General features: G+C 37.4%; 55 protein-coding genes and 1 tRNA gene. 38 read left to right on the top strand and 18 right to left on the bottom strand.

What is annotated here, in order from left to right; all coding sequences use genetic code 11:
• Positions 1 to 239 precede the first annotated feature (239 nt).
• Complete coding sequence (locus tag Q0X66_RS07155; RefSeq protein ID WP_297704701.1) at positions 240 to 1,490, top strand: serine hydrolase; 1,251 nt, start codon at positions 240 to 242, stop codon at positions 1,488 to 1,490.
• Between the two features lie 71 nt (positions 1,491 to 1,561).
• Here Q0X66_RS07155 and Q0X66_RS07150 read toward each other — a convergent pair whose 3' ends face one another.
• Entirely contained in the window at positions 1,562 to 1,741 is a 180-nt protein-coding gene (locus Q0X66_RS07150) for a hypothetical protein (protein ID WP_297704699.1), read from the bottom strand.
• A 75-nt stretch (positions 1,742 to 1,816) separates the two neighbouring features.
• Positions 1,817 to 2,515: a peptidoglycan DD-metalloendopeptidase family protein gene (locus Q0X66_RS07145; protein WP_297704697.1), complete on the bottom strand. Its 699-nt coding sequence runs from the start codon at positions 2,513 to 2,515 to the stop codon at positions 1,817 to 1,819.
• 117 nt (positions 2,516 to 2,632) lie between these two features.
• On the opposite strand from Q0X66_RS07145, the gene msrA reads away from it, so the two are divergent.
• From msrA to Q0X66_RS07130, 3 genes are all read left to right on the top strand, one after another.
• Positions 2,633 to 3,310 carry a peptide-methionine (S)-S-oxide reductase MsrA gene (gene msrA / locus Q0X66_RS07140; protein ID WP_297704695.1) on the top strand — a complete coding sequence of 226 codons (678 nt, stop codon included), beginning with the start codon at positions 2,633 to 2,635 and terminating at the stop codon, positions 3,308 to 3,310.
• 119 nt (positions 3,311 to 3,429) lie between these two features.
• Positions 3,430 to 4,812 (top strand): DUF1080 domain-containing protein, encoded by a 1,383-nt coding sequence (locus tag Q0X66_RS07135; RefSeq protein ID WP_297704693.1) that lies wholly within the window; start codon positions 3,430 to 3,432, stop codon positions 4,810 to 4,812.
• A 3-nt stretch (positions 4,813 to 4,815) separates the two neighbouring features.
• Positions 4,816 to 6,144, top strand: coding sequence for a Gfo/Idh/MocA family oxidoreductase (locus Q0X66_RS07130; RefSeq protein WP_297704691.1), 1,329 nt, complete (start codon positions 4,816 to 4,818; stop codon positions 6,142 to 6,144).
• Between the two features lie 66 nt (positions 6,145 to 6,210).
• Here Q0X66_RS07130 and Q0X66_RS07125 read toward each other — a convergent pair whose 3' ends face one another.
• Genes Q0X66_RS07125 through Q0X66_RS07115 form a run of 3 tightly spaced genes read right to left on the bottom strand, consistent with a single transcriptional unit; the run spans position 6,211 to position 8,774 of the window.
• Positions 6,211 to 7,692: a hypothetical protein gene (locus tag Q0X66_RS07125; protein WP_297704690.1), complete on the bottom strand. Its 1,482-nt coding sequence runs from the start codon at positions 7,690 to 7,692 to the stop codon at positions 6,211 to 6,213.
• Positions 7,664 to 8,248, bottom strand: a complete 585-nt coding sequence (locus tag Q0X66_RS07120) for a hypothetical protein (RefSeq protein WP_297704689.1) — start codon at positions 8,246 to 8,248, stop codon at positions 7,664 to 7,666. Before Q0X66_RS07120 ends, Q0X66_RS07125 begins: the two co-directional genes overlap by 29 nt.
• Positions 8,232 to 8,774, bottom strand: coding sequence for an RNA polymerase sigma factor (locus tag Q0X66_RS07115; protein ID WP_297704688.1), 543 nt, complete (start codon positions 8,772 to 8,774; stop codon positions 8,232 to 8,234). The genes Q0X66_RS07120 and Q0X66_RS07115 overlap by 17 nt, the downstream gene beginning before the upstream one ends.
• Positions 8,775 to 8,882: 108 nt before the next feature.
• Here Q0X66_RS07115 and Q0X66_RS07110 point away from each other — a divergent pair, with 108 nt between their 5' ends.
• The 5 genes from Q0X66_RS07110 to Q0X66_RS07090 are packed head-to-tail and all read left to right on the top strand — an operon-like array spanning position 8,883 to position 13,277.
• A complete protein-coding gene (locus Q0X66_RS07110; protein ID WP_297704687.1) occupies positions 8,883 to 9,791 on the top strand; it encodes an aldose epimerase family protein in 909 nt (302 codons plus the stop codon).
• Positions 9,792 to 9,816: 25 nt separating this feature from the next.
• Entirely contained in the window at positions 9,817 to 10,377 is a 561-nt protein-coding gene (locus tag Q0X66_RS07105) for a DUF2911 domain-containing protein (RefSeq protein ID WP_297704686.1), read from the top strand.
• 2 nt (positions 10,378 to 10,379) lie between these two features.
• On the top strand, positions 10,380 to 11,426 hold the full coding sequence (gene meaB, locus Q0X66_RS07100; protein WP_297704685.1) for a methylmalonyl Co-A mutase-associated GTPase MeaB: 1,047 nt from the start codon (positions 10,380 to 10,382) through the stop codon (positions 11,424 to 11,426).
• 35 nt (positions 11,427 to 11,461) lie between these two features.
• Positions 11,462 to 12,415, top strand: coding sequence for a glycosyltransferase family 2 protein (locus tag Q0X66_RS07095; RefSeq protein WP_297704709.1), 954 nt, complete (start codon positions 11,462 to 11,464; stop codon positions 12,413 to 12,415).
• Positions 12,405 to 13,277 (top strand): lysylphosphatidylglycerol synthase transmembrane domain-containing protein, encoded by an 873-nt coding sequence (locus tag Q0X66_RS07090; protein ID WP_297704684.1) that lies wholly within the window; start codon positions 12,405 to 12,407, stop codon positions 13,275 to 13,277. The genes Q0X66_RS07095 and Q0X66_RS07090 overlap by 11 nt, the downstream gene beginning before the upstream one ends.
• 5 nt (positions 13,278 to 13,282) lie before the next feature.
• Here Q0X66_RS07090 and Q0X66_RS07085 read toward each other — a convergent pair whose 3' ends face one another.
• The 5 genes from Q0X66_RS07085 to mazG all read right to left on the bottom strand — a co-directional run bounded on the left by Q0X66_RS07085 (position 13,283) and on the right by mazG (position 18,100).
• On the bottom strand, positions 13,283 to 14,944 hold the full coding sequence (locus Q0X66_RS07085) for a glycosyltransferase family 39 protein (RefSeq protein WP_297704683.1): 1,662 nt from the start codon (positions 14,942 to 14,944) through the stop codon (positions 13,283 to 13,285).
• Positions 14,941 to 15,510 (bottom strand): phosphatase PAP2 family protein, encoded by a 570-nt coding sequence (locus Q0X66_RS07080; protein ID WP_297704682.1) that lies wholly within the window; start codon positions 15,508 to 15,510, stop codon positions 14,941 to 14,943. Before Q0X66_RS07080 ends, Q0X66_RS07085 begins: the two co-directional genes overlap by 4 nt.
• A 1-nt stretch (position 15,511) precedes the next feature.
• Positions 15,512 to 15,739: a hypothetical protein gene (locus Q0X66_RS07075; protein ID WP_297704681.1), complete on the bottom strand. Its 228-nt coding sequence runs from the start codon at positions 15,737 to 15,739 to the stop codon at positions 15,512 to 15,514.
• Between the two features lie 76 nt (positions 15,740 to 15,815).
• Positions 15,816 to 17,183 carry an MATE family efflux transporter gene (locus Q0X66_RS07070; protein WP_297704679.1) on the bottom strand — a complete coding sequence of 456 codons (1,368 nt, stop codon included), beginning with the start codon at positions 17,181 to 17,183 and terminating at the stop codon, positions 15,816 to 15,818.
• Between the two features lie 143 nt (positions 17,184 to 17,326).
• Positions 17,327 to 18,100, bottom strand: coding sequence for a nucleoside triphosphate pyrophosphohydrolase (gene mazG / locus Q0X66_RS07065; RefSeq protein WP_297704677.1), 774 nt, complete (start codon positions 18,098 to 18,100; stop codon positions 17,327 to 17,329).
• 104 nt (positions 18,101 to 18,204) lie between these two features.
• Between mazG and Q0X66_RS07060 the strand changes: the two genes are divergently transcribed.
• From Q0X66_RS07060 to rplT, 21 genes are all read left to right on the top strand, one after another.
• Positions 18,205 to 19,041 (top strand): sugar phosphate isomerase/epimerase, encoded by an 837-nt coding sequence (locus tag Q0X66_RS07060; RefSeq protein ID WP_297704675.1) that lies wholly within the window; start codon positions 18,205 to 18,207, stop codon positions 19,039 to 19,041.
• A 30-nt stretch (positions 19,042 to 19,071) separates the two neighbouring features.
• Positions 19,072 to 19,485 carry a hypothetical protein gene (locus Q0X66_RS07055; protein WP_297704673.1) on the top strand — a complete coding sequence of 138 codons (414 nt, stop codon included), beginning with the start codon at positions 19,072 to 19,074 and terminating at the stop codon, positions 19,483 to 19,485.
• Positions 19,482 to 20,213, top strand: coding sequence for a glutamine amidotransferase (locus tag Q0X66_RS07050; protein WP_297704670.1), 732 nt, complete (start codon positions 19,482 to 19,484; stop codon positions 20,211 to 20,213). Before Q0X66_RS07055 ends, Q0X66_RS07050 begins: the two co-directional genes overlap by 4 nt.
• 72 nt (positions 20,214 to 20,285) lie before the next feature.
• Positions 20,286 to 20,759 carry a (2Fe-2S)-binding protein gene (locus Q0X66_RS07045; protein WP_297704668.1) on the top strand — a complete coding sequence of 158 codons (474 nt, stop codon included), beginning with the start codon at positions 20,286 to 20,288 and terminating at the stop codon, positions 20,757 to 20,759.
• A gap of 34 nt (positions 20,760 to 20,793) precedes the next feature.
• The gene (locus Q0X66_RS07040) at positions 20,794 to 22,962 is read left to right on the top strand and encodes a molybdopterin cofactor-binding domain-containing protein (RefSeq protein ID WP_297704666.1); all 2,169 of its coding nucleotides are present in this window, start codon (positions 20,794 to 20,796) and stop codon (positions 22,960 to 22,962) included.
• A gap of 148 nt (positions 22,963 to 23,110) precedes the next feature.
• On the top strand, positions 23,111 to 23,488 hold the full coding sequence (locus Q0X66_RS07035; protein WP_297704663.1) for a hypothetical protein: 378 nt from the start codon (positions 23,111 to 23,113) through the stop codon (positions 23,486 to 23,488).
• Positions 23,455 to 25,029 carry a GMC family oxidoreductase gene (locus Q0X66_RS07030; RefSeq protein ID WP_297704661.1) on the top strand — a complete coding sequence of 525 codons (1,575 nt, stop codon included), beginning with the start codon at positions 23,455 to 23,457 and terminating at the stop codon, positions 25,027 to 25,029. Before Q0X66_RS07035 ends, Q0X66_RS07030 begins: the two co-directional genes overlap by 34 nt.
• Before the next feature lie 51 nt (positions 25,030 to 25,080).
• Entirely contained in the window at positions 25,081 to 26,628 is a 1,548-nt protein-coding gene (locus Q0X66_RS07025; RefSeq protein ID WP_297704659.1) for an SLC13 family permease, read from the top strand.
• Between the two features lie 311 nt (positions 26,629 to 26,939).
• On the top strand, positions 26,940 to 27,515 hold the full coding sequence (locus tag Q0X66_RS07020; RefSeq protein ID WP_297704657.1) for a hypothetical protein: 576 nt from the start codon (positions 26,940 to 26,942) through the stop codon (positions 27,513 to 27,515).
• A gap of 229 nt (positions 27,516 to 27,744) precedes the next feature.
• Entirely contained in the window at positions 27,745 to 28,350 is a 606-nt protein-coding gene (locus Q0X66_RS07015) for a DinB family protein (RefSeq protein WP_297704655.1), read from the top strand.
• A 96-nt stretch (positions 28,351 to 28,446) separates the two neighbouring features.
• Entirely contained in the window at positions 28,447 to 30,045 is a 1,599-nt protein-coding gene (locus Q0X66_RS07010) for a solute:sodium symporter family transporter (protein WP_297704652.1), read from the top strand.
• 1 nt (position 30,046) lies between these two features.
• Positions 30,047 to 30,856 (top strand): inositol oxygenase family protein, encoded by an 810-nt coding sequence (locus Q0X66_RS07005; RefSeq protein WP_297704649.1) that lies wholly within the window; start codon positions 30,047 to 30,049, stop codon positions 30,854 to 30,856.
• Between the two features lie 315 nt (positions 30,857 to 31,171).
• On the top strand, positions 31,172 to 32,503 hold the full coding sequence (locus Q0X66_RS07000) for a carboxypeptidase-like regulatory domain-containing protein (protein ID WP_297704647.1): 1,332 nt from the start codon (positions 31,172 to 31,174) through the stop codon (positions 32,501 to 32,503).
• Between the two features lie 743 nt (positions 32,504 to 33,246).
• Positions 33,247 to 35,466 carry an NADP-dependent isocitrate dehydrogenase gene (locus tag Q0X66_RS06995; protein WP_297704646.1) on the top strand — a complete coding sequence of 740 codons (2,220 nt, stop codon included), beginning with the start codon at positions 33,247 to 33,249 and terminating at the stop codon, positions 35,464 to 35,466.
• Positions 35,467 to 35,589: 123 nt separating this feature from the next.
• Positions 35,590 to 37,968 (top strand): TonB-dependent receptor, encoded by a 2,379-nt coding sequence (locus tag Q0X66_RS06990; RefSeq protein ID WP_297704644.1) that lies wholly within the window; start codon positions 35,590 to 35,592, stop codon positions 37,966 to 37,968.
• Positions 37,969 to 37,976: 8 nt separating this feature from the next.
• Entirely contained in the window at positions 37,977 to 38,873 is an 897-nt protein-coding gene (locus Q0X66_RS06985) for a DUF4249 family protein (protein ID WP_297704642.1), read from the top strand.
• Between the two features lie 279 nt (positions 38,874 to 39,152).
• Entirely contained in the window at positions 39,153 to 39,380 is a 228-nt protein-coding gene (locus tag Q0X66_RS06980; RefSeq protein ID WP_297704641.1) for a DUF6095 family protein, read from the top strand.
• 111 nt (positions 39,381 to 39,491) lie between these two features.
• A complete protein-coding gene (gene thrS, locus Q0X66_RS06975; RefSeq protein ID WP_297704640.1) occupies positions 39,492 to 41,432 on the top strand; it encodes a threonine--tRNA ligase in 1,941 nt (646 codons plus the stop codon).
• A 37-nt stretch (positions 41,433 to 41,469) separates the two neighbouring features.
• Positions 41,470 to 42,018 (top strand): translation initiation factor IF-3, encoded by a 549-nt coding sequence (gene infC, locus Q0X66_RS06970; RefSeq protein ID WP_297704707.1) that lies wholly within the window; start codon positions 41,470 to 41,472, stop codon positions 42,016 to 42,018.
• Between the two features lie 40 nt (positions 42,019 to 42,058).
• Complete coding sequence (gene rpmI, locus Q0X66_RS06965; protein ID WP_297704638.1) at positions 42,059 to 42,256, top strand: 50S ribosomal protein L35; 198 nt, start codon at positions 42,059 to 42,061, stop codon at positions 42,254 to 42,256.
• 101 nt (positions 42,257 to 42,357) lie between these two features.
• A complete protein-coding gene (rplT, locus tag Q0X66_RS06960) occupies positions 42,358 to 42,702 on the top strand; it encodes a 50S ribosomal protein L20 (RefSeq protein WP_297704636.1) in 345 nt (114 codons plus the stop codon).
• A gap of 69 nt (positions 42,703 to 42,771) precedes the next feature.
• On the opposite strand, the gene Q0X66_RS06955 is transcribed toward rplT, so the two are convergent.
• Positions 42,772 to 43,194, bottom strand: a complete 423-nt coding sequence (locus tag Q0X66_RS06955; protein WP_297704633.1) for a secondary thiamine-phosphate synthase enzyme YjbQ — start codon at positions 43,192 to 43,194, stop codon at positions 42,772 to 42,774.
• 63 nt (positions 43,195 to 43,257) lie between these two features.
• On the opposite strand from Q0X66_RS06955, the gene Q0X66_RS06950 reads away from it, so the two are divergent.
• Complete coding sequence (locus Q0X66_RS06950; protein ID WP_366938680.1) at positions 43,258 to 44,082, top strand: HAD family hydrolase; 825 nt, start codon at positions 43,258 to 43,260, stop codon at positions 44,080 to 44,082.
• Here Q0X66_RS06950 and Q0X66_RS06945 read toward each other — a convergent pair.
• The 5 genes from Q0X66_RS06945 to tgt all read right to left on the bottom strand — a co-directional run bounded on the left by Q0X66_RS06945 (position 44,079) and on the right by tgt (position 50,770).
• On the bottom strand, positions 44,079 to 45,383 hold the full coding sequence (locus Q0X66_RS06945; RefSeq protein ID WP_297704703.1) for an asparagine synthetase B: 1,305 nt from the start codon (positions 45,381 to 45,383) through the stop codon (positions 44,079 to 44,081). The two genes, Q0X66_RS06950 and Q0X66_RS06945, sit on opposite strands and share 4 nt — an antisense overlap.
• Positions 45,370 to 46,923 carry a replicative DNA helicase gene (gene dnaB, locus Q0X66_RS06940; protein WP_297704631.1) on the bottom strand — a complete coding sequence of 518 codons (1,554 nt, stop codon included), beginning with the start codon at positions 46,921 to 46,923 and terminating at the stop codon, positions 45,370 to 45,372. The genes Q0X66_RS06945 and dnaB overlap by 14 nt, the downstream gene beginning before the upstream one ends.
• Positions 46,924 to 47,091: 168 nt before the next feature.
• The gene (locus tag Q0X66_RS06935) at positions 47,092 to 48,045 is read right to left on the bottom strand and encodes an acetyl-CoA carboxylase carboxyltransferase subunit alpha (protein WP_297704629.1); all 954 of its coding nucleotides are present in this window, start codon (positions 48,043 to 48,045) and stop codon (positions 47,092 to 47,094) included.
• Positions 48,046 to 48,557: 512 nt separating this feature from the next.
• On the bottom strand, positions 48,558 to 49,637 hold the full coding sequence (locus Q0X66_RS06930) for an LptF/LptG family permease (protein WP_297704627.1): 1,080 nt from the start codon (positions 49,635 to 49,637) through the stop codon (positions 48,558 to 48,560).
• A 2-nt stretch (positions 49,638 to 49,639) separates the two neighbouring features.
• On the bottom strand, positions 49,640 to 50,770 hold the full coding sequence (tgt, locus tag Q0X66_RS06925) for a tRNA guanosine(34) transglycosylase Tgt (protein WP_297704625.1): 1,131 nt from the start codon (positions 50,768 to 50,770) through the stop codon (positions 49,640 to 49,642).
• Positions 50,771 to 50,930: 160 nt separating this feature from the next.
• Here tgt and Q0X66_RS06920 point away from each other — a divergent pair, with 160 nt between their 5' ends.
• From Q0X66_RS06920 to Q0X66_RS06910, 3 genes are read left to right on the top strand one after another with little or no spacing between them, the layout of a single operon-like run.
• Positions 50,931 to 51,776 (top strand): transketolase, encoded by an 846-nt coding sequence (locus tag Q0X66_RS06920; protein ID WP_297704623.1) that lies wholly within the window; start codon positions 50,931 to 50,933, stop codon positions 51,774 to 51,776.
• Between the two features lie 24 nt (positions 51,777 to 51,800).
• Positions 51,801 to 52,757 (top strand): transketolase C-terminal domain-containing protein, encoded by a 957-nt coding sequence (locus tag Q0X66_RS06915; RefSeq protein WP_297704621.1) that lies wholly within the window; start codon positions 51,801 to 51,803, stop codon positions 52,755 to 52,757.
• Between the two features lie 51 nt (positions 52,758 to 52,808).
• Entirely contained in the window at positions 52,809 to 53,396 is a 588-nt protein-coding gene (locus Q0X66_RS06910) for an outer membrane beta-barrel protein (protein ID WP_297704619.1), read from the top strand.
• 65 nt (positions 53,397 to 53,461) lie between these two features.
• Here the strand turns inward: Q0X66_RS06910 and Q0X66_RS06905 are convergent, their stop codons facing one another.
• Positions 53,462 to 54,412, bottom strand: a complete 951-nt coding sequence (locus Q0X66_RS06905; RefSeq protein ID WP_297704617.1) for a hypothetical protein — start codon at positions 54,410 to 54,412, stop codon at positions 53,462 to 53,464.
• Between the two features lie 78 nt (positions 54,413 to 54,490).
• Between Q0X66_RS06905 and Q0X66_RS06900 the strand changes: the two genes are divergently transcribed.
• From Q0X66_RS06900 to Q0X66_RS06890, 3 genes are read left to right on the top strand one after another with little or no spacing between them, the layout of a single operon-like run.
• Entirely contained in the window at positions 54,491 to 54,862 is a 372-nt protein-coding gene (locus tag Q0X66_RS06900; protein ID WP_297704615.1) for a S4 domain-containing protein, read from the top strand.
• Positions 54,849 to 55,430: a methyltransferase domain-containing protein gene (locus Q0X66_RS06895; protein ID WP_297704613.1), complete on the top strand. Its 582-nt coding sequence runs from the start codon at positions 54,849 to 54,851 to the stop codon at positions 55,428 to 55,430. Before Q0X66_RS06900 ends, Q0X66_RS06895 begins: the two co-directional genes overlap by 14 nt.
• Positions 55,431 to 55,442: 12 nt before the next feature.
• Positions 55,443 to 55,943, top strand: coding sequence for a phosphoribosyltransferase family protein (locus Q0X66_RS06890; RefSeq protein WP_297704611.1), 501 nt, complete (start codon positions 55,443 to 55,445; stop codon positions 55,941 to 55,943).
• Here Q0X66_RS06890 and Q0X66_RS06885 read toward each other — a convergent pair.
• Positions 55,932 to 56,447 carry a shikimate kinase gene (locus Q0X66_RS06885; protein WP_297704609.1) on the bottom strand — a complete coding sequence of 172 codons (516 nt, stop codon included), beginning with the start codon at positions 56,445 to 56,447 and terminating at the stop codon, positions 55,932 to 55,934. The two genes, Q0X66_RS06890 and Q0X66_RS06885, sit on opposite strands and share 12 nt — an antisense overlap.
• 155 nt (positions 56,448 to 56,602) lie before the next feature.
• Here Q0X66_RS06885 and Q0X66_RS06880 point away from each other — a divergent pair.
• Positions 56,603 to 56,675: transfer RNA gene (locus Q0X66_RS06880), tRNA-Lys, on the top strand.
• Positions 56,676 to 56,698 lie beyond the last annotated feature (23 nt).

Below are 56,698 nucleotides of genomic sequence, written 5' to 3'. Positions count from 1 at the left end.
CGGTATCTGACAAAAACTTGGATTAAGTGCAAAAAAGTGTCGATGAACGGATCTAACCCCTAAAACACCTTAGCGATTTAATGTGTATTTAACCGATAATCGGAAGACAATTCAACGACAAAAAATAGGAGAAACAATAAAAAAAGAATCCTTTTAAGCTTGTTTAGAGCTCAAAATAGTGCGATAAATGCTAATTTTAGCTCGCATCTCTAATCAATTTCTTTCTAAAAAACCCATATATGAAGACAATTTGGACGTTTGGTCTCTTCTTTATCCTGCTATTAGTAGATATAAATAGTCCCAAAATTACAAATCGACAGCATCCTCCGCCTTCTGTACTTCTTTATTCCGATTCTTTAACTCAGGCTTTAAATAAGCTTTATAGTAAGGGTTATATAAATGGCTTCGCAGTAACCTTAGTGAATGGGTCCGGACCTCTTTATCAAAAAGGATTTGGTTATATGGATGTTGCAGCAAAAAAGCCTTATACAGATAGTACAATTCAAAATATAGCCTCTATTTCAAAAACCTTTATTGGAATTTCACTCATGAAGGCACAGGAATTGGGAAAGTTAAAATTGGATGATCCTGTAAATAGTTATCTCCCTTTTAAAGTAATCAACCCATATTTCCCTGAAAAAGAAATTACCATTAGGAATTTAGCTACACACACTTCAACTATTACGGATACCAAGTATTACGATAAAAAATCCTATGTATTAAAAGATGACATTCCTGCTGATAAGCTAAAGGATCTGAATGAGACGTTTAATTCACCTTCCTCTAAAACAACTTTATTAGAATTTATGCCAATGGTTTTAGACACTAAAGGAAAATATTATAAGAAAAAGGGGTTCTTGCGTGAATTACCTGGAACAAAGTTCGACTACTCCAATATAGCTGCTACTTTGGCAGCTTTGGTCCTTGAACAGGCCACAGGAGTTCCTTTTGATGCATTCACCGTTAAATACATCCTGAACCCATTAAAGATGGATGATTCTGGCTGGTCTTATGATCAGATTGATTTGGCTATGCATTCTAAACTGTACTCCGACAAAGAAACTGAATTACCCTTTTATGAATTAATTACTTATCCCGATGGTGGAATGCGTACTACCGCAAAGGATATGGGAAAGTATCTGTCAGAATTGATCAAAGCCAAGGCGGGTAAAGGAACCCTTTTGAATCCGGACAGTTACAAAGAGTATTTTAAAAAACAACTTAACGAATCTCATTTTGAGGAACGCGATAGCGTATTCCCGTATAATGATGAATACAATATGGGCATCTTTATGGGATATAGTGGCAATGGAGCCATTGGACACTCTGGTGGTGATCCAGGAGTGGCGTCATTACTATTTTTTGATCCTACAACCGGAATAGGCAGATTTTTAATGATAAACACTTCTCTAAACAGCCAGGAAAGCGCAAATGAATTTTTTGGTATTATGAATGCCCTGGGAGAATATTCGGCTAAACTGAACCAATAATACTTTATTAACTCAATTATTACAAATACAGTTAATGCAAGTGTTTTTTAAGAATTCTAAGGGATTAGATATTAAGCCAATTTAGCTTTATTTCTTTTTGTAGTAAAAGATAAAGCTTTCTTTACTCGGCTATTCTTGTTTTTGTACAAACGAGCAACAGTGTTTTCTTTTGTAGTTGAAGTAACTATACTCATTTCTATAGTTTCTACTTTGGTATCAACTTTAGAATCCTGAGCTTCGGTATCTGACAAAAACTTGGATTAAGTGCAAAAAAGTGTCGATGAACGGATCTAACCCCTAAAACACCTTAGCGATTTAATGTGTATTTAACCGATAAAAGGAGGTGTGATTTTTAGCAATAAATTGGGGTCAGGGCAATTTTTTTGATACATATTAAGGTCTTTTTGCGCACAAACGCCTGGATAATCTCCCTTAAAGCCGCCCAATTCCTTTATGATTTGGAAGTGAAGATGGGGTGCATAGTTCACATTAATAGTTGTATCGCCCAAGGTCGCAAATGCTTCCCCAGCATTGATTTCTTTGTTTTTATACAACCCCTGGAGTGATTCTATTGATAAATGCCCGTAAAGTGTATAAAATTGTATGCCATTCAGTATATGCCTTAAAATAATAGTTGGGCCATAATCCCCGGATACCTCATTGTTCTTAAAACTGTGTACAACTCCTCCTAAGGGTGCTATTACTTTAGTGCCAGCCTTAGCCCAAAAATCAATTCCGAGATGAATATTGCGTTCTTCTTCCCCTTTAACACCAAAGCCAGGACTCTTGCTATATAAGTTACGCCTTTCCAAATACCCACCATATGCTACTGATGAGGAGTCATTGTTTAGGACTTTGTCAATATACTCCTGGCAAACAGATGGATTGCCAATATCCAGGGTTCCCAAGTCTCTGTTCAATACTGATAAATCAAGCGGAATATATTTTCCAGTGGGAATCTCCCGGTCTAAAATAGCTATTAGCCCCTCAGAACACTTCAGAAGTACTTTTTCAAGCAAAGTCATAGAAATTCCTCTAATGTTGGTGAAACCGCAGCTTCTGAAATACGCAAAGACATTAATTAACAGGTCTTTAACCTCATTTACAGAAAGATTTATTGATTTTTGAAATAAATTCGAAAAATGAAATTTCTGAAAGCAGGTATTTTACTAGCCATAACTTTGTTCACCACTAGTTGTGAATCCAAAATTAAGAATAAAATAGAGCCAGCCCAAGAAGTAGTGCTGGCTGAAAAATATTCCAAACAAGATCTTCAAAAATACGAAACCGCCTATTTTGCAAGTGGTTGCTTTTGGTGTGTAGAGGCCATATTCGAGAGCGTAAAAGGAGTTAAGGAAGTAGTCTCGGGGTATGCCGGGGGAGCAGAAGAAAATCCAACTTATGAACAGGTAAGTTATGGAAAGACTTCCCATGCCGAAGCAGTAGAAGTATATTATGATCCTAAGGAGATATCCTACATAGAGCTGGTCCAGGTATTCTTTGGGTCCCATGATCCAACCAGCCTAAATCGTCAGGGACCTGACAGGGGAGCTCAATATCGTTCTATAGCCTTCTATAAGAATCCGGAAGAAAAGAAAATTATAGAGTCCTACATGGCCGCATTAGAGGAAAGTAAAATGTATGACGACCCAATTGTGACAGAAGTCACAGCTTTTGTCAAATTTTATGATGCTGAAGATTACCATCAGGATTACGAAAGGAAACATCCTGATAATTCCTATATCCGACAAGTATCTGTTCCGAGGTTAAATCGATTTAAAAAGAACTTTCCGGATTACCTTAAAAAGGAAGTGCATTAGGGTAATTTTATAAAACTTAGGCAATCAAACATAAAGCAACTTTTTTAAGTTGCTTTTTTATTTGTGCACACTTCAGCCTATATTTAAAAAATATAAACACAAATCGGACTCCTAATCGAATGAAAAAAAGCACCCCTATTTACAAAGCAATATTAATTCTAATGGTACTCACTTCGCTGGGATGCTCAGATTCCAGTAAGGACAACACACCTTGGATTCCTTTGTTTAATGGGGAAACCCTTAATGAATGGACTATCAAAGGAGGAGAAGCGCATTATGAGGTAAGAGATGAAATTATTGTGGGCAGTACGGTACATGATACCCCTAATACCTTTTTAACTACAGACAATATGTACGGTGATTTCATCCTGGAATTAGATTATAAAGTAGATTCCACTGTGAATTCCGGGATTCAAATCCGAAGCAATAGCTTCCATCATTATATGAATGGCCGTGTTCATGGTTACCAGATAGAGATAGATCCCTCAGACCGGGCATGGAGCGCGGGAATTTACGACGAGGCCAGAAGGGGATGGCTATGTACACTGGATAGTAATCCAAAAGCTCAACAGGCATTTAAACCAAATGACTGGAATCATTATAGGATTGAAGCACTTGGAGATACCCTGAAAACATGGATAAATGACGTTCCGGCCGCCTATCTGATAGACGATAAAACCAGTAGTGGCTTTATTGGACTTCAGGTGCACAGTATTGGAAAGGACCAAAAGGCAGGTACAGAAATTCAATGGAAAAACATTAGAATCCTTACGGATAGCCTGGCTAAATACTCAAGAAAAAGCACACTTACACCTGTCATTACTAAAAACCAACTCACCATTGATGAAGAAAAAAATGGTTGGAAACTCCTCTGGGACGGCACTACTAATAATGGATGGCGGGGGGCCCGCCTGGATGACTTCCCTACTGAAGGCTGGATTATAGAAAATGGTGAACTTATAGTCTTATCATCAGGTGGAGAAGAATCTGCAGCAGGTGGCGATATTGTGACAGAGGACCTTTATGGTAATTTTGAGTTACAATTAGATTTTAAACTTACAAAAGGTGCCAACAGCGGTATAAAATATTTTGTGGATACCGACCTTAATAAAGGCCACGGATCATCAATTGGCCTGGAATACCAAATTCTGGATGACGATAATCATCCCGATGCCAAGTTGGGCAATCATGAAGGTAGCAGAACCCTTGCATCCTTATATGATCTTATAAAGGTAGATCCGGATAAACCTGTGAATCCTATTGGCGAATGGAACCATGCACGTATACTTTCCAAAGACAACCATGTGGAACATTGGTTAAATGGCATGAAAGTCTTGGAATACGAAAGAAAAAGTGACACTTATAAAAAATTGGTTTCAGAGAGTAAATACAAGATCTGGCCTAATTTCGGAGAAGCTGACCAGGGCAATATACTGCTTCAGGACCACGGTGATCGTGTTGCATTTAAGAATATTAAAATAAGACCAATCTTAAGCGAATAACCCATGACAACAAGACGAGATTTTATTAAAAAAACCACTGTTGGGGGTGCTGCCATAACCTTAGGTGGTTTTGCCCTGCCGGGAACCCTTAACGCAAGTATTTTAGGGGCCAATGATCAATTACAGGTTGCCGTTATTGGAGTACGAAGCCGTGCTAAAGCACTGACCATGGGTATTTCAAAAAGTCCAAATGTAAAGATCATTTACAATTGCGATGTAGATGATACCATTATTGAGGCACATAACATTTGGTGTGAGGAAATAATCGGCTACGTTCCTAAAGTTGAAAAAGATTTCAGAAAAATGCTGGAAGATAAAGATGTTGATGCTGTATTTATAGCAACCCCTGAACATTGGCATGCCCCAATGGCCATAATGGCCTTACAAGCAGGAAAACATGTTTATGTAGAAAAACCTTGCAGTCATAATCCTTACGAGAATGACTTGTTGGTTGAGGCACAGAAAAAATACGGCAAGAAAGTACAGATGGGCAACCAGCAGCGTTCTGCCAGGACTACTATTACTGCTGTTAGGGATATTAGAAACGGTATTATTGGAAATGTTTATAAAGGGGAAGCCTATTATTCCAATAGCCGTTCATCTATTGGAAATGGGACTGATATTGCTGTGCCATCGACCTTAAATTGGGATCTCTGGCAGGGACCAGCGCCCAGGATGGCATATAAAGATAATATTCATCCATATAATTGGCATTGGTTTCGTAACTGGGGAACGGGTGAAATTCACAACAACGGTACCCATGAAATAGATATCTGTCGATGGGCATTAGGAGTTGATCTCCCTGAAACTGTTACTTCTTTTGGAGGAAAATATACCTATGATGACGATTGGCAATTTCCGGATAACCAGCAGGTGACTTATACATTCAGCGATAATAAGTTCATTACCTGGAACGGACATAGCCGGGGAGTAATGAAACCGGAAAGACAGGGAAGGGGTGCAACCATTTATGGCAGTAAAGGTACTATAGAACTAAGCAGAGAAAGTTATAAATTATATGACTTAGAAGGCCGACCAATTAAATTTGAATTTGAAACTGGAGGTAGCGCCACAATAGATACTATGGGCGCAGGTGATCTGGATGGGATGCACATTGCTAATTTCTTTAATGCCATTCGGTTAGATGAAAAGCAAAACTCACCCATAGCAGATGCTAGTATAACTACTATGCTTTGTCATTTAGGTAATATGGCTCAGGATGCCGGCGAAACGCTTAAAGTGGACACCACGACAGGTAAAATTTTAAATAATAAGCAAGCAATGGCCGCCTGGAAAAGGGAATATGAAAATGGATGGGAACCAAAATTATAGGTGAATTTAATTATGAAGCGGAGAGGATTAATAAGGTTATTTGGGACCTTAGAATTAAAAGAGTAGTTATTGTTGAAGCAGGATATCGCTATACCTGGAATCTATTACTATTGACTTCCCGGTATTCTTTTGCATATAATACCCGCTGTGAACAAAGCTATTTCCATTTTTTTCGGATACCAATTTTAAATCCGATGGCCCGGAGTAATCAGAAGAAGTACCGTCTATAGTAATACTAAATGGAGTAAGGGGTAATTTACATACCAATTCACCATTCTGAATGGATATATCCAAATCCTTAAAATCATTAGCAATTGTATTGATCCTTAGGGCCCCAAGGTCATTTTTAATTTGCGCACTTTTAAGTAAACGATCTATTGTAACAGAAGAGGAAGTAGCACTTAAAGTCAATATATTTACGTCCTTTAAAGCCACTTCATCTGAGAAATTGATATTTAAGTTCCCATAATTCCATCGTTGTACTGACACCGGAGAATAGGAAGCCACAATATTTGTCTTCTCTCCATCTATAGTGGAGGCAAGCAACCTTGCATAAGACAAGGTTGCATTCATGTTTCTTGTATTCTCTGCCAGCTTAACCTCCCCATGTCGCACATTCATTTTGAGCTTAGTAGATTTTGGCATTTTAATCTTGATAGTCTTCTTTACTTTATAATTCCTTTCTTCTCCATCTGAAGATCGATAAAAAATATTAGGACTATCTTTCCCTTGCCGGGAAATAATAACATTCTTATGAACCTCGCGTTGTTCATGCGCAATTCTTCTCTGCGCCTCCATAACCTCTCGTCTTTCTTCCTGCACCTCTCTTCTCATTTCTTCACTTTCTTTACCCATTTCTTCTCTTTCCTTCATCATTTCTTCACGGTCCCTCATCATTTCTTCCCGAGCTTCCTCACGTTCTTCAACCCTCAACTTCATTTCTTTGCCCCATTCTTCCATTTCCTTTTGATACTTTTCATCAAAATTCTTTTCAAACTCCTTTGACCACTCGTTAAGGTACTTTTCACCATCTTTCTCATACGCCGCATAATCAAAATTTTTGAATTGCATTGGAGGCATCGGGGGCATCGGAGGCATTTCCATAATAATCTCTGGAATTTCCGGAATATCAGGGATTTGTATGTCAAGAAAAAGAGGTTCTATTTCTGGCATCTCGGGAATTTCCACAATAATATTATTGTCATTACTATGTGCTCCTCTTAAAATCCATGCATTTTCCCCTCCGGTTTTTATAGTTATTTCCTGGCTATTGCCAAGGATTTTGATCCCTCCTTTATTAAAATACGCTTCTGCTTCTTCGGGCGTAGCGCCTTCAAGTTCAATTGTGGCTTCAACTACTACCTGGTCCTTATTCCAGGTTGAAAATTCAATATCGGCATGACTTGTGTTGATATTGACAACAGCCTCCTTCCCTACCGTAAATGTTTCTTTATACTTTTTAGACTGCACTTGTCCATAGCTGCCAACTGTAAAGAAGCAAAGACTCAGGGCAAAACTTTTAAACACTATTTGATGTAACTTGTTCATTTTCTGATGATTTTAATTGATTTAATTTTTCTTTTAACTTCTGCAATAACTGTAACCTTAACTGTAAATTTTTAATAAGAGCCGTAATGGTCTGATCATTCGGGCCAATTTCATTCAATTCTATATTTAACCTTTTGTATTCTTCATCCAACTCGGACAATCGGCGCATATAATCATCTACCATTGCCTTATTTTCATTGGAAACTTCCAAACGAGATAATTCCAGGTTTATATTAGCTACATAATAATTTTCTATTTTCTTTAATTCCGGGGAAAGATCCCCTAGAGAATAACCCTGAGCTTTTGTATTCTCGATTTCATTTTCAACAACTGCCGGCTGTTGCAGCGTATCACTTTTAAAATTTATATAGGTATAAATCCCCAGGCTAAAAAGCACTAATACTGAGGCTGCAATTTTTATAAAATAAAAAGTTGATTTTCTTCTTAAGGGCAACTCTTTATCCAATAATTCTAAAAACCGCTCTTCGTGCCCATCTTTCATTGGGTACCTTTTATCATTCTCCTCCTTGAATAATTCTCTAAGATCCTGTGCCATAACGTTTTTCTTTAAGTAATTCCTTTAAATGCCCTTTTCCTCTTAACAATCGGGTCCTGCTTGTGGTTTCGGTTAAATGCAATATTTCAGAGATCTCACTATGATCATACCCCTCCATTAGAAAAAGCTGTACTACGAGCCGGTATTTTTCCGATAATTGATTTATTGCTTCTTTTATCTCATCAATTGATATTCCATCCTCCACAGACCAGTCATCATCCTCAACAATATGTATACTATTCTCATTAAGTTCCTGAAAGCGTTCCTTTTTAGATTTGAGAAAGTCTATACTTTTATTGATTACAATTCGCTTTAACCATGCGCCAAATGTGACTTCACCTTTGAACTGATGTATCTTCTGAAACGCCTTAATAAAGGATTCCTGTAAAACGTCTTCAGCATCATCGGGATCGCTTATAAATCGCTTAGCCACATAATACATACCATCACAATACTGTCTGTAAAGCTTTATTTGTGCTTTTCGATCGTTGGCTTTGCAACGCTCTACCAGATCTATTTGAAACATTTGGCCGGTTTCGAATTTTGATATTAGTTGTTGTTAATTTAAGGACGAGAGAAAATTATGCATGTTGCAAAAAACAAGTATTTTTAAGAAATTTTTAAATAGTTCACCTTGCAACAAGTTACAATTAAAAACGAATTTATATCCTTGAGTGTCCTTGATTATGGAGCTATTATTCAAAAAATTCTGTTTAAAGACCGGGAAGGAAATACGTTGAACTTAGCAGTTGGATTCGAGAATCCGGATAGTTATCTGGAAGATCAAATATCTCTGGGCGCATGTGTTGGGCGATTTGCCGGAAGGATATCAAATGGAAGCTTCAAACTTAAAGGTGATACTTATAATTTATACTCTGAAGATGGGGTGCATCTGCATGGTGGAAAGAGTGGCTTCGGAAAAAAATACTGGATTTTTGATTCCATCGAACACAATAAAGAACCATTTGTTAAATTGAGTTACCAAAGTCCTCATATGGAAGAGGGCTATCCGGGAAATCTGAAGGCCAGCGTAACTTACAAACTGGTTGATAATTCGTTGCATATTATTCATGAAGCTGTGACGGATAGGAGTACTGTCATAAACTTAACCAACCATTCCTACTTTCGGCTGGATAATACTGGTTCTATTGATCACTATCAGCTCCAATTACAATGCCCTTCAATATTAGAAACTTATGATAATTTGCTGCCAACAGGAAAACTGATTTCTGTTGTGGATACAGATTACGACTTCCTTACCAGAAAAGAGATAGCAAGAAAACGACTAGACACTCCCTATGTGGTTTCAGAAAAAGCTAAAAAAGTTGCTGAACTATATTCCCCGGTTTCTGGAATATCAATGAAAGTTAATAGCAATCAACCTGCCGTAGTTGTTTATACTCCCCTGGAGTTTGCAGCTATTTGTTTTGAAACCCAAAACTATCCGGATGCACCTAACATTCAATCATTTCCTTCGGCAATCCTAAATCCCGGAGAAACCTATTATAACGATGCAGTTTTTACTTTTGATTTAGTAACTTAGACAAACTAATCAACAATGCTATAATATGAAAGTATTTAAATGGATTTTGATCGTATTGGCGGCAATAGCCTTACTTTTTTACTTCGTGGCAATGCCATATCTAAAAGAACAAACAAAAAAGAACAGTCCTCAAAAGACCGTTGTTTACACTGAAAATGGATTGGACCTTACACTAAAATACAGCAGTCCATTTAAAAAGGAAAGGGTAATTTTTGGTAAACTTGTCCCTTATGATACGGTATGGCGCACCGGTGCCAATGAGCCTGCTACTTTTACAACAAATTCTAAAATTTATATCATCGATAAAGAACTTCCGGCAGGGACCTATTCAATTTGGACCATCCCGGGTAAGGATAGTTGGCAAGTAATCTTTAATAAGAATGTTCCTGAATGGGGGGTTACACTTATGAGCGGCGGTAAAGAAACAACAAGAATCCCTGAAGAAGATGTCGCTATTGTTGGGGTGCCGGTTATTAATTTGGTGGAAACTGTTGAAAGTTTTACTATGGATTTTGAAGACACCGGTCAATTATACCTCAGTATCGATTGGGATAAAACCAAGGTCCGGGTACCTATTAACAACTAACATTGAGTTCGGAAAAAAATAAAGATACAAAAGGAGTCCTCCAGGTAAAAAAGCACCGCAAAAAGAAGCTCTCCGTTGAGGATCTCACCTATGGAGTCCTGAATGGAGACAAAGCCATTTTGGCAAGGGCCATAACCATCGTGGAAAGTACCAAAAATGAAGACCTCAAGAAGGCATATGCCTTGATTGAGAATTGCCTCTCAAAGGAATCTAAAAGCATTAGAATTGGCATAACCGGAGTCCCCGGCGTTGGTAAGAGCACCTTTATTGAAATCTTTGGCAAAACCCTTACAAGTCTTGGCAAGAAAGTTGCCGTATTGGCGGTAGATCCGACAAGTACCCTTAGTAAGGGTAGTATCCTTGGTGATAAAACTCGCATGCAGGAGCTGGTTAAAGATCCTAATGCTTTTATTCGACCATCTCCTTCAGGTGAGTCTCTTGGAGGAGTGGCCCGTAAGACGAGGGAAACAGTTATCTTATGTGAAGCTGCCGGTTTTGATATAGTCTTAATCGAAACTGTTGGGGTTGGGCAAAGTGAAACTGCCGTGCACAGTATGGTTGATTTCTTTTTGCTTTTAAAGTTAGCCGGTGCGGGAGATGAACTTCAGGGAATAAAAAGGGGTATCATGGAAATGGCAGATGCCATCGTCATCAACAAGGCTGAAGGCGATAATCTAAAAAGAGCGCAACTTGCAAAAGTGGAATTTGAAAGGGCTTTGCAACTCTATCCTCCTAAAGAAAATGGATGGAATCCTATGGTCAGCACTTGTTCAGCTATTGAAAATAAAGGGATAATTGAAATATGGGAGATGATTGTGCAATTTTTGGACACCACAAAAGACTCCGGATATTTTGAGAAGAACCGGCAAAATCAGAATAAATTCTGGCTCATGCAGACCATAGATGAACTTTTAAAGCAGCAATTTTACCGGACATCTGCGGTTAAAGAGAACCTGGAATCTATGCTAAAGAAGGTTGCTGAAGATAAAATCTCCCCTTTTCGGGCTGCCGAAGTACTAATGGTCGGGTATAAGAAAGAACTTAAATAAAAAGCATAAATTTGTCCGAACATTTATCCGCCATAATGAACCCGGTTACCGCCTCCCTCTTATCTATAGTTGTTCCACTCTACAATGAAGAAGAAAACGTAGTACTTCTTACATCTAAAATTAACGAGAGTTTGCAGGGTTATATCTATCAGATTATATATGTGGATGATTTTTCTACAGACCATACCCGCAAAAAGATAAGTGAGATGAAAGATCCCAGAGTTCATCTTATTTCACTAAAAAAGAACTACGGCCAAAGTTTGGCATTGGCTGCAGGTATAGATTATGCTGAAGGGGAATATATCATAACCATGGACGGGGACCTGCAGAATGATCCCCAGGATATTCCTAAAATGCTGGAGTATGCGGTAAGTGGTGAATATGATGTAGTTACAGGAATCCGACAAAAAAGAAAGGATTCATTGGTTAAGAAAATCCCTTCTAAGATTGCTAATTTCATGGTTAGGCGCGTCACTAAGTTAGATATTAAAGACAATGGATGTGCCCTTAAAGTATTTACACGGGATATTGCCAAAGATTTAAACCTTTATGGTGAAATGCACCGTTTTATTACCTTGCTGGCCCATTTGGAAGGTGCTCAGATAAAACAGGTTCCTGTAAAACACCACGCGAGAAATGCAGGAGTTTCCAAGTATGGACTGGAACGTATTTTTAAGGTTGTGGCCGATATGATGTTACTCCTTTTTATCAGGAAATATTTCCAACGACCCATTCATTTATTTGGTATTCTTGGTGTACTATTAATCATATTGGGAATCTTTATTAATATCTATCTGCTTATTGTAAAACTGGTTTACGGGCAAGACATAGGAAACAGACCACTGCTCATTTTTGGAATGATGTTCATATTAGCCGGAATTCAGCTTTTTACCATAGGTATAGTCATGGAACTGCTTATTCGAACCTATTACGAATCGCAAAATAAAAGACCCTACAGAATTAAAAGTATATCTATAGGTGGCCAATAATCGTAAAAAAGGGATTACCCTCCTTAAAATCCTTTTTAGCTTTGTTTTGCTGTATTTTGTTTTTACAAAAATTCAATTCAGAGAGGTTTGGGATATTCTTAAGGGAAGTAATTTAGGATACCTGTTTATAGCGCTCTTGTTTTTTATCTTATCAAAGGTTTTATCTGCCTTTCGCCTAAATTTGTATATACATCAAATCAATATATTTCTTACTCAATTAAGCAATCTAAAACTATACCTCCTTGGCATGTTCTATAACTTGTTTTTACCAGGTGGAATTGGGGGAGACGCTTATAAAGGGTATGTATTAAAAAAAAAATATGAGGTAAAGACCAAGAGCGTTGTATCTATTCTTGTATTAGATCGTCTTAATGGTCTTTTGCTAATCTTTGTGATCAGTTGTGTGCTTGCACTTTTTTTGGACGAAGGCAGGTTACAGCTTTATAGATTGCTTTTTGGCATAGCTATAGTCCTCAGTATTCTTGTTTTTTGGCTTTTTAATAAAAGGTTTTTTTCATTCGTTTATCCTGTTTTCTGGAAATCCCTGGGTTTTTCGGCTTTGGTACAGCTTGCGCAATTAATTAGTGTTCTATTTATTTTAAAGGCCTTAGATGTTGAGGGAAATAATATTGCTTACTTATTTATATTCCTGATATCTTCTATTGTTTCTGTATTACCACTTACCATAGGCGGAATAGGTAGCAGGGAAGTTGTTTTCTACTATGGAGCGCTTTGGTTGGGATTAGATGAGAATACTTCAGTTAGTATTAGCATGCTCTTTTTTCTAATAACCGCCACAGTTTCACTTTTAGGAATTATTTACCATTTTAGAAAACCCGAATTAGAAGAGATACCAGCTTAAATTCTTTACTCGAGCAGGTGAATTAAATGCATATTGTTTAGTACTTGCTTCCTCGTAGAAGGATTTAAAAACTTTGCTTGCAAACGCGTTATCCTGAATTGGTCCGCAGTGAAATGTCTGTCCCAATCCAAACCGGATTCTTTTAGCTTTTTAAGATCATCATCAGTTCCATAAACCCATACAGCTCCCATATCAGATAAATTCGAAGCCTCGGTAATTTTAACTGGATGTTGGTTGTAAAAATCCATAGCCCATGAAGACCTAAAGGTAATTTTGTATATCCGCTCTGCCGGTATGTCATTTTCAGCAACTATGCCGGACATAGTTGAACCTGCCTGATACTTTAATAAAGATGGATAAAAATGCAAATTCAAAACGGCATTTAGAAGAAGAGAACTGTATAGAGAGATGGTTATTAATCGAAGACCGTATTCCTGCTGCTTCAAACAGAAATACCCTATTAGTACAAGAGCTGAAAATAATAAGACATAGGCATACCAGTTTGAAATTTTAAAAACAAAAAAACAAATCAGAACTGTTGTAATACACACTAAACTCAGAATGAAAGTTTGCAGCCCAAGAAATACTTTCATCTTTTTAACTTTTGCAGAATTGATTAAATCTTGCATAAAGGAAGCCGAAAGTACCGCGAACAATGGGATCATTATATTTAAGTAGTGTGGTAGTTTAAATTGTGCAAAACTTATGATTAGAAAAATTAAAGTAATACCCCCAATTGTAAGAAACTCCAGACCCGAACCTCTCATGAATTTAGTATTAAAAAATGCCTTGACCCGTGTCCAGTAAGCCGCAAGGCCAATTATTGTCCATGGTAAAAATACCCATAAAAAAGTATGGAAAAAGAAAAAATAATCACTGCTGTTCTTTCCTACCCCTTGTCCGCTTAATCGTTCAAAACTTTGCTCCCAGAGAATAAAGAGTATCCCACTCCTGTGATCTTTTCCCCGGATGACCTTCTCAGGATGTAGATCGAACTGCAGGTAATACGCGTATAGTATAGGTGAAATAGATAATGCAAAAACAGCCAAAGCAACTAATACCTTCCAACTGAAAAGCAATTTCCATTTATTGCTATAACCTAAATGGCAAAGTATCGGAAGCCCTATAACTAATAGCGCAATCTGGCCTTTCGTTGAAAAAGCAATTCCGGCACCAAAAGCACCCAGAAGTAAATGTTTCAGGGAATTTTTTTCTATATAAGTTGCAAGTTGCCAAATGGCTAAAGCGCTAAATCCTGTAAGTACAGCATCAGTCCGAACGTCAATATTGGACAGCATAATGGTTTGTGCTGTCATAAAAATAAGTGAGGCTACTTTGCCTACCTCCGTATTATACAGTAGCTTACCTAAACCAAAACAACTATAGGCTCCTAACAAAGTGGCCAGGATAGCCGGAATCCGATAGGCCCAATCGTAAAGACCGAAAATTTTAAAAGAAATGGCCGCCAGCCAGTAATGCATATGAGGTTTATCCAGGTATTCCTCCGGACCTTTAAACAAATTTACAAAGTCGTTCTCCTGTACCATTCTCATTGCCATTACAGCAAACTGAGCGGAATCATATTCAAAAAGTGTGACAAACATTCCCGCCAGATATACCAGGACAATAAGTAAGAGAAAAAACCAATACTTCGTATTTGAGATCATATACGATATTTGTGAATTGCAAAGATATATAACTTTGCAAATAGCCACCCAAAGAGTACTCCTACGGCCATTCCTGTTATAATATCCAATGGAAAATGAACTCCGATGTATATTCTGCTGTAGGAAACAAAAGCGGCCCAAATAATTAAAAATATACCAACATATTTATAGGTAGAGCTAAAAAGAAAAGTAAAGAATAATGCCAGTCCAGTAGAATTGGCTGCATGTGCAGAAAAATAGCCAAATTTTCCACCGCAATGGTCTTTTACCAGACGCATCAAATGGCTTATTTCCGGATCATAACATGGACGTAAACGTTGAACACCATATTTAAAAAAATTGGACAATTGATCCGTAACTGTAATCATTAAAACCACGCTGATAACGAGAAAAATCATTTTTTTAGCCCCAAATTGCTTATATGAAAGTATTAGCAATAAAAAATACAAAGGAATCGCGCTCCACTTATTGGTAAGAAACATCCAAAAACCATCCCATTCAGAACTTCCCAGTTTATTGAGAAAAAGGAATACTTCCTTGTCGAGATGCACTAGTTCTTCCAGCATTTTAATCCTCGTATCTTGCTATTTCCCTGTCGTAAAAGACAGTGGCAGCTTCAATTAAACTTTCCGCTTCGGAAGACAATTCTTTTTCATCTTCGGCAGTGAAATCTTCGAGCCATTCCACCTCATCATTTTCAAGGTTTAATATAAACCTCGGATATTCTGTGTGTACAATAAAGATAGCAGTTGGGTAATCGGTATTATCACCAAGTAAAAATTTAGGAAATTGCATAATTCAATTCATTTTTTATTTGTCGGGTAATGAAAATTACCAATGAACTGTATAAGTACAGATATATGAAAAACTCTTAAGAACTTATGAGTTGCTTGGTCAATTTGTTAAATCGAATATACAACATAATTGCCGATGCTGTTAAGCCTGCCAGTAATCCTATCCATATCCCTATACTTTTCAATTCTGTGTGCAAACCGAGGTAATAACATATCGGAAAGCCTATCAACCAATAAGCAATAAAAGTAATAAAGGTTGGAATTTTTACATCCTGTAGACCTCGTAAAGCACCAAGTATAACCACCTGAAGACCATCTGAAATCTGAAAAAAAGCTGCGACCAGAAGTAATTTTGACGCAAGAAATATTACTTCCATATTATCCATATGGTTAGCCGGATCGTTAACATCCAGATAAATAGTTGGAAACCAATGTCTTCCCAGAAGGAATAATAATGCAAAGATAACTTCCAAAATAAATGTGAGGAGAAAAATGGATTGAGATATTCGTCTTAATTCCTTGAAATTCTTGAGCCCCTTCTGATTGCCAACACGTATCATTGCTGCAACTCCAAGCCCCATTCCAAACATGAATGTCATACTGCTGAGATTTAAGGCTATCTGATTGGCAGCTTGTGGATTTTTACCTAGTACCCCACTAAGCCATATGGCTGCTGTGAATATAGCCACCTCAAAAAACATCTGCAAAGCAGATGGAAATCCAAGATGAATGATTTTGTTCATTACCCTTTTTTCAATCTTCTTGAAATTAAATCCGGTGACATAATCATGAAATTTTTTCTTTTTTTCCAACAAATACCACAGCATAATCAGCATAATTATTCGTGAAGCAAGAGTACCTATGGCAGCACCAATAATTCCGAGCTTTGGAAAACCAAATGCGCCAAAAATCAATAAATAATTAAGTGCGATATTGACCACATTAGCCACGATAGTGGCATACATTGGATATTTGGTTTGAGACAAACCTTCCGAAAATTGTTTATAAGCCTGAAACATAACCAGCGGGACCAATGAAAAGGCTACCAGATCCAAATAGGGTATAGATAACTCTACCACCTCAGGGGGTTGGTCCATTAAATACATCAATGGCTTTCCTAATTGAATTAATCCGAAAAGTGCTAATCCCAGTAAAGTACAAAGCACTAACCCGTGTTTTAATGCGCTTTTGGCACCAGCTTTGTTTCCTGCGCCATCCGCCTCGGCAACTAATGGTGTAATTGCCGTAGAAAAACCTATCCCCAATGACATTGCTATAAAGACAAAACTATTTCCCAAAGATACCGCTGCCAATTCTGCAGTTCCCAATTGCCCCACCATAATATTATCCGCAAAGGCCACAAAAGTATGGCCCAGCATACCTAATATAACAGGTACGGCTAGCCTTATATTATATCTGAATTCTTTGGTATACTGTTGCAACAAAACTGGCTGTTTTTTGAGGCAGCAAAGATAGGATTTAGGATTGGTTTAATTAGATAATTGCAGAACCACTGATCTCCCCGTTTCAAGAGTAAGTGAAGAAAATTCATGATAAATGGAAATTTTTATGACGTCGCTGGCAAAGCTTATATTTTCTTAGCCTCCTCCCAATATACATCCATCTCGGCAAGTGACATTTCCTTGAGTGTTCTATTGTGTTCTTTAGCTTTACCTTCCAAATATTGAAAGCGTTTAATAAATTTCTTGTTAGTTCTTTCCAGGGCATTTTCGGGGTTAATATCCAAAAATCTGGCATAATTCACTATAGAGAAAAGTACATCTCCAAATTCTGCTTCTAATTTATCCCTATTTCCTGAATTCACTTCTTCCTGCAATTCTGACAATTCTTCTTTAACCTTTTCAAATACTTGCTCTGGTCGTTCCCAATCAAATCCAACACCAGCAACTTTTTCCTGAATCCTATTGGCCTTAACTAATGCAGGAAGACTATTTGGAACCCCCTCAAGAACACTTTTTTTACCTTCTTTTAGTTTTATATTTTCCCAATTCCTTTTTACATCCTCTTCATTTGTAACAGACACATCTCCATAAATATGTGGGTGCCGGTTAATGAGTTTATCACTAATAGAATTAGCAACATCGGCAATATCAAAACTATTAGTTTCGGATCCTATTCTTGCATAAAAAACAATATGTAACAAAAGATCTCCAAGCTCATTTTTTACTTCCTTAAGATCATTTTCCAGGATTGCATCACCCAATTCATAAGTTTCTTCAATGGTAAGGTGCCTTAGTGTTTGCAATGTCTGTTTTTTATCCCATGGACATTGCTCCCTGAGCTCATCCATAATAGTAAGTAAGCGATCAAAGGCCTTAAGTTGTAATTCTCTTTTATTCATAGAACGCGCATTTGGGTAAAAATACAAATACCATTGATAAAGGAGTATGGAAAATTTAGACTAATTTAGAAGAATGCAACTCCTTTAAACAAAACAAAAACATCATGCAAAGCAGAAGAGATTTTTTAGTGCGATCTGCAGCTTTTACCGTAGGCTCATTACTTCTCCCTTCCTGTACTTTTGCACAAATTAAAACACAACAATTTGGAGTTCAATTATATTCATTTCGCAATGAAATGGCTGAGGATGCAATTGGTACATTAAAACAAATTGCTTCTCTTGGTTTCAAAGAGATTGAAACGGCAAGAAGTGATAAAGGCCACTACTACGGTCTCAGCCCAGCAGAGATGAAATCTGTTTGTGATGACCTGAATATGAACCTAAAGAGCGGACATGTACATTTAGATGAAAAGTGGCAGCAAACCATGGAAGAAGCAGTAGAATCGGGGCAGGAGTATCTTATTTGCTCTTCAATGCCCAGTAAAGGACAAAATGTAGACAATTATAAAAAAGTGGCCGAAGAATTTAATAAGGCCGGTGAGGCATGTAAAAAATTAAATCTTAAATTCGGTTATCACAATCATGAATATGAATTTGAAACTGAAAATAACCAAGTTCTTTATGATGTTCTCCTTTCAAATACCGAAGCAGAACTTGTTTATATGGAATTAGATCTCGGATGGGTGGTTGTGGCTGGCAAGGACCCATTAGACTATTTTAAGAAATATCCCGGGAGATTTCCTCTATGGCACCTTAAGGATATGGACATGAATAAGAAGGAAAGTACAGAATTTGGCAAAGGCGGCCTTGATATTCCCGCAATGATGAATCATAAAAAAGCTTCAGGTGTAAAGCACATCTTCATAGAACAGGAAGAATATGCCAACAACCCTTTAGAAAGCATGAAACATAACATGGCTTATTTAAATAAACTTTCATAGAAATTTTTTCACACGGCAAATTAATTAAGCATGTCTGTATTATTAGATCCCTATTTACTATCCTCAGATAAAATAAAACAACCTCCTGCGACTTTTAAAGAAAGTTTTAAATTTCTGGGACCAACTTTTATACTTTCATTTTTCAGTGTTAGCTCGGGAGAATTAATAGCGACAACCACTTTAATTGCAGAAGCCGGATTTATTATATTTTGGCTTATTATTTTTAGCTGTTGTGTAAAAGTAGTGGCCCGGCCAGAATTTGTAAAACATACAATTCAGACCGGGGAAATTGCAATGCTGGCATTTAATAAGCTTCCCGGTACTGCCTATGGCAAGGCTATGTGGACTGTTTGGACGGTATTGGTTGTTATAATTGTAAAACCGTTACAAGTTGCGGGCATTGCAGGGGGTATGGCCATAATATTAAACATAAACATTCCGTGAAAAAATTTCTAATTCTGCAATTACGGCCTGAAACCGAAGCCTCCGATAGTGAGTTTGAGGCTATTTTGCGGGTTGGGGGATTGTCATATGATGAAGTCGATCGTATTAGGGTTGAACAAGGTAACATACAAAATATTAATATAGATAACTACTCCGCAATAATTGCCGGGGGCAGTCCATTTGATGTGAGTATCCCGGAAGAAAAAAAAAGTATGGTTCAAAAGAATGTTGAACAATTTTTTGATACACTTTTTGATAAACTGATCCCGCAGGATTTTCCATTTCTTGGCGCCTGTTCGGGAAATGGACTTTTGGGCAGGTACTGCGGAGCAGCTATAACAAATAAATATGCTGAACCTTTACAAAGTGTTGAAGTTAAGGTAACAGACAAAGGTATTAATGATCCCCTTTTAAAAGGACTACCAAAGAAATTCTCTGCATTAGTTGGCCATAAAGAAGCCTGCGACGATGTTCCGCCCGGGGCCGTACTCCTGGTTACTTCAGATCCTTGTCCGGTGCAGATGTTTCGGGTTAAAAAGAACTTATATGCCACACAGTTTCATCCGGAAGCGGATGCAGATGAATTTATATTGCGGGTCAGAGTTTATAAATATGCAGGTTACTTTCGGCCCGAAGAAGCAGAAAATCTAATCAAGGCTATACGGAAATCGAATACTCCGATTCCCAAAATAATACTAAGTCGCTTTGTTGGCATATACAGATCCTAAAAATAAAATTAGTTCAGTACCTATTTCCTTACTTTTTTTAAGTAAATTAAGCCTACACTATTTCTAGTTGGCATGGCTTCTCAATCATTAAATATTAACAACAAAAAGTATGCTGTAGATCTTAATGAAGATACTTCATTGCTGTGGGTACTAAGGGAACATCTTGGACTGACAGGTACAAAATACGGTTGCGGAATTGCATTGTGTGGTTCTTGTACAATTCATGTGGATGACAAACCAATGAGGGCATGTTCACTAACCCTTAGTGCCTTAAACAAAGGGCAAAAAATTACGACAATAGAAGGCTTGTCCAAGAATGGTGATCACCCGATTCAACAAGCCTGGGTAGAGGCACAAGCTCCACAATGCGGCTATTGCCAATCAGGCCAGATAATGCAGGCAGTGACATTGCTAGCCGAAAACCCGAATCCAACAAGGGAAGAGATAAAAGCATATATGAATGGAAATTTATGTCGTTGTGGCACATATTTGCGTATTGTAAAAGCTATTGAAATAGCGGCAAAAAAAACATCAGTAAAAACTTAAATCGTTTTCAAGGTATAAATCTATTGTGTAACTAATGAATAAGGTAGTTAGTAGAAGAGAGTTTCTAAAAACCTCAGGAGGGGTTGCTTTATTTATTGGCATTTCCGGTCTTCTGCCTCAAATGATCGCTTGCAAAAACAACAAGGAGGTACAAAAACTTTTAAAAAAACATCAGCTAACAGCTTGGGTGAAATTAGCCGAAGACGGTCAGATTACTATTTATAACCCGGCAGCAGAAATGGGCCAGGGATCCATGACCTCATTATCTGCAATCTTTGCTGAAGAAATGGATGCAGATTGGTCTAAGGTCTCTGTTGAGTTTTCTCCTCAGGAATCTGAAATTTATGGCTCGGATAAATGGAGCCCAAATAATAAAGTAATGTTAAGCGCTGGCAGTAGGGTAACCTATGGTTACTATTCCATAATGAGACAGGCTGGAGCTCAGGCTCGTTATATTTTGATGAATAGCATTGCCGAGCACTGGCAAGTACCTATAAAGGAGCTTAGTACGGCAAATGGTGAAGTAATTAACAGGCGGGATAACAAAAGAATTGGGTATGGCGAGATTATTCCCTATTTGTATATGCCTGACAAGCTGCCCGAATTCTCGGAATCAGAGTTCAAAGATCCTAAAAACTATCGGTTCATAGGGCTAGACCTCCCACGAGTAGATATTCCCGCAAAAGTAAAGGGAACCGCCCAGTTTGCCATTGATATTCAATTACCTGAAATGCTCTATGGGGTGTTGGAGCGCGGTAGTCTACATGGAGCAAGGCCAAACCTAAATAATGAATCTGAAATCCTGGCCTTAAGCGGAGTGTTAAAACTAGTCCCTTTTGATTATGCCATTGGCATAATTGCAGAATCTTTAGACCAGGCTCTAGCTGCCAAAAAATTGCTAAATATTTCGTGGAGTGAGGCTCCTGCAAGCGGTTTCAATTCTCAGGATTGTTATAAAAAATATGAAAAAATAGCCTCAGAGAAATCAGCAGGTAAAGTGATTACAAATGAAGGGAATATTAATAGTGCTATTAAATCAGCAGGAAAAACCTTTAGCGTTGATTTTAAAAATGATTATGTATATCACGCTCAAATGGAACCTCTTAATGCTGTTGTGCAGGTTGGGACAGATGGAAACTCAGCTGAGGTTTGGGTTGGAAGTCAGCAAGGATTCGATTCTAAACTTGGAGTTCCCAGCTACCTCGGGATTCCGGCTGAAAATGTAAAAATTAATCTGCAGTATTTGGGGGGTGGTTTCGGCAGAAGGAGTATGACAGATTTTGTATTGGAAGGAACCGGTTTAGCCAGGGAGGTTGCTCCCAGACCAGTAAAATTAATTTGGACACGTGAGGATGACGTTAGTTATGGTGCCTATAGGCCTTTAACTTTACAACGATTAAAAGCCTCTACAGATGCTCAAGGGAAAATAACAGGTTTTTCACATTGTGTGGTTGGAGATGGTGGTAATTTGGTTGCCAGTGGTATCCAAATAGATTATTATGATATTCCGAATAAATATGCTGAATGGCGGGAAGTTTCTGAAGGTATAAGGCTAAAACACTGGCGTTCAGTCGGCCATGCCCCCAACAAATTTGCGATAGAGTGCATGATCGATGAAATAGCTACTTATTTCAAGAAAGATCCAGCGGATTTTAGAAGGATTTTATTGGCCAAATCACCAAGAGCACTGGCTACTTTAGACAAAGCTATATCAATGTGTGATTGGTATTCAACCATTGCCGATAACCATGCCAAAGGGATTGCTTTTTTAGAACGAAGCGGTACATTAAGTACAGGAATTTGTGAAATTTCTGTGGATAGAAAAACAGGCATAATAAGCGTACATCGTTTTTGGAGTGCTAGTGATGCAGGAATTGTAATACAACCAGATAATGTTAAAGCACAAATGGAAGGTGGTATATTAATGGGTATTAGTAGTGTACTTAAAGAACAGCTGACCATAGTTAACGGACGTGTACAACAGTCCAACTTTAATAATTATGAAATATTGCAAATGTCAGATATTCCTGATAGTGTAGAAACTGCTATAATTGAATCGCGTGAGCCACCCCGGGGAGTAGGTGAATCTGGCACACCTTTAGTTGCCTGTGCTATTGCCAACGCCTTCCTCAAATTAACCGGTAAACACCTCAGACACTTACCTTTTACTCCGGAAAGGGTGTTGAACGCCTTAAATTCATGATTTTTATTAGGCCGTAAGTCTATTTAAAATGGCGGTTAACCCACCATTTTTATTACCTTTAATATTAGGTTTCAAAAGATTTTTAAATACAATAAATGATAGTCTTTCAAATCCGTAATTAAAAATAATTCCTACTAAGGCAGCCATAATGAAAAGAAGAAAGTTCCTGTTATTATCGCTTTTTGGTTTATTTATAAGTTTAGTTGCCATTTGGTATTATAAATATAAATCTGCAACAGACAGAGATCTGAGACACCCTTTAGATCTTACAGAAATCTGCAATCGAAAAACTTTAATTAATATTGGAAATACATATCGGAAGTTAACCGATGAGAATAATAAAAAATATTTGGAAGAACTGTTATATGAAAATGCAGTAATGCGCGACAACGTAATAAAAGATCTTTTGAAAACGAAAGTGGCAGAAGACTTTGACAATGGTAATACAATTCTTATTGATGGCTGGTTGCTTTCAATCACAGAAGCGAGGCAATGCGCCCTATTATCAATCGCCGAAGAAAAATAGGATTTATGCATGTAGACGCCAGAGAACTTGATAACAACACCGTAATTGAAGGAGATCTTTGTATTGTTGGTGCCGGTGCGGCAGGTATAAGTATGGCATTGGACTGGAATAAAAGTGGTAAAAAAGTAATCCTTCTGGAAGGTGGAGGATTTGAATACGACAGTGAAATTCAGGACCTGTATTCCGGTAACTCAACAGGACAAAGGTATTATCCTTTGCGCTCATGCAGGCTGCACTTATTTGGAGGAACAACAGGTCATTGGGGGGGTATGTGCGCCCCTTTGGATCCCATAGATTATAAAATAAGAAGTTGGGTGCCAGATAGTGGTTGGCCAATTACACCGGCCGATCTTGTGCCCTTTTACACTAAAGCCCAAAAGTTATTTGAATTAGATTCTTATAATTACAGCTTGCAATATTGGCAGGAAAAGTACCCGGGCCTCGCTCCTTTTCCACTGGACAAAGATGTTATCTGGTCAAAGATGTGGCAATTTAGCCCGCCTACCCGATTTGGTAAGACCTATAAAGAAACCATTGTTAAATCACCGAATATACATCTGTACACATATGCCAATCTCACAAATATTATCGCAAATGATGAAGTTAACGGCATAAAGCAGCTCATAGTTAAAAATCATGGAGGAAAAACCCACAACGTAAGAGCTAAAAATTTTGTCTTAGCATGTGGTGCTATACAAAATGCAAGGATGCTACTGGCATCAAGAGGCCAGGCCAAAAATGGGATAGGCAATGACAAGGATGTTGTTGGGCGTTATTTTATGGAACATCTGGAAGTTAAGTCCGCCGAATTATGGCTCAAAAAACAATTTTCAACCGAGTTATACACTTTTGATTACAGCACACGTAAGCCAAGGGCAGAATTAGCACTGACCGAAGGTATTCAAGAGAAAACTAGAATTCTAAACGGTTCTGCCTCTCTAACACCACTAGCAATAGCAAAACAGCAAACGCCTCTCATAGATGTCTGGAGTAATGAAGATCCAAGGATATCCTTCGATAAATTAGTAGCAAATTTCAGAAAATCCAGAGAGAAAAACTATACTGGGAAGGATGAGAACAATAATAGGGCTTTTGAATTATATACGCGAATGGAACAAGCACCTAACCCTAATTCTAGAGTAATGCTTTCAGATGAACTTGATGCCTTGGGCGTACCACTTCCTCAATTACATTGGGAATTAACCGATTTGGATAAATACAGTATCAGAAATATGTACCACATTCTTGGTGAACAAATTGGAAAGGCTGGCTTTGGAAGAATAAAATTAGAAAAATTCCTATGGGATGAATACGACAACTCAATGCCAGAAAAGTTAGGTGGAGGTTGGCATCATATGGGTACTACACGAATGAGCAGAGATCGCAATAAAGGAGTGGTAGATGTAAATTGTAAAGTTCATGGTATTTCTAACCTCTTTATTGCTGGTTCTGGTTGCTTTAGTACGGCCGGTGCACCAAATCCAACTTTAACACTGGTTGCATTGTCTTTAAGATTGTCAGATTATTTAAAAACAAGCTAAGAATTAATAATTGGCTTATCAATATCGTAAATTAGTATAAAAAGTAAACCCATGCCAACGGGTAGAAAATTTATTACTGAAAATCCGGGTAAATCGGCCCGATATGCCCTGTCTGTTCTTGCCCCTTTTATCTCAGCTTATTTGATATTCTTTGTAGAATTAGACCCTGATAATCCGGCTATTACTAATACTCTGGCGGTAGCAATCTTAATGGCGCTTTGGTGGGTAACCGAGCTAATTCCGCTCGCAATCACCTCCCTCCTGCCTATTGTACTTTTTCCTGCTCTTGGAATCATGAATGGCCGGGAAGTTTCAGCTACTTATTTTAATCACGTCATATTTTTATTTATTGGTGGTTTTTTGGTTGCCCTTGCCATCCAAAAATGGGGGCTACACAAGCGAATTGCATTAAAAATTCTTCGAGTTATAGGTAGTAGTCCGGGCAGAATACTATTGGGGTTTATGTTTGCCACTGCTTTCCTCTCCATGTGGATATCAAATACAGCTACGGCAATGTTAATGGTCCCAATACTTTTATCAATAATTACTAAGTTGGAGGAGATAAATGGTAAAACATTGGTAAAGCACTTTGCTGTAGGCCTTTTACTTTGCATTGCCTACAGCGCTTCTATAGGAGGAATTGCAACTCTTGTGGGTACACCACCTAACCTTTCATTCGCTCGTATCTTCTATATTTACTTTCCAAATGCTCCTGAGATTTCCTTTGCAACCTGGTTTTTTTATGCCTTTCCAATATCCCTGGTTTTGTTCTTTGTTTTATTCGGCTACTTATACCTAATTTTTGTCAAAAGAAAAAAGAATTGGAAAAGTTTGAGTAAGAATGAAATTCTTAGTGATTATGTAAAACTGGGAAAGAAAAACTTTGAAGAAAAAGTATTGATAATTGCTTTTGCCTCCCTCGCGTTCCTCTGGTTTTTCAGGGCGGATATAATTGTAGGTGGATTTAAAATTCCGGGATGGTCAAACTTATTCAATTATCCACAATTTTTTAATGACGGGACAGTGGCCATTTTTGTTGCGGTGATCCTATTTATGATTCCATCTAAAACACAACCAGGGACTTTCCTCATGGATTGGAAAGCCGCAGAAGAGATTCCTTGGGAAATAATTTTACTGTTTGGCGGTGGCTTTGCTCTGGCTAGCGGATTTAAAGAATCTGGTTTATCCTTGTGGTTTGGACATCAGTTAGAATGGTTAGGAGGCATGCATCCTCTGATTCTAATTCTTTGCATAAGTTTCCTTGTAACTTTTATGACCGAAATTACTTCAAATACAGCAACTGTAGAAACCTTATTACCCATTCTTGCCGGCCTGGCAGTTAGCATAGAAACGAACCCCCTTCTCTTTATGCTTCCGGCCACAATTGCAGGTTCCCTCGCGTTTATGTTACCAGTAGCTACCCCTCCCAATGCCATAGTTTTTGGCAGCAAACGTATTTCTGTAATTCAGATGGCTAAAACGGGCTTTTTCTTAAATATTATAGGAATAATCCTGGTATCTGTGATAACTTACTATTTCGGTACCTTTATTTTTGATATTGTGGAAGGCGTTTTCCCTGAATGGGCAAAGATCGACTAACAGGAATTTCGTATCTTGATAAGCATTCAAAATGAAAAATACTATTCATTCTTTAGTTTTTTATCTCAGAATCAGCTAATAGGCATTTAGTGAAAACAGCACGCTTTTGGAGATGATAAATTTTTGTTCGAGGGAAAAAGACAATTTCAAATAACAATGTAGAAAAAAGATATTCCCCATGTTTACAGAATGATTAATTTCATATATAGCGACACCTATTGGAGTGGGGTACTGCCAGAAGTATTAGAATTGGTCTGGGATACATTTCATCAATATTGATATGAAAGAATATGAAAATTAAAACTACTCTTATGGCCTTATTTTTTATTACAGTTATGAATGCACAGGAAAAGTTCGCTCAGGACCTGCCCTATTTTCAGATTCCAGACTATCCGGATAGTTATACAGCAGGAACTGTGGTTGCCCGAATGATAGATGGTTTGGGATTCAGGTATTATTGGGCGACTGAAGGACTGCGGGCCGAAGACATAGCCTATAAGCCTTCGGCAAGCAATAGAACTATTAATGAAACCTTAGATCACCTTTATAACCTATCGCGAGTTGTTTACAACTCTGCTGTAAAGGAAATAAATGATAGAACGCAAGCCAGGGAAGATGCACTTTCTTTCCAGGAGAAAAGAAGGCGCACTTTGTTCAATTTTAAAAAAGCCAGTGAAATTTTTATTAAAGTCAAAGACCTAAATGAACATCTGGTGATCTATAAATCCAAATCAGGTACATTTGAATACCCGTTCTGGAATCTGATAAACGGGCCTATTGAGGATGCTATTTGGCATAGCGGGCAGATAGTGGCTATGCGAAGGGCATCGGGTAACCCAATAGATCCAAAAGTTAATGTTTTTATGGGCAGCAGAAGGTCAGATTAAATAAGGAAATACAAAGTAATGGATTTTTTAATTTTTTTTCTTACCAGCCGAAAGGATTTACACCATAATGGGACTATTAATTCAAAAGGGAAAAGTACATGGTCTGGTGCGAAATGATTCTATATATTTTCCAATTGGGCTTTTTGTGAAATGCGAAAATCTGTAAAATAACCTGACAATAACATTTTTATTATTATCTACTCAATTAAACACTTTAAATAACAAACAAATGAAAAAAATTCTTCTTCCAATTATTGCGATTTTATTGCTCAGTTTTAGTCTCTCAAGTTCCAAACTAACGGACCAAGAAAGGGTAAAAGGAGCTCTAGAATTGACTAAAACACAAGCACATATGCTGGAATCTCTTAACGGACTAAGTGAGGAACAGTTAAATTTTAAAAGTAGTCCTGAATCATGGTCCATTGCCGAATGTGTTGAGCATCTGGCCATTTCCGAAAATGCTTTTGATCAAATGCTTCAGGAATCCTTAAAAACACCAGCCGATCCATCTAAGCGTGCCGACGTAAAAATGACAGATAAAGAGCTTATGGCTATGATTAGAAACCGCGATACCAAAATAAAAACCTCAGAACCTTTTGAGCCATCAGGGAAGTTTGGATCCTATGAAGAAAGCCTGAAAACTTTTCAATCAAAAAGAGTAGAACATATAGTCTATATGGAGACAACGGAAGATGATCTGAGAAATCATTACGCGCAATTGCCTTTTGGCACCGTTGATGCCTTTCAAATACTTATGTTCATGTCTGGCCATACCGAACGACATGTAAAGCAAATGGAAGAAGTTAAGGCAGATAATAACTTTCCTAAAGAATAATTTTTCGCTGGATAATAGGAAAAATTACTATGCCCTTTTACTATTTTATTGGAGGAGGGCATATCCTTTTAAGAGCTATTGCTTATTTTTAAAGCAATGACATTTTTGACTTTCATAATCTTTACAGGGTTTGTTGCCCTGTATGCCACCTGGAAACTTCGCCGGGATAAATTAAACACGAAAGACGGTTATTTTCTGGGAGGAAGATCCCTTACAGGAGTGGTCATAGCCGGATCATTGCTTTTGACCAATATTTCCACTGAGCATCTTGTTGGAATGAATGGTTCAGCCTATAAAAATGGGGCCATCATAATAGCATGGGAGGTTACCTCTGCATTGGCGCTAGTAATTGCGGCTTTATATTTTGCTCCTCGATATTTAAAAATGGGCCTTACAACGATTCCCGAATTTTTGGAAAAACGATTTGATGGCCTTACAAGAACTCTGGTAGCACTATTGCTTATTATATCCTTTGTTGCCACTCTGTTACCAATAGTATTATATACCGGAGCATTAAATATAGAAGCCATATTTGAAATCTCAGAACTTCTGAATGTAAGTCAGAAAGAAGGAATTTGGATAACTATACTAATCGTTGGAGGTATAGGCGCTCTTTATGCCATATTTGGCGGACTTAAAATGGTCGCATACACAGACACCATAAACGGATTTGGACTCCTTGTAGCCGGTTTGCTTGTTCCTATTTTGGCACTTTGGAGTATTGGAGATGGAAATTTGGCGGATGGAATAAGCAAGGTCTTTGAGAAAAACCCGGGGAAATTTAATGTTATAAGCCAAGAAAGGGGGGTTGGGCCGGGATCAAGGTCAGCTATACTGCCCTTTGAAGTAATCTTCACAGGTTTAATGATTAACCAGATCTATTTCTGGACCATGCACCAGTCAATTATCCAAAGAGTACTCGGTGCTGTAAGTCTTAAAGAGGCCCAAAAAGGTTTGCTGTTTACCGGGCTTTTGAAAATACTGGTCCCTTTGGTAATAGTCCTTCCCGGCCTTATTGGGTTCTATTATTTTGGAGAAGAATTTTATGATAATCCTGATAGTGTATACCCCAATCTTGTGAAAATGGTATTACCAGCCTGGTTAACAGGATTCTTTGTCGCAGTTATGATGGGGGCTATACTCACTACTTTCAATAGTGCTTTAAATAGTGCAGCAACAGTTTTTAGTCTTGGTATTTATAAACGATATATCCAAAAAAATGCAGGGGAAAGAAGACTTGTGCGTATTGGCAAATGGACCTCCGCTATACTCGCTCTCTTCGCAATTGGAATAGCACCTTTTGTTGCCAATGCACCCGAAGGTCTTTATCAACTATTACAGCAACTTAACGGTATATTCTTCATCCCGATTGCGAGTGTAATTATTGCAGGTTTTTTATTGCCAAATGTCTCGGCTGTAGGAGCGAAAGCCGGTTTGTGCTTTGGCCTTTTATTCTATATTATATGCTACTTTATTCTGGAAGTCAATCTGCATTTTGTTCATATTTGGGGAATTGAATTTGTACTAAATATTGGCGTTATGCTTTTAATTTCCCGTTTTTTTCCAAATAATGAAACTTTTATTATTAAAGATGCCGGAATATTAAACATTGAACCGTGGAAGTTTGCCAGACCATTTAGCCTGTTTTTGATAGTATTCACGATTATTTTGTACCTTTTACTTGGAAATGTGTAGTATGGAAAAAGTATTTAGAAATTATAATAATATAGACGTAAATGCCGCAGTGCGAGACCATTATCGCAAAATGCGTGAAAGACAAACTTATGAATATGTTCAGGAGATGCAAAGGAAGTATTTGACATTTAATAAACCTATGGATCTCTGGGACGCAATGAAACATTTAAACGACCTTATTGACGTAAGCGATCCCGATCTGGATCTGCCTAATGTACAGCATCTCATTCAAAGTGCTGAGGCAATCAGAATGGATAACAGACCAGACTGGATGCAATTGGTTGGCCTGATACACGATTTAGGGAAAGTGATGTTTCTTTGGGGGAGCGATGAAGACGGCACTAGTCAGAATGAACAATGGGGAATGGTTGGTGATGTTTTTGTGGTTGGTTGTGCGCTACCGGCTTCCTGCGTTTACCCTGAATTCAATCAACTTAATCCCGATATGAAGGATTCCAGATATAATTCTGAACTAGGAATATATAAGAAGCATTGTGGTCTGGATAATCTTACTCTTGCATGGGGACATGATGAATATCTATTTCAGGTATTACAACACCATAAAGGAAACCTAATCCCGGAAGCTGGGATGGCCATGATAAGGTATCATTCCTTCTACCCATGGCATAGCGGAGGAAGTTATACCCCTCTACTTTGCGAAAAAGACATAGAATATTTAGATTGGATTAAGGATTTCAATAAATATGATCTCTATACTAAATCTAATAAAACCTATGATCTGGATGAGATTAAGGATTATTATTTACCCATTGCTCAAAAGTACCTGGGAAAAGGTCCAATCTATTGGTAGGAACTGAGCCGAAAGAAGAGTTCCTTTAATAGCAAACTAAATTAGCTAAGGACCTGCTTATTTGTCTGAATTTGGTGAATTATTATTTCCATACGAATCTTTAAAGCCTAATAAAATAAAGAATTGGAACAAATTATTTCAAGTAAAGAGTAAATCTTAATATTTCTGTACAATCATGTTCTGTCTTAAATAAATTTTTCGTAGGTGTTTTTCAAAAAATATTATGATATATTAACAATTTAAGATGATCAAAATCATTAAATTAGGATAAAATGGGTTATACTTTTGCAGGTAACAGTAATTTAAAGCTATACCATGGAGCATAAAATTTTTAGTAAATCGAATCATCTGCATATAAAGGTAATTGCATTTGTTATAATACTAATAGGACTAGCGGTACCTATTCAGGCATCTGTACTTTACCAGGTCAACCCGCAGGAAGTTACTTTATATCGCCAATACAAAGGTGAGGTAGTTGACAGTGAGAATAGCAAGCCACTAGTATTTGCGACACTAACCCTGGAAGGTAGTAATATTAGTACGATAACAAATTCAGAAGGTAAATTTCTATTAAAAATTCCAACAAGCATCAATCAAGGGAATATTATTGTCGCCTTTTTAGGTTATAAAAATTCCATAATTCCTTTAGAGCAGTTAAAGGAAAATAAAAATAAGATTGCCCTGACGGTCTCTATAACTAAATTGGATGAAGTAGATGTTGTTATTCCAAAAAATGCCCGTGTACTGGTAAAGGAAACAATGCGAAAAAAAGGGGAAAATTACTTTGGGGACCCAACACTTATGACCGCATTTTACAGGGAAACTATCAAAAAAAGAAAGAAAAATGTTTCACTTTCAGAGGCCGTCGTAAACATATATAAATCTTCCTATTCTTCTGGTAAAAGAGATGCCGTACAGTTATTTAAAGCTAGGAAGAGTACGGATTATAGTAAACTAGATACCCTGACGCTTAAACTACAGGGGGGACCCTTTAATACCCTATATGCTGATATTATGAAATATCCGGAATATATCTTTAATGATATTTCCATGGACGAATATGACTTTAGTTATGATAGGACTACCAGGATTAATGACAAATTGATTTATGTAATAAGTTTTAAACAACGCCCTGATGTTTTAGAACCTCTTTTTGCAGGAAAATTATTTATTGATGCCCAAAACAAGATACTTACCAGTGCCATTTACTCTTTAAATATTACAGATAAAGAAAAAGCAAGTAAGATGTTTGTTAGGAAAAAACCTCGCAATGCAAGTGTATACCCTACTGAAATTGCCTATAGGGTGGATTATAGGGAAAAAAACGGAAGATGGTATTATGGTTATAGCAACGTCCTTTTAGTGTTCAAAATCAAATGGGATAAAAAGCTGTTCAATTCAGTTTATAGTATGAGCGCAGAAATGGCTATAACGGACTGGGAACAAAATATTGATGGCCAAGTTCCTAAAGTTAAGGATAGATTAAAAACCTCGATGATTCTGAGTGAGGCGGCAATTGGTTTTTCAGATCCGGATTTCTGGGGAGCATACAATATCATAGAACCTGAGAAATCTATTGAATCTGCTATCAAGAAAATACAGAAGCAATTAAAAAAATCTAAGACTGGTGGGGAATCTGCACCTTAATGTTAGCTTAAGAATTAATCTTTATCGGCCTCATCTGAGGCCGATTTCCATTAATAAGGCCCGTTGAATAGCCCATTTAGGAACGAATTACAAACTTGATAGTTATGAACAATTGTTTATAAAACAAGTTCATAAACTGTTGATTTCTAATTTCTTAAAAATATTGGTTATTGCTCAAAAATGATGTATATTTATTTTATGGTTCAAGGGATGTACCTGTCTAGGGTTAATCATTAAAACCATTATAGAGTTGACGTTCTGTATATTATTGTTTAGTCTTAAAATTAAAGTAGGGTAATTTATTACCAGATTTTAACTAGAGATGAGCGTAACGAAGGAGAGCTGTAGTTTTCCAGAGGTATGTGGGTTTATTTACGTTAAATTTAGAACTTAGGTTTTATGTTTAAGATAAATGAAGTAAAACGATGAGAAGAAGCCTTCATGTGTTGCTTGGTTGAAAAATTAAGAACAAAGAAAGTTTCAAACGTTGATTTAGTTAGTCAAATGCAATCAATGGTTGCAGTACTGTACTCCGGTACAGAACAAAAAGTTTGCTAACTATTTCTAAAAAGCCATGTCAATGTACTTGTACAATGATATGGCTTTTGTCTTTTATAATTTTCCCCTTACCTTTCTTTCACTTGATAAGCTACATTAACTTAAACTAAAGTTTAAAAAACAGTGGTTTTATGACCTGTTAAAATTGTATATTTGCTGCGCTTTAAACAAATTCACTTTAATTTATGCCCAGAATAATATACACTAAAACCGACGAGGCACCGGCTTTGGCAACCCAATCATTTTTACCCATAATAAAGGCATTCACTAAAACGGCTGGTGTAGTCATTGAAGTAAAGGACATCTCCCTGGCGAGTAGGATTTTGGCAACTTTTCCAGATTTTTTAGAGGAGAACCAACAAACTCCTGATGATCTGACTGAATTGGGTAACCTGGCAAAAACCCCTGAAGTAAATATCATTAAACTGCCAAATATAAGTGCGTCAATTCCTCAATTAAAAGAAGCAATTGAAGAGCTTCAAAATAAAGGATACAAATTACCAGTTTATCCTGACGAACCTAAAAATGAAAAGGATTTTGAGATTAAATCCAGATATGACCGTATTAAGGGTAGTGCTGTAAATCCTGTATTACGAGAAGGCAATTCTGATAGGAGAGCTCCGGTACCCATAAAGAATTATGCCAGGAAAAATCCACATTCAATGGGTGCATGGGATACCAATTCAAAGACACATGTTGCCACAATGGCGCATGGTGATTTTAAATCCAATGAAAAATCACTTACTATTGAAAAGGCCACTGATGTTAAAATAGTTTTATCGGCTACTGACGGCTCTTTAAACGTTTTAAAAGAAAAAATATCCTTGTTGAATGGTGAGATAATTGATGCAACCATCCTGAGCAAAACCGCACTTCTGGAATTCTTAAAAGAGCAGTTGGCAGATACGAAGAAAAAAGGAGTACTATTCTCTGTTCATCTGAAGGCAACTATGATGAAAGTCTCAGACCCAATTATCTTTGGCCATGTAATGGAGGTCTATTTTGCTGAAGTATTTAACAAGTATGCAGAGCTTTTTGAGGAAATTGGTATCAGCTCTAATGATGGTCTCGAAGTGCTATTCGAAAAATTAAAAAACCTTCCCGAGAATAAAAGAATAGAAATTGAGGAAGATATAATGCAAGCTATGCAAGATGGTCCTGATCTTGCCATGGTAAATTCCGAAAAAGGAATTACTAACCTCCATGTACCAAGCGACATCATTATTGATGCATCTATGCCTGCTATGATCCGTACTTCGGGTCAAATGTGGAATACGGAAGGAAAGCTTCAGGACACTAAAGCCATAATCCCTGACAGTAGCTATGCAGGGGTTTATAAAGCTACCATAGATTTTTGCAAAAAGAACGGAGCTTTTGATCCGCGAACTATGGGAACTGTACCTAATGTTGGCCTTATGGCTCAGAAAGCAGAAGAATATGGCTCGCATGACAAAACCTTTGAAATTAAAAAGGATGGTTTTGTAAGTGTTATTGACAATCTCACCGGAGAAGAGCTTTTAAAACATAAAGTTGAAACAGGTGATATATGGAGAATGTGTCAGGTTAAAGATGCCCCAATTCAGGATTGGGTAAAACTTGCTGTATCCAGGGCAAGAACTTCTGATACTCCTGCTGTATTCTGGCTGGATAGGGAGCGGGCTCATGATCGGGAACTGATCAAAAAAGTAAATAAATATCTTCCTGAAAGTGATACTTCAGGCCTCGATATCAGAGTATTGTCGCCCGTGGAAGCTACAAATTTTACACTGAATCGGATTATAGAGGGCAAAGATACAATCTCCGTTTCGGGCAATGTCTTGAGAGACTATTTAACTGACCTGTTTCCTATTCTTGAAGTTGGAACCAGTGCAAAAATGCTTTCTATTGTGCCTTTAATGAATGGTGGTGGGTTGTTTGAAACCGGAGCCGGCGGTTCTGCACCAAAACATGTGGAGCAATTCCTTGAAGAAGGTCATCTTAGATGGGATTCATTGGGTGAATTTTTAGCGCTTAGTGTATCTCTCGACTTTTATGGAAATAAAAATAATAATAGCAAAGCTTTAGTTTTGGCCAAAGCACTGGATAAAGCAACTGAAGAATTTTTGGATAACGATAAATCGCCATCAAGAAAAGTAGGTGAATTGGATACCCGAGGAAGTCATTTTTATTTAGGCCTATATTGGGCCAGGTCTCTTGCAGATCAAGAAGAAGATAATGAACTTAAAAATACTTTTACAAAATTTGGCAAATCACTTGAAAAAAATCGCCAAAAAATATTGGGAGAATTGATTGATGCGCAAGGAACTCCTCAGGATATTGGCGGATATTATAAGCCAGATCCATTGCTGATGAGCAGTGCCATGAGACCAAGTAAAACCTTAAATTCTTTATTAGAACAAGTTTAAGTATACATATTTAGAAATATTTGAAACCCCTGTGAAGATCGCCGGGGTTTCTCTATTTTAAATTACTGTTAACAATGGTTTGATTATAATCTTAATGCATATTTTAGCGGAAAAATTGCTTTAATGTACCAATCCTTGCGACTATTCTTAATTGCATTCCTTTTTCTAATTTCAAATTCTCTCTTTTCACAACAAAGGTTCACGGTAAGTGGAACAATTACAGAAGCTTCGAGCAATGAAACTTTAATTGGAGTTACTTTACTGGTCCCTGAAATAAATACCGGTGTTACCACAAATGATTATGGTTTTTACTCCTTGACGTTACCTGAAGGAGAATACCAAATCAGAATCAGTTATCTGGGATACCAGGAAATAGTCCAGACTATATCACTTACAAAGGACCTTAGAATAAATTTTGAAATGTTTGAAGAGGTTGAACAATTAGATGAAGTTGTTGTGACGGAAGATGTTGAAAAAGTTAATATTCGCAAGCCCCAAATGAGTGTAAATTCCCTTTCTGTGCAAACCATCAAGAAAATTCCGGTCGTTTTGGGTGAGGCAGACGTTATAAAATCGCTTATTCTTTTGCCAGGGGTAACCAGCGCAGGTGAGGCGTCCTCAGGCTATAATGTGCGTGGCGGTGCAGTAGATCAAAATCTTATTCTTCTGGATGAAGCCACTATTTTTAACTCTTCACATTTGTTTGGCTTTTTCTCTGTTTTTAATCCGGATGCCATAAAGGACGTAAAACTTTTTAAAGGTGGCATTCCATCGAGATATGGAGGACGCGTTTCTTCCGTACTTGAAATATTTCAAAAAGAGGGAAATAGTAAAAAGTTTCATATGACCGGGGGTATAGGCGCGGTAGCGAGCAGATTAATGGCAGAAGGACCAATCGTAAAAGACAAGGCCGCCTTTTTAATTGGTGGCAGAGCCTCTTACGCACATCTGTTTCTTCCTCTCTTCGATGTTCCTAATAAAGCTTATTTCTATGATCTTAATGCTAAATTAAATTATAAAATAAATGACAGGAACAATATTTACCTTTCAGGTTATTTTGGGCGAGATGTTTTTAGCATCTCAGATATTTTTGAAAACACCTATGGCAATGGGGTAGTTAACTTTCGCTGGAATCATCTTTTCTCTAATAAATTATTTTCCAACCTCTCCATAATTTACTCAGATTATTATTATGGTTTGGAACTTGATTTTGTTGGATTTATATGGAATTCTGGTATTCAGAATTTTAATGTCAAATATGACCTTAAACATTATCTCAGCGAAAAACTACGACTTAATTACGGAATAAATAATATCTACTACAAATTCAATCCGGGGAAAATCGTCCCAAATAGCCCAGAATCGGGCATATTAGAAGATCAACTTATTGAAAAATATGCCAATGAATTTGCGGCATATATTGATGTAGAACATAATGTGACCGAAGACTTAAGTTTGGAATATGGACTTCGGTTTAGTTATTTTATGAGATTGGGTCAAGATGAATTAAACGTTTATGAAAATAATAAGCCGGTAATTTTTGAACCAGGCCTTCAGATCTATAAGGGAGCGGACCCCATAGAAACCATAAATCCGGGCAGAGGGGAAACTTTGGCTACATTCGCAAATTTGGAACCACGGATTTCATTGGCATATACCTTAAACCAGGATAATTCGTTTAAAGCCAGTTATACAAGGTTAGCGCAATACCTTCACTTATTGTCTAATACCAGCTCACCTACTCCTTTGGATGTCTGGGCACCTAGCGGTCCTTTTATTAAACCCCAGCTCTTAGATCAGTATGCACTTGGGTATTTCAGAAATATAAAAAATGGAGATTATTCCTTTGAGGCAGAAGTCTTCTATAAAGACATTCAGAATAGGATAGATTATATAGATGGGGCAAACTTAATTGCTAATAACGCTATTGAACAGGTAATTTTAAATGGGATGGCCCGTGCTTATGGCCTTGAATTATTATTTAGAAAGAATCAGGGAAAGTTTCAGGGTTGGTTAGCCTACACATTATCGCGCTCAGAACAAAGGACACCTGGCAGAACTAATATTGAAACGGGCATTAATATGGGACAATGGTATAACACTCCATATGATAAAACACATGATATTTCAGTGTATGCAGGTTATACTTTAAATAAAAAATGGACTTTCAACAGTAACTTTATTTTTCAGACAGGACAACCTACCAATTACCCGGTAGGGCAGTTTGAGTTTCAGGGAATTGTTGTTCCCTATTACGGATTACGCAACCAGGAACGGTTGCCGAACTATAACAGACTTGATATATCTGCTACGCTCACTCCAAAGAAAAATGAAGGGAGAAACTGGAAGTCCGAATGGGTTTTCAGTATTTACAATGTATATAATCGGATGAACGCAGCATCTATTAATTTCAGGGAAAATCAGGACACCGGTGTCAATGAAGCTGTGCGTACTTCTATTTTCGGGATTGTACCCTCCGTAACTTATAATTTTAAATTTTAATCTGTACTATGAAAAAATACATCTACATCTACCTCCTGGCGGTTTTAGTTCTAAACGTTGCCTGTGAAGATGTCATAGACGTGGAAATTCCCACTGAGGAACCCAGACTTGTAGTTGATGCCTTGATACGGGTCGATATTGACGAACCATTTATTCCTGTTGAGGTTAAATTATCCTTAAGCAGTGATTTTTTTAATGATAATACTCCCACCTCCGCGGAAAGTGTTATGATTCAATATGATGAGTATGAAGATGGTGTAATCATTAATACACTTTTCTCTAATTTAGCCGAGTTACAACCAGGATCGGGGATTTACAAACCTGATCCTGACTTTTCATCAGATCAAAGAATTCCAACGAGCATTTTAGATAGGAATTTTGTTTTTAACCTATTAATCAGACATGAGGGTCGGCTATATCTTGCGACAACGGAATATGTGCCAGCAGTTCCAATAGATTCTGTAATTCAAGGAGAAGGAATACTTTTCAATGATGATGAAACAGAAATAACAGTAACATATACGGATGATCCTGAGAGGGATAGTTTTTATCTTTTCGATTTTGGTTTTAACGAATTTCTGGTCACGGAAGATAAATTTTACAAAGGACAGCAATTTAGTTTTTCGTACTTCTATGATCAAATTTTTGAACCTAATACGGAAATAGAGATTGGACTAATGGGGGCGGATCAGACTTTTTTTAACTATATGGATCTCCTGATTGAACAAACCACTAATGATGCAGGTGTTTTTGCCAGCCCTGTGGCTACTGTTCGGGGGAATGTGCTTGATATTACCGATATAGACAATATAGATGTAACAAATAATGTGGGTCAATCCAACGTATTTCCATTGGGGTATTTTGCGATTGTTCAGGAGTACAAAAGCAGTATTACCATAGAATAAGCCATTGGACCACTTACCGGAGAATAGATATCTTAATTCAGACTTCGCTTTTTCCATATCTATGTGCGCCCAACCCAAAGCAATGAACCCGGAATACCATTTCCATTGAAAAGGAGATAGTCCTTCACAGGGGAAAGTAAATCCGTCCTGCCAGTTCTTTTCCAGTACTCTTTTAGCCTGTTCAAGTAACTGTATTTCCATAGAATTACACTATTTAAGGAACTAAATATTGGGTAATATTCCTATTTTTGGTAAAATGGAACAAATTAAGGAACGGGTTTGAAAACGAACAAAGATTTAATTATTAAGGGAATAAAATACCTTGCCTATACACTTGTACTTATGTTTACTGCACCTGTTGTATTGTATCAGGCATTCAAAAATACCGAACATTCATTTTACATCCCCGTGCTTATCGTAGGTTGCATTCTCGCCATTAGTGCTATTGCTATGGGTTTTTATAGTATTAAGATACTTTTGGATGGTATTTTTACCAGTAACAAATAGTTAATCAATAAAATACTAGGGGTTTTAAATCCAATGAAAATCATTTAGGGATATTTTGCCTTCATATTTCTAAGATGTTATCTTTGCAAACTTAATTACTCATATCAGCATATGATTAAAATAACACTCCCGGACGGGTCAGTTAAAGAGTACGAAAAAGGCATTACTCCTATAGAAGTTGCTAAAAGCATTAGTGAAGGTTTAGCCAGGAATGTGATTTCTGCTACATTCAATGATATCGCAGTGGAAACTGTCACATCGTTAAATGAAGATGGTAAACTTGTCCTTTATACCTGGAGCAGTGCAGAAGGTAAAAAAGCATTTTGGCATTCTTCCTCACATATAATAGCCCAGGCCTTAGAGGAGCTATACCCTGGAATCAAACTTACTATTGGTCCTGCTATTGAAAACGGGTTTTATTACGACGTCGATTTTGGGGAGCAATCAATTTCTGAAAAAGATTTTCCGGCTATTGAACAAAAAGCTTTGGAAATTGCCCGTGGAAAACACGACTTTAAAATGCGTTCAGTTGCCAAGAAGGATGCATTACAATTTTATAAAGACCAGAGCAATGAATACAAGGTAGAGCTAATTGAAAATCTTGAGGATGGCACCATAACATTTTGTGATCATGATACCTTTACCGATTTATGCAGGGGCGGTCATATCCCAAATACGGGTATTGTAAAGGCAATTAAAATAATGAATGTTGCAGGAGCCTATTGGCGTGGCGATGAGAATAAAACTCAACTCACACGTGTTTACGGCATTTCTTTTCCCAAGCAAAAAGAACTAAAAGAATATCTCGAATTACTTGAAGAAGCCAAGAAAAGAGATCATAGGAAGTTAGGTAAAGAATTGGAATTATTTACTTTTTCTAAAAAAGTGGGACAAGGTTTGCCTCTATGGCTTCCAAAAGGTGCTGCTTTGCGGGAACGTCTTGAAAATTTCCTGAAGAAAGCTCAAAAAAAGGCTGGTTACGAAATGGTAATTACTCCGCATATTGGGCAAAAAGAATTATATGTTACTTCCGGACATTATGATAAATATGGAGAAGATAGTTTTCAACCTATTCATACCCCTAAGGAAGATGAGGAATTTTTGTTAAAACCAATGAATTGCCCTCACCACTGCGAAATATATAATTCTAAACCGGTGAGTTATAGGGAACTCCCAAAACGTTTTGCTGAATTTGGCACGGTTTATCGTTACGAACAAAGTGGCGAACTTCATGGACTTACTCGTGTAAGGGGTTTTACACAAGACGATGCACATATATTTTGCACACCGGATCAGTTACATCAGGAATTTATTGATGTGATTGACCTTTCACTCTATGTTTTAGGCTCATTGGGCTTTGAAAATTTTACCGCTCAGGTATCTCTAAGAGATCCGGAAAAGCCGGAAAAATATATTGGTTCTATAGAAAACTGGGACAAAGCGGAAAAAGCGATCATTAACGCCGCCGAGGAAAAAAATTTGAATTTTGTAATTGAAAAAGGTGAAGCCGCTTTTTACGGTCCTAAATTAGATTTCATGGTCAAAGATGCCCTTGGAAGAAACTGGCAATTGGGAACAATTCAAGTTGATTACAATCTTCCAGAGCGCTTTGAACTAACTTATAAAGGCAGTGATAATGAGGCACACAGACCTGTTATGATTCACAGGGCGCCTTTTGGCAGCATGGAACGATTTGTAGCCTTGTTACTCGAACATACCGGAGGAAATTTTCCATTATGGCTCACACCAGATCAGGCTATTATTCTGCCGGTAAGTGAGAAACATGAAAAATATGCGGAAAAAGTTTTAAATTCATTGGAAAATGACGAAATTCGCGCGCTCGTTGATGTTAGGAACGAGACCGTAGGAAAGAAAATACGTGAGGCAGAAATGAATAAAATACCATTTATGCTTATCGTAGGTGAAAATGAAGAGGCACAAAATACAATTTCGGTCCGCAGGCACGGTGGTGAAGACTTGGGAATGCTTAGTTTAAATGAATTTGCAAACTTGGTCGAAAAGGAAATAAGTAGTACATTAAAGTCGTTTTAAGAATAATAACGTTTAATTAAATATATCAGCCATAGCAATACGAAGAAGATTTAGGCCCCAACCTCGGAGGGAAAACAAGAATCCTCATAATATCAATGAAAAAATTACATCACCAAGTGTTCGCTTGGTAGGTGATAACGTTGAAGTGGGAGTATACCCTATTGCTAAAGCAATTGCTCTTTCAGAAGAACAAGGTCTGGATTTGGTTGAAATTTCACCTAAAGCAGATCCGCCGGTATGCAAGATTATAGATTACAAGAAATTCCTTTACGAGCAGAAAAAGCGAGAAAAGGTAATGAAGGCGAAGGCTACCAAAGTAATCGTAAAAGAAATAAGATTTGGGCCCAATACGGATGATCACGATTATGAATTTAAAAAGAAACATGCTGAAAAGTTTCTTAAGGACGGAGCTAAATTAAAGGCCTATGTATTTTTTAAAGGAAGATCTATAGTTTATAAGGATAAGGGAGAAATACTCTTGCTGAGGCTAGCACAGGAATTAGAAGAATTTGGCAAGGTTGAGCAGATGCCAAGACTTGAAGGAAAGCGAATGACAATGTTCATTGCTCCTAAGACGAAAAAATAAGAAAGAAAAGAAGCGAGATTAATAAATAAATAGGAAGAAAATGCCTAAGATGAAAACAAAATCCAGTGCCAAAAAGCGGTTTAAGCTTACGGGGACTGGTAAAATTAAAAGAAAGCACGCTTTTAAGAGTCATATTTTGACAAAGAAATCTAAAAAGCGTAAGCTTAAGCTAACGCATGCGACATTAGTACATGACTCTGATGTTGCCAATATTAAGGGACAATTAGGTTTAAAATAAATTATCCTTTAGGTAATCAGTATTAACCGTGGAGTTGGGCTTATAAAAGTGTTTTTAGAATAATTCTTAAAACCGCCTACTACAAAAAAAAATGTAAAAAAATGCCAAGATCAGTAAATTCAGTCGCTTCCAGAGCCAGAAGAAAAAAGGTGATGAAGCAAGCCAAAGGTTACTTTGGAAGACGTAAAAACGTCTGGACAGTAGCCAAAAATGCGGTGGAAAAAGCAATGGTATACGCTTATAGAGACCGTAGAAATAAGAAAAGAAATTTCCGTGCACTATGGATCACTCGTATTAATGCTGGTGCAAGATTACATGGAATGTCTTATTCGCAATTTATGGGTAAAGTAAAAGCCAACAAAATAGAACTTAATAGAAAAGTCCTTGCAGATTTGGCAATGAACCACCCAGATGCATTTAAAGCCATTGTGGATAAGGTAAAATAGTAAAAAGGATTCTCGCTCTAAAGCCCTGACTTAAACAGTCAGGGCTTTTTTTATACTACTTACTAAAAGTTAATTGCCAAAACAGCTTAGGATCAAACTACGACCTGAAGCGTTATTTCTGTGTTCGCATAAATATATCCCTTGCCAAATGCCCAGATTTAACTGTCCTCTGCTAATCGGGATTTGAATAGATGACCCCATTAGAGAAGCTTTTATATGAGCAGGCATATCATCTGAACCTTCATGGGTATGGACATAATATGGCGCATCCTCCGGTACCATGATATTCATATGTGCCTCAAAATCTGAACGCACCGTTGGGTCAGCATTTTCATTAATAGTTAAACTAGCTGATGTATGCTTTATGAACACATTCAGGATGCCCATCTTTATCCCTTGTAATTCTGGAAAGCTATCTTTAATGGTCTCCGTAATTAAATGCAAACCTCGCTTATAGGGTTTTAATCGTATTTCTTTTTGATAAATATTCATCTCAGTATATGTTAGTGTAAAACTTCATGAAATTTACTTGTAATTTAAACATAAAAAATACCTTTGCGCTCTACAACCAGTGATATGAATTTATCGGCAATTAAAATGGTAGTAACAGATATGGATGGAACGCTATTAAATTCCAGACATGAAGTTAGTCAGCATTTTTTTGAATTATATGAGGAATTAAAAAAAAGGAAAGTCCTTTTTGTAGCGGCCAGTGGCCGCCAACATAACAGTATTGCTGAGAAACTAAGTCAAATACAAAGTGAAATAATTATCATCGCTGAGAATGGAGGTTTGGTTGTACACAATGATCAGGAACTGATTTCAACTCCTTTGGATCCTGATTCAAAGAATACCATTCTTGAAATTTTAGATCAGATTGACGGGGCATTCCCTGTATTATGTAGTAAACATAACGCCTATATACTTGGTAACTCTCCAAAATTTATCAATACTCTTAAAGAGTATTATACCGAATATGCGATTTTAGACGATCTGCATAAGTTTAATGACGAAATAATAAAAATTGCTGTATATCACTATGGAGGCTCGGAAAAATATATCTATCCGGCTGTAAAACACCTGAAAAGCAAACTTATGGTCAAAGTCTCTGGTGAAAACTGGGTAGATTTATCTCATATAAATGCACATAAGGGTTTTGCTTTAAAGAATATACAGGAACAAAACGGCATTAGTCCTGAAGAAACTCTGGTATTTGGTGACTACAATAACGACCTGGAAATGCTTGCCCGGGCAAAATATAGTTTTGCTATGGCTAATTCACATCCAAATGTATTAAAAGCTGCAAATTACATGACCTTGAGCAATGATGAGTTTGGGGTAGAGCAAATTCTGGAAAAATTAATAAAGGATAAAAGCTAGGTCTTTTGTTTTTTCTTACGTGCTGCCGGAAATAAAACATTGTTTAAAATAAGTCGGTAGCCGGGTGAATTTGGATGAAGTTCCAATTCAGTTTTAGGATCCCCTACCCTATGCTGGTAGTCTTCCGGATCATGTCCTCCATAAAAAGTAAAAAACCCCTTACCCTTTATACCATGAATATAACGGGCTTCACCATTAATTTTATTTTCCCCTAAGACCAGTACAGTTGCCTTAACTTCATCTCTGGCAAAAGCTGTTGTCTGCCCCATAAAACCTTTAACCAAAGAGGTGTGATTCTGGCACAGCATAGTTGGAACAGGGTCCCATTTTGCTGAAAAATCCATCAAGCTAAAATAGTCAGTTTCCTTTGCAACATTGCTGCGTTTACTGGTCATATCAATAGATGAAAATTCATAGCGTAATGGGTTTCTTTCCAATGTAAAATTAGTAAAGGCAAAGGTCTTTTTTAAATCCAGTTTGCTTTGATAATTAGCATCTGACGGATCCCCATCAAACATTGGCTCACAAATATCAACTCCATCTGCAGCGAGGGCAATATCGAAACTATCTGTTGCCGAGCACATCGCGAACATAAATCCGCCACCTATTACATAATTTCTTATTTTAAGTACAACCTCTCTTTTTTCTTCTGATACCTTCTTGAATCCGAGCTTTGCCGCTAAGGCCTCAGCCTCCTGCTTCCCCTCAATATACCATGGAGCCGCCCTGTAAGCTCCATAAAATTTACCATATTGTCCTGTAAAGTCTTCATGATGCAAATGAAGCCAATCATATAAAACAAGTTTATTATCAAGCACTTCTTCGTCATAAATAGTGATATAAGGAATTTCCGCATAAGTCAATGCCATGGTTACTGCATCATCCCAAGGCTGATTATTCTTGGGTGAGTAGACCGCTATTTTTGGTGCTTTCTCAAGAATCACTGCTTCCTGATTTTTGGACGGGCTGCTTATCCCATCCAGAATTGATTGCGTCTGTCCGTCTGACAAGATTTCATAGGTAACACCCCGAATCTGGCACTCTTTCCTGATATTTTCCCCATCGGGTAATAAAAATGAACCTCCCCTGTAATTAAGTAGCCATTGTACCTTTTGTTGTTTGGTTAATACCCAGTAAGTAATGCCGTAGGCTTTTAAATGGTTTTCCTGACTTTCCGCATCCATGGGGATGAGAATTGTAGAAGCACTTGATTGAAATGAAGCCAATAAAAGAAATAGAACTAGAAAGGCGGTAGTGGCAGGCTTTCTAAATTGGAGTAAGCAGGTTTTAAAAAGGTACATCATTGTCATCCGGGTCTAAATCGGAATCCTCATTCATAGTACTTCCAAATGCTTCTTCGGCGTTAGGAAGGTTTTTTGTAATGAATGGATTATCCCCATCTATATTCATCTTTGACTGAAACTCAAATGGCGAATCAAAGTCATCCAAGTTATCAAATTTACCCAGTTGTGCAATGAACTTTAACCTAATATTATCTAAACCACCATTCCTGTGTTTAGCTACAATAAACTCTGCCTGTCCCTGAGTAGGTGTTCGCTCTTCATCATCCCATTCATCAATTTTATAATATTCGGGGCGATAAATGAAGGAAACGATATCCGCATCCTGCTCAATAGCCCCGGATTCACGGAGATCTGACAATATAGGCCTTTTACTACCTCCACGTGTTTCCACTGCCCTTGACAATTGAGACAACGCAATTACCGGAACATTTAATTCTTTTGCCAGTGCTTTTAAATTTCTTGAAATAGTTGAAATTTCCTGTTCCCTATTTCCACCTTTTTGGTTGCCACCCGCAGTCATTAGTTGCAAATAATCAAGAACTATTAGTTTAATATTATGTTGTGATGCTAATCTTCTTGCTTTTGCCCTAAGATCAAAAATTGATAGCGATGGGGTATCGTCAATGAACAAAGGAGCTTTTTCAAGTGCCTTAACCTTTACATTCAATTGTTCCCATTCATGTTTTTCCAATCTACCTGTTCTGAGTTTCTCAGAAGGTAAACCGGTTTCTGAAGATATCAGCCTGGTGATTAATTGAACCGAAGACATCTCCAAAGAGAAAAAGGCTACAGGAATATTGGAATTGACAGCCATATTTCTTGCCATGGATAGCGTAAGCGCAGTTTTACCCATACCTGGTCGTGCTGCTATAATTATCAAATCACTTGGCTGCCATCCGGATGTAAGTCTGTCTACCTTATCAAAACCAGAAGGAATTCCACTTAATCCATCTTTATTTGATATTTCTTCAATTTTCTTTTTAGCCTGAATCACGAGGTTTTGAGCTGTTTCAGCCGAACGCTTTAAATTTCCCTGGGTAACTTCATATAATTTTGCTTCCGCGTTATCCAAGAGGTCAAAAACATCGGTAGAATCTGTATAAGCATCCTCAATTATTTCGCTTGAAATTTTAATTAAACTACGCTGAATATATTTTTGTAGAATAATCCTTGCATGGAACTCAATATGTGCTGAAGAAGCCACTTTTTGAGTTAATCTAATTAAATAAAAATCTCCACCTATGGACTCAAGTCGTTCATCCTTGCGTAGTTGGCTGGAAACGGTTAATAAATCCACCGGTTCTGAACTTTCGAACAATTTAAAGATAGCTTCGTATATATAACGATGTGCATCTTTATAAAATGCATCAGGGTGTAAAATATCAATAACCTCATCCACGCCTTTCTTATCAATCATCATTGCGCCAAGCACAACCTCCTCTAAATCAACAGCTTGAGGGGGTATTTTACCCTTCTCAAGGCTTATGATTGCCGACTTACCTATTTTATGACCAATAACTGGACTGGGTTTTTCCATGGGTGTAAAAGTATGCAATTAACCTTAAGTTAACTTTAAATTAAGCTTTTCGGATATCAACAGTTAATTAACATTTAGTATGTTGATAAGTTACGAAATTGTGTTGATAACGAAAAAAATCCGAAGAATGAATTCTCCGGATTTGCCTCATCCTGATAAAAACGCTGATTAGCCGTTAAATACACCCATATTTGCGTATTTATTCATTCGTGCGGTAACTAATTCTTTTGGTGATAACTTTTTGAGATCCTCATAATTTTTAGCAATTTTATTTTTTACAATTTCAAAAGTTTTTTCTCTATTGCTATGAGCACCTCCAGATGGTTCCCGAATAATCTCATCTATTAGTTTTAATTTTTTCATGTCTGTTGCCGTGAGTTTTAAGGCGTCAGCTGCTATTTCTTTGTACTCCCAACTTCTCCATAAAATAGAAGAACAGGATTCCGGTGATATAACAGAATACCAGGTATATTCGAGCATCAAAACCCTGTCGCCTACTCCTATTCCCAGAGCGCCACCGGAAGCACCTTCTCCTATTATCACTACAATAATCGGTACTTTAAGGCGGGTCATTTCAAGTATATTCCTGGCTATAGCTTCCCCTTGTCCTCGTTGTTCTGCTTCAATACCGGGATAAGCTCCGGGAGTGTCTATTAAACAAACAACAGGTATTCCAAATTTTTCAGCAGATCTCATAAGTCTGAGCGCTTTCCTATATCCTTCAGGATTGGCCATCCCGAAATTCCTGTACTGTCTGGTCTTAGTATTATATCCCTTCTGTTGGCCAATAAACATATAACTTTGGTCGCCAATCTTGCCCAGACCACCTATCATGGCCTTGTCATCTTTCACGTTCCTATCACCATGTAATTCTAAAAAGGTATCCCCACAAATGGCTTTGATATAATCCAAAGTATAAGGCCTGTTTGGATGTCTTGAAAGTTGTACCGTCTGCCACGCCGTAAGATTTTTATAGATATCTTTCCGTGTTTCGTCTAATTTTTTTTCAATTTGCCGGCAGGTTTCAGTTACATCAACTTCACTCTCCTCGCCAATTATCTGGCATTTCTCCAATTGCTCTACCAGTTCCTTAATAGGAAGTTCAAATTCCAAATATTCCATTAATAAAGGTTTTTGCCACTTATAAAGATAGCATTAGTTTGATTGTCTGAACAAATATAAAATTTTATGCCGTCTTAAACATTAAATTAATAAACTCATCACGAAAGCTTACTTCTTATTCCATTTTCCTTATGTGATTTGCCCCTATTCTTTAGGATACCATTAGCAATTATGGTGCTAACTATAATAGAGGTTCAATATAATAAAGCGGACGCATCATTTCGCTTTGCCCAAAGCTTAGAAGTGCAGGGAAAATGCGATAAATTGGTTTTAAATTTATATTTAGCTTATCGGTATATGGACTGATGAATCTCATAACTTTTATTGTGGCAATAAAAGCACAAGCCGTACATACTGAGGCCAGGATAAGAATGAAAAACCAGTCGCTAAATAAGATGTGATTAGCATTCGAAACCAAACCAAAGGCATTGCATCTATTGAAATAATCTTCTTAAGTGCTGCCCTAAGGCCCAAATAACAACATCAGGTGAAGATGCCAGTAGTTTTTTAACTTATCGTTTGGCATTTTTAAGCAAATAAAATCCCAAAATCCCAAATACCAGATTAGGTATTATTACGGCCAGTAAAGGAGAAAATCCAGATTGCTCAGCCAGAGTACCAAAAACTTTGTCAAAAAATATATAAATAAAGGCAACCCCAATCCCAAAAGCAAGGTTTACACCCATCCCGCCGCGCCGTTTCACCGAAGAAACTGCCACCCCAATAACAGTAAGAATAAATGCGGTGATAGGTAGTGCCCACCGTCTGTATTTTACCAATATATAGGTATTTATATTTGATGCTCCTTTTTTCTTCTGAACCTCGATAAATTCATCAAGTTCAAATAAATTTTTGGTCTCGGCTACGTAGGAAACCGGGGTTAAGTCTTCAATATTAAATATAAACAAAGTATCCAATCTTCTTTTTTTCTCAATAATCTCAGTATTTGCCCTTATCTTCCGCTTAGTATATGACGTTAATCTATACAAGCTGTCTTTTGGTACCCAGCGAATATTACTTGCAGATATCTTATAATCCAATTGATTTTGATCATTAAAGTGTTCAAAAGTAAAATTATAACCTATCCTTCTTGCCGGATCAAAACTACTGACATAAATGAAATCATTCTCATTCAGTTGGTTAAAAATATTACTGGTTACCCGGTCTTTATTACCTCTTTTTAAATATTCAAACTTAAACTCATTGTACCTCTTGCTCGCATTTGGCACAATGAACATTCCCATAAAAAACATTAATATAGCAATAATACTTGCCCCTATCCAGTAGGGTCTCAAAAAGCGGCTATATGAAACTCCGGAACTTAGAATGGCCACTATTTCAGTATTATTAGCCAATTTGGATGTAAAGAAAATAATAGATAAGAACAAAAAGATAGGAAACAACAAACTACCAATGTAAATCGTAAAGTTGAGATAGTAAATAAGTATTTCATTCAGAGGAGCTTCATTGTCGATCATCTTCCCTATCTGTTCGGCAAGATTAAGCATGATGCCAATAGGCACAAACAGCAACAACATCGTTCCAAAAGTGACCAGATATTGTTTTAGTATGTATTTATCTAGAATTGTCATTTTTATAACCTCTTATCCATCTGCCGAACCATCTGATCTTTCCAGTTTGAAAAAGATCCTTCGAAAATGTGCTTTCTGGCTTCCCTAACTAATCGCATATAAAAACCAAGGTTGTGAATAGTGGCAATTTGTTTCCCCAAATATTCATTCGCCGCAAATAAATGACGTAAATATGCCTTAGTATATTCTTTATCAACAAAGGTAGTACCCTCCTCATCTATCAGGGAAAAATCATTCTCCCATTTTTTATTTTTGATATTAATAGTCCCATGTGCCGTAAATAACATACCATTCCTTGCATTTCTGGTGGGCATAACACAATCAAACATATCTATTCCTAACGCAATATTCTCTAAAATATTAATTGGTGTTCCCACACCCATAAGATATCGAGGTTTATCTTTAGGCAAAATATTACATACTACTTCGGTCATAGCGTACATTTCCTCCGCCGGTTCTCCAACAGAAAGACCACCTATGGCATTGCCCTCTGCCCCGGCATTTGCTATGTACTCTGCAGACTGAATACGCAGGTCCTTAAAAGTAGATCCCTGTACAATTGGAAAGAACGACTGAGAATAGCCATACTTATCGGGTATCTTATCCAAATGCTTTATACAACGATCTAACCATCTGTGGGTCATGTTCATAGATTGTTTTGCATAATTGTACTCACATGGATATGGCGTACACTCGTCAAAGGCCATAATAATGTCCGCACCAATTACCCTTTGGATTTCCATAACATTTTCGGGAGTAAACATATGTAAAGAGCCATCAATATGAGATTTGAACTTTACGCCTTCTTCCTTTATTTTCCTGTTGGCAGACAGTGAGTATACCTGGTAACCCCCACTATCTGTAAGAATATTTCTATCCCAACCCATAAACTTATGAAGCCCGCCTGCCTGTTCTAAAATCGAAATTTTTGGCCTCAAAAATAAATGGTAGGTATTTCCTAAAATAATATCGGGATCAATTTCATCTCTAAGTTCTCTCTGATGTACACCTTTTACGGACCCGGCCGTTCCAACTGGCATAAATATTGGAGTCTTAATTACACCGTGGTCGGTTATTATTTCTCCCGCACGGGCCTGTGTTCCAGAATCTGTATGTTCTAATTTAAACTTCAAAGCAAGAATTCAATGGCAAATATACTCAACTGACTTGCATAAAATACTTAACAAAAAAATAAAGTTCCACAAAGGGTTCCAACGTTAATAAAATATTATAACTACTCTTGTGGAAGCAAAAGTTTGCAACTACATTTGACCCTGAAAAAACAGAGATAAAATGTCAGAATTAAAGGAATTACAAGACCTCGTTTCACAAGTTCGCCGAGACATTGTACGTATGGTGCATAAAGTAAATTCCGGCCACCCTGGAGGCTCTTTGGGATGTACAGAATTTATGGTAGCCTTGTACAATGAAATCATGGACTTAAAAGAAGGTTTTGATATGAATGGACGTGATGAAGATCTGTTCTTTTTATCCAACGGCCATATTTCTCCACTTTTTTACAGTGTTCTGGCCAGGCGTGGTTACTTCCCGATTGAAGAATTACAAACATTTAGATTATTGAATTCCCGCCTGCAAGGTCATCCAGCCACACATGAAGGGCTACCCGGGGTAAGAATTGCTTCCGGCTCCTTAGGACAAGGTATGTCTGTTGCTATAGGTGCAGCATTGGCAAAAAAATTAAATAATGATGAGCACCTGGTATATAGTCTGCATGGAGATGGTGAATTACAAGAGGGCCAGAACTGGGAAGCGATTATGTACGCTGCAGGAAATAAAGTTGATAACTTAATAGCCACCATTGATCATAATGGTCAACAAATTGATGGTGCCACCACTGATGTATTACCTATGGGTGACTTAAAGAAAAAATTTGAAGCTTTTGGATGGGATACCATGGAAATTAAAAATGGGAATAATCTGGAGGAAATTATCCAGGGGCTTAAAGCAGCGAAGCAAAGAACGGGTAAAGGTAAACCGGTTTGTGTAATCATGGATACTGTAATGGGTCATGGAGTTGATTTTATGATGTATACACATGCATGGCATGGTAAAGCACCCAATGATGAACAATTAGAAATTGCATTAAGTCAGAATCCGGAAACACTCGGGGACTATTAATCCTCAATACGAAAAATCGAATTAATGAAAAAGTATATAGATCAAGGAAAGAAGGACACAAGAAGTGGTTACGGAGCCGGTATGACCGTGCTCGGTCGTACAAATCCAAAAGTAGTAGCTCTTTGTGCTGATTTGGTAGGTTCTCTTAAAATTCAGGAATTCATTAATGAAAATCCTGAACGTTTTTTTCAGGTGGGAATCGCAGAGGCAAATATGATGGGTATTGCAGCCGGACTTACCATTGGGGGATATATCCCTTTCACAGGTACTTTTGCGAACTTTTCTACGGGCAGAGTATATGATCAGATAAGACAGTCTATAGCTTATTCCGGTAAGAACGTAAAAATATGTGCTTCTCATGCTGGAATAACCCTTGGCGAAGACGGTGCAACACACCAGATTCTGGAAGATATTGGTTTAATGAAAATGTTACCCGGGATGACGGTCATTAACCCCTGTGATTTTAATCAGACAAAAGCGGCCACGATAGCCATTGCAGAACATGAGGGGCCAGTATATTTAAGATTTGGAAGGCCTGCCGTAGCTAATTTTACTCCTGCAGATCAGAATTTTGAGATAGGAAAAGCACTACTTCTAAATGAAGGTACGGATGTTACCATAATAGCCACAGGACACTTGGTCTGGCAATCTCTAATTGCTGCTGAAAACCTGGAAAGTAAGGGTATTTCAGCTGAAGTAATTAATATACATACTATTAAGCCATTGGATGAGGAAGCCGTAATTAAATCAGCACAAAAGACTGGTGCTGTAATAACTGCCGAAGAGCATAATTATCTGGGTGGACTTGGAGAAAGTGTGGCAAGGACTTTAACTACCAATTATCCTGTACCTCAGGAGTTTATAGCTACACAGGATACCTTTGGTGAAAGTGGCACCCCTGATCAGTTAATGGAAAAATACGGTTTGGATAATAAAGCTATAGAAAAGGCCGTTTTAGGGGTGTTAAAAAGAAAGGCGTAAAACTGTTGGCAAAGTATTAGGTCCCGTATAAGCCACTAAAACAAGAACATAATGAAAAAATCATTCTTAATTGCCCTTCTGGTATTAGGTTGTTTATCCACATTTGCACAAAAAAAATCAGGTTTTGGTATTAAAGCCGGACTAAACTATAGTTCCAACGGAGACTATCTTGAAGCAGTTGGGGAAGCGCTACAAAATCCGGATGCAAATGTCGGTTATCACGTTGGATTATTTGGAAAATGGGGAGATAAATTTTATCTGCGTCCTGAAGTGGTTTATACCCACACAAAATCCGGATATAGCGATGGTGACCTTAAAATAGACAAATTGGATGTGCCTGTTTTAGGAGGTTGGAGGATAATTGGCCCTTTAAATATTTTTGTTGGACCTTCTTTTCAATACATATTAAATTCAAAGTTCAGCGATATCTCGATAGATAATATAGAAAACGATTTTACTGTGGGATTGAATGCTGGAGTAGGAGTTAATTTGGGAAGAATTGGACTGGAGATAAGGTATGAAACGGGTTTTGGTGAAAATATAGCCACTTTTGTTAACACAAATATTACCTCTTTACCCGAAAGTAGGGTAGATACAAGAGCTGATCAGGTTATTTTTAGTTTATCTTTTAAATTCTGATTCTAAACATATATATAAAAAAGGCCCACAGATCTGTGGGCTTTTTTATGAAACAATTTTTCCAATTAACTGTCTGCATCAAGATAATCCGGGATCCCGTCTCCATCAGCGTCAGGAAATGAAATATTTCCTTGATTGTCAATAACAATTTCATCTCTGGTAAGTGTCCCATCCTGATCGTCATCAACATCTAAATGATTAGGCACAAACCCTAATCCTGATGACAGTTCCTCACTTTCATCGGTATTGTCATCAGAAAGATTTCCATTGCTGTTCAAATCCTCAATCATGGAAGGTACCCCATCATTGTCATAATCCGTATTTTCAATATATAAACCTGTATTTACCTGAAAAACAAGTTCCTCGTAAGCGCCGATTCCACTGCCTAATGGCGGGTTATTAAAATATGCCAATCCGGAAGGAAGAAACATCAAACCAATACCACTACCGACAATTTCCGACGTACCATCGGGATTAGAAATAATTTCTTCACCTACATTAAAATTCGAAATTCCGGCAGCGTATCCCCTAAGGAAAAATGGCAAGTATTGCCAGGTATAGGTACTATTACCGTCAAAAATTTCACCGGAAAGTAATTGACCTTCAAATTTAACAAGGGTTGAATCTGCTACCGTTGGACTCCCAGCTGTTCCGGGGCGTGCCGCAACATAATACAGCGTATGATCCACAGTTTCATCCTCATCCAAAAAAAATGATTCAGAGGAAACTGAAATAGTCATACTAGAGACCTGATCTATAAGAGGAATTTTATCTTCGGTTAGACCGGCAATAGTATCCAAAACTATCTTATAATTAAAATCCGGATCCGGATTCTCGAATTCTTCATAGTTATAATAATGCGTTTGTAAGTATTCTCTAATTGTTGCATCATTTTCAGCCTCAACCTCAGCCATGGACCTTGGGGGTGCAGATACAACACTTACCTCATCATCATTATTACAAGAGGATAAAATCGTCAATACCGCAATAAAGAGTATTACTCCTTTTTCTTTCATAGGTCTTCTTTTAAAGCCCGCAAGATACAATTTTCCACTATTTTTGTTTGAGTCGTTAACAAAGATTTTTATTTGCAAATGAGAATAGATAAGTATTTATGGAGTACCCGCTATTATAAGACCCGAAATATGGCTGCTGAAGCTTGTAAAAAAGGGCATGTACGAATAAATGGTAAAACGGTTAAACCTTCAAGAGAAGTCTATAATCTGGATGAAATTATCCTACGTAAAAATCAAATTAATTATGAACTCAGTGTCCTGGATATACCCTCCGGCCGGGTAAGTGCAAAACTGGTGGACATTTATAGAAAGGATACCACTCCGAAGGAAGTATTTGAAAACCACAAGCTAATGCAATTAAATAAAAATCATTATAGACAAAAAGGCGAAGGCCGACCTACCAAAAAAGAAAGGCGGGATATAGACGAATATCTGGATGAATCTGAATAAAGACTATTGGGAAAGGCGCTATGCCAGTAATAATTTGGGTTGGGATATAGGTACCGTGTCTTCTCCCCTCAAAGAATATATCGATCAACTTGAAAATAAATCGCTGAAGATATTGGTTCCTGGAGCTGGTAATGGTTATGAAGTAGTTTATCTCTACAATTCCGGTTTTAGAAATGTTCATGTTATCGATCTTGCCAGGCAGCCCTTGGACAAAATAAAGGCAGAAATTCCCGAGATTCCGGATAGTCAATTAATATATGGAGATTTTTTTAATCTGGAGGTGCAGGAATTCGACTTGATCATAGAACAAACTTTTTTTTGTGCTTTAAATCCAAAACTTCGCAAAAATTATGTACAAAAAATGTTTCAGCTTTTAAAACCTGGTGGCAGACTAGTCGGACTTTTATTTGACTTTCCCTTTACCATTGACGGTCCTCCATTTGGAGGTAGCCTAAACGAATATGAAGAATTATTTCATACTATATTTACTATAAAAGTATTGGAGCGGGCGAACAACTCTATTCCACCAAGAAAAGATAAAGAACTGTTTTTTATCTTTGAAAAATAATTTGGCGCCATTATGCAAAACAAAATACTTTCGCACGTACAGATTCAACATAAGATCAGAAGGATTGCCTATCAGATTTATGAGACAAATGTATCTGAGAAAAAGATTATAATCGCGGGTATTGTAGGGGGAGGATTAAATTTCGCAAAAAAATTACAAGCCGTTCTGAAAGACATAACTACAGCTGAAATTGTATTGTGTAAGGTGATGATGGACAAAAAAGATCCCATTAAAAGCGGGGTTACAATGTCTATTCCGGAAAGTGAATATAAAAACAAATCTGTTGTTCTTGTTGACGATGTTTTAAATTCGGGAACTACCCTTATTTATGGGGTACACCATTTTCTCAAAACCCCATTAAAACAATTGAAGACTGCCGTTCTGGTAAACAGAAACCATAAAAAATATCCTGTAAAAGCAGATTTTAAAGGCATTTCTCTTTCCACTTCCTTGCAGGAACATGTTAAAGTAGAATTTAAGGCAAAAAATGATGCGATTTATTTAGGGGAGTAGAGCTGTTATTTCTTCTTTTACTAATTCTGAATCCTTGTTGTCCCCAATTACCGTGTAATTGGCACGTGAATAATAAACGCCCCTTTCGAAAAGATGTTTCCCTATAAACTCTGGTAAATCTTCTTCCTTTAGATGCGCAATTAAAGGTCTGTGATCTTTCTCCTTATAGAGCCTTTCTATCAATGAAGCAATAGATAATCTAAGATAAAAAACCAGGTTTGTTTTTTGAAGAATAGTATCCATATTGACACCGTAGCAAGGTGTTCCACCACCTAATGCTATCACTAAATCACGATCATCATCAAGGATTTCATTTAGCAATGCGCTCTCTTTTTTCCTAAAGAACAGCTCCCCTTTAGTTGCAAATAGGTGAGCTATCTTCTCGCTCAACCTTGTTTCAATATAATCATCCAGATCTACGAATTCTAAATTCAATTCCTCCGCGAGCAGCTTACCCACAGTGGTTTTCCCACTACCCATATATCCTATCAGGACCACCTTCATTTTAAATATTTTGGTAAAAATGTACTAATTATTAAGGAATTCAAAGAAAACTTAAATTAATCTTTAATTGAACTTGAAAAATTAATTAATGATAGTATATTTGCACCCGCTAATGCCGTTTTGCAAATGGCTTTGGAGGAATAATTACCAAGAAAGACCTGGTAGCTCAGTTGGTAGAGCATCTCCCTTTTAAGGAGAGGGTCCTGGGTTCGAGCCCCAGCCAGGTCACTTTTAAGGTTATCAAATAAAAC

The sequence above is a fragment of the uncultured Eudoraea sp. genome, from assembly GCF_947260015.1.
In the GTDB taxonomy this organism is placed as follows: Bacteria; Bacteroidota; Bacteroidia; order Flavobacteriales; family Flavobacteriaceae; genus Eudoraea.
The sequence above is the reverse complement of the archived record's forward strand: the minus strand, read 5'-3'. Positions and strand labels throughout refer to the sequence as shown.

Coding starts and splice junctions, on each gene's coding strand:
- Q0X66_RS07155 (WP_297704701.1), top strand. CDS start 240: ATGAAGACAATTTGGACGTTTGGTCTCTTCTTTATCCTGCTATTAGTA.
- Q0X66_RS07145 (WP_297704697.1), bottom strand. CDS start 2,515: ATGACTTTGCTTGAAAAAGTACTTCTGAAGTGTTCTGAGGGGCTAATA.
- msrA (WP_297704695.1), top strand. CDS start 2,633: ATGAAATTTCTGAAAGCAGGTATTTTACTAGCCATAACTTTGTTCACC.
- Q0X66_RS07135 (WP_297704693.1), top strand. CDS start 3,430: ATGAAAAAAAGCACCCCTATTTACAAAGCAATATTAATTCTAATGGTA.
- Q0X66_RS07130 (WP_297704691.1), top strand. CDS start 4,816: ATGACAACAAGACGAGATTTTATTAAAAAAACCACTGTTGGGGGTGCT.
- Q0X66_RS07125 (WP_297704690.1), bottom strand. CDS start 7,692: ATGAACAAGTTACATCAAATAGTGTTTAAAAGTTTTGCCCTGAGTCTT.
- Q0X66_RS07120 (WP_297704689.1), bottom strand. CDS start 8,248: ATGGCACAGGATCTTAGAGAATTATTCAAGGAGGAGAATGATAAAAGG.
- Q0X66_RS07115 (WP_297704688.1), bottom strand. CDS start 8,774: ATGTTTCAAATAGATCTGGTAGAGCGTTGCAAAGCCAACGATCGAAAA.
- Q0X66_RS07105 (WP_297704686.1), top strand. CDS start 9,817: ATGAAAGTATTTAAATGGATTTTGATCGTATTGGCGGCAATAGCCTTA.
- Q0X66_RS07095 (WP_297704709.1), top strand. CDS start 11,462: ATGAACCCGGTTACCGCCTCCCTCTTATCTATAGTTGTTCCACTCTAC.
- Q0X66_RS07085 (WP_297704683.1), bottom strand. CDS start 14,944: ATGATCTCAAATACGAAGTATTGGTTTTTTCTCTTACTTATTGTCCTG.
- Q0X66_RS07080 (WP_297704682.1), bottom strand. CDS start 15,510: ATGCTGGAAGAACTAGTGCATCTCGACAAGGAAGTATTCCTTTTTCTC.
- Q0X66_RS07075 (WP_297704681.1), bottom strand. CDS start 15,739: ATGCAATTTCCTAAATTTTTACTTGGTGATAATACCGATTACCCAACT.
- mazG (WP_297704677.1), bottom strand. CDS start 18,100: ATGAATAAAAGAGAATTACAACTTAAGGCCTTTGATCGCTTACTTACT.
- Q0X66_RS07060 (WP_297704675.1), top strand. CDS start 18,205: ATGCAAAGCAGAAGAGATTTTTTAGTGCGATCTGCAGCTTTTACCGTA.
- Q0X66_RS07055 (WP_297704673.1), top strand. CDS start 19,072: ATGTCTGTATTATTAGATCCCTATTTACTATCCTCAGATAAAATAAAA.
- Q0X66_RS07045 (WP_297704668.1), top strand. CDS start 20,286: ATGGCTTCTCAATCATTAAATATTAACAACAAAAAGTATGCTGTAGAT.
- Q0X66_RS07040 (WP_297704666.1), top strand. CDS start 20,794: ATGAATAAGGTAGTTAGTAGAAGAGAGTTTCTAAAAACCTCAGGAGGG.
- Q0X66_RS07035 (WP_297704663.1), top strand. CDS start 23,111: ATGAAAAGAAGAAAGTTCCTGTTATTATCGCTTTTTGGTTTATTTATA.
- Q0X66_RS07030 (WP_297704661.1), top strand. CDS start 23,455: ATGCGCCCTATTATCAATCGCCGAAGAAAAATAGGATTTATGCATGTA.
- Q0X66_RS07025 (WP_297704659.1), top strand. CDS start 25,081: ATGCCAACGGGTAGAAAATTTATTACTGAAAATCCGGGTAAATCGGCC.
- Q0X66_RS07020 (WP_297704657.1), top strand. CDS start 26,940: ATGGCCTTATTTTTTATTACAGTTATGAATGCACAGGAAAAGTTCGCT.
- Q0X66_RS07015 (WP_297704655.1), top strand. CDS start 27,745: ATGAAAAAAATTCTTCTTCCAATTATTGCGATTTTATTGCTCAGTTTT.
- Q0X66_RS07010 (WP_297704652.1), top strand. CDS start 28,447: ATGACATTTTTGACTTTCATAATCTTTACAGGGTTTGTTGCCCTGTAT.
- Q0X66_RS07005 (WP_297704649.1), top strand. CDS start 30,047: ATGGAAAAAGTATTTAGAAATTATAATAATATAGACGTAAATGCCGCA.
- Q0X66_RS07000 (WP_297704647.1), top strand. CDS start 31,172: ATGGAGCATAAAATTTTTAGTAAATCGAATCATCTGCATATAAAGGTA.
- Q0X66_RS06995 (WP_297704646.1), top strand. CDS start 33,247: ATGCCCAGAATAATATACACTAAAACCGACGAGGCACCGGCTTTGGCA.
- Q0X66_RS06990 (WP_297704644.1), top strand. CDS start 35,590: ATGTACCAATCCTTGCGACTATTCTTAATTGCATTCCTTTTTCTAATT.
- Q0X66_RS06985 (WP_297704642.1), top strand. CDS start 37,977: ATGAAAAAATACATCTACATCTACCTCCTGGCGGTTTTAGTTCTAAAC.
- thrS (WP_297704640.1), top strand. CDS start 39,492: ATGATTAAAATAACACTCCCGGACGGGTCAGTTAAAGAGTACGAAAAA.
- rpmI (WP_297704638.1), top strand. CDS start 42,059: ATGCCTAAGATGAAAACAAAATCCAGTGCCAAAAAGCGGTTTAAGCTT.
- rplT (WP_297704636.1), top strand. CDS start 42,358: ATGCCAAGATCAGTAAATTCAGTCGCTTCCAGAGCCAGAAGAAAAAAG.
- Q0X66_RS06955 (WP_297704633.1), bottom strand. CDS start 43,194: ATGAATATTTATCAAAAAGAAATACGATTAAAACCCTATAAGCGAGGT.
- Q0X66_RS06945 (WP_297704703.1), bottom strand. CDS start 45,383: ATGTACCTTTTTAAAACCTGCTTACTCCAATTTAGAAAGCCTGCCACT.
- dnaB (WP_297704631.1), bottom strand. CDS start 46,923: ATGGAAAAACCCAGTCCAGTTATTGGTCATAAAATAGGTAAGTCGGCA.
- Q0X66_RS06935 (WP_297704629.1), bottom strand. CDS start 48,045: ATGGAATATTTGGAATTTGAACTTCCTATTAAGGAACTGGTAGAGCAA.
- Q0X66_RS06930 (WP_297704627.1), bottom strand. CDS start 49,637: ATGACAATTCTAGATAAATACATACTAAAACAATATCTGGTCACTTTT.
- Q0X66_RS06920 (WP_297704623.1), top strand. CDS start 50,931: ATGTCAGAATTAAAGGAATTACAAGACCTCGTTTCACAAGTTCGCCGA.
- Q0X66_RS06915 (WP_297704621.1), top strand. CDS start 51,801: ATGAAAAAGTATATAGATCAAGGAAAGAAGGACACAAGAAGTGGTTAC.
- Q0X66_RS06910 (WP_297704619.1), top strand. CDS start 52,809: ATGAAAAAATCATTCTTAATTGCCCTTCTGGTATTAGGTTGTTTATCC.
- Q0X66_RS06905 (WP_297704617.1), bottom strand. CDS start 54,412: ATGAAAGAAAAAGGAGTAATACTCTTTATTGCGGTATTGACGATTTTA.
- Q0X66_RS06900 (WP_297704615.1), top strand. CDS start 54,491: ATGAGAATAGATAAGTATTTATGGAGTACCCGCTATTATAAGACCCGA.
- Q0X66_RS06895 (WP_297704613.1), top strand. CDS start 54,849: ATGAATCTGAATAAAGACTATTGGGAAAGGCGCTATGCCAGTAATAAT.
- Q0X66_RS06890 (WP_297704611.1), top strand. CDS start 55,443: ATGCAAAACAAAATACTTTCGCACGTACAGATTCAACATAAGATCAGA.
- Q0X66_RS06885 (WP_297704609.1), bottom strand. CDS start 56,447: ATGAAGGTGGTCCTGATAGGATATATGGGTAGTGGGAAAACCACTGTG.